This is a genomic window from Caldicellulosiruptor acetigenus (genome assembly GCF_026914305.1).
Lineage (GTDB): Bacteria > Bacillota > Thermoanaerobacteria > Caldicellulosiruptorales > Caldicellulosiruptoraceae > Caldicellulosiruptor > Caldicellulosiruptor acetigenus.
This window is the reverse complement of sequence record NZ_CP113866.1, coordinates 57,672-115,342: the sequence shown is the minus strand read 5'-3', so window position 1 is coordinate 115,342 and position 57,671 is coordinate 57,672. Positions and strand designations below refer to the sequence as shown.

The following is a 57,671-nucleotide window of genomic DNA, read 5'->3' as shown; positions in this document are numbered from 1 at the left end:
CAAGTTCATCCCATGTTTTCGGATATTTTGGCAAACCATTCTTGTCAACTAAACCTGCCTTTTTGAAGAGGTTCATATTGAGGTAAAGCCCAAGTGCATAACCATCGCGAGGAATGCCATAGATTTTCCCGTTATAAGTCAAAAGCTTTAAAACGTCTGGGTTGATGGCCTTGTCATACCCATATTTTTTTGCATATGTTGTAATGTCTGCTGCATATCCTGCTGGTATTATCTTCCTTGGTTCTGTAAACCATGTGTAGAATATGTTTGGTAAATCTCCACTTTCTGCTTTTGGAAGAAATGTTTCTGGTGAATATGAATATGGATCAGGAATCAATTTGATGTTGGGATATTTCTTTTTAAAGTTTTGCTCATACTTTTGCCATGCTTTTTTGCCTGCTTCATCGTTGTCAAGTGGCCAAATACCAACTCTGATAGAAACTGTCTGAGATGCAACTGCTTTTGCCGGCTTTGAAGAAATCAAGGCAACTCCCAAAACAATTCCAGCCAAGAAAATCAATGCTGTCACAATACTCACAATTCGCCAATTCTTCAGATGAAACAACCTGCTCATCACAAATCCCCCTTCAAATTGGTTTATTTTTATTTGACAATTTATATAATAAGCACCCGCTGCTTTGTTTTAAAGCGGGTAAAAATGCAAAAAGGTTTGTAAAATTATTGTTATTTATTGGATACAAAAAGTTTTTGATGGCAAACAAAAAAGGACTGGTCGTTGCTTTATTTGCCAGTCCCTCAATTCTGGTTTCTCCTTGTTTCCATTTTTTACCCCTTCACAGCCCCAGCAATCATACCTTTTAGAAGCTTGTCTTGCAAAACAAAGTAAATTATTATGCTTGGTATTGCTGATATCACAACTGCAGCAAACATTTTGGTAAGCTCTGCACCGTACATTCCCCTGAAGTTCAAAAGACCAACAGGCAGTGTCATAAGTTCTGGTGTCTGTATCAGAACCAAGGGTATCAAAAGGTCGTTCCATGCGCCAAGGAAATTGAAAACTGCAATTGTTACAAAAGCCGGCATCGTCAACGGAAGAATGATCTTGTAAAATATCTTGTACACAGAGCAGCCGTCAATCAAAGCTGCTTCTTCTAACTCTCGCGGGATGGTTTTGTAAAATCCTGTTAGAATGTATATGGATGTTGGCAGGGCAAATGCAACTGTTGGAATCAAAAGTCCTATGCGTGAGTCCAAAAGGTTTAGCTTTTTAAAGTTTATAAAAAGTGGAATCAATATTATCTGTATTGGAACCATGATGCCTGCTAAAAAGTAATTCAAAACTTTTTGGCTCGAGCGCCATATCATCCTCTCAATTGCATATGCTGCCATTGAGCTTATGAGAATGGACAAAACAACGCTCACAGAAGAAATTATAAGGCTGTTTATTGTAAAGCGCTGTATTCCCATGGTTACCCACGCATCATAATAATTCTTAAGTTGAAGTTTGCTTATTTGCGGCAAACCAAAAGGATTTGCCAAAAAGTCATTGTTTGTCTTCAGTGAGTTGTACACAAGCCATATTAAAGGAAACAATGTAAGGATAGAATAAAAAGTCAAAAATGCAAATATGACTATTTTTGCCGCAGAAGAAATTTTAATGTACTTTGCAAACACCACGTTTCACCTCACAAAACCTAATATGCGATTTCCCTTTTAGCTGCGAATTTGTTTATGACAATAGTAATCAAAATGCTCACAGCAAACAAAAAGGTTGACGCTGCACTTCCAAGACCATACTGAAGTTTATTGAAGGCAGTTCTGTATATGTATGTGGCAATTGTCTCTGAAGCAAAATCTGGACCACCTTCAGTCATTATCCATGCCATGTCAAAGTATTTCAGCGACCCTGTTATTATCAAGACTATTGAAACCCTCAAAACGGGCAAAATCTGAGGAATTATTATTTTTGAAACCATTTTAAAACCCTGGGCACCGTCAACAATGGCTGCTTCAATGATATCCTGTGGTATCCCTGAAATAGCAGCAACATATAAAATCATATGATATCCTACCCACTGCCAGCATGTGGTGATGGACAGTGCAAAGATAACATATTTTTGTGAAAGCCACTCTTGCTGCAAAGACTGAAGACCAACAGTTTTTAAAATGGAGTTTATAAGTCCAAAGTCATAGTTATATACAAAAAACCACAGAATACCTATTACCGCACTTGACAGAACGTTAGGTATAAAAAATGCGTTTTGATAATACTTCCTTCCTCTTGTTATATTGACTATACATAAAGCCAAAAAAAGACCCAAGCTCACCTGCAAAATTAAAGAAAGTATGGTTATTTCAATTGTGTGAAAAATTGATGATATAAATATCTCATCAGAAAAGAGCTCCTTGTAATTTTCAAACCCTGTATATGTCATCTCCGATAGCATATCCCATTTAAAAAAGCTCATATAAAAAGAATGTAAGATAGGAAGGGGTACAACCACAGTAAAAAGTATTAGCGCAGGTGCAATGAATAAAGCAATTGCCAATTTATTCCCAAATGCCTTTTCCAAGTGTTTCACCTCGCCATCATCAAATTTTCTCAAAATTTAGATTGAGCCGAAGAAGCCAAATAACTTCTTCGGCTCAAAAGTTTTTATTTTTTCATTTCTTTTTTAGCAATGTCTGCAAGCTTTTTGAATGCTTCAACAGGGTCTTTTCCAAGATAAATGGACTGTATTGTATTGTTAAATCCATCGCCAATTATCGGTCCAAACATGACATCATAATAAGTAAATGAATCTTTTGTGTTCTGATCTTTTAACATATTAAGAACCTCAAGATAAAGACCTGTAACCTTCTTTGGATCAGGATTTACTTTTACAGATGGGAAATACCCTGCTTTTTCAGCCAGAAGGTCTTTTGCATACCTCTGTTCTGATAAGAGCTTGAGCCATGCTGCTGCAGCTTGTTTATTTTTGCAATTTGAACTTACCGCAATTACCTGTTCTATTCCTGCCAGGAAATTATTAATATTCCCTTTCCCACCTTCAATTTCTGGCCATTTGAAAGCACCAACTTTGTTTTTGACAGGTGATTGTGTTGAAAGATAACCTACATCCCAGATTCCCATTACATACATTGCAGCTTTTCCTTGATCAAAAAGATTTCTTGCTGCAACATAGTCCAAGCTTGTTGCACCTTTCGGGAAAGCACCAAGTTTGACCAGTTCCTGTATCTTCTTGCCTGTCTCAATGAACGCTTTGTCTGTCCATGCGTTTGGATCTTTTTGAACCTTTCTATAAGCATCAGGGTCTATTCTGTTTGCAATATACTCTGCATACATTGCCAAGATCCACGGATCTCTTGCATCAAGAGCGAATGGAATTATACCGTTTCTTGTTAAAACCTTTATTACATTTACAAGTTCTGACCATTTCTTTGGCGGTGTCAGATTGTATTTTTTGAATATTTCTTTGTTGTAATATATTACTGTTGCAACTCTAATCTGCGGGATACCATAAATTTTCCCGTTAAATGTTGTAAGATCAAAAACACCGTCTACATATCTATCTTTCCATTGCTTATCCTTGTTCATAATATCGCTGATTGGATACAATCTGTTTGCATCAACATAAGGTTTCATCTTTCCAGCTGCCCACATGTTTAAAATGTCGGGCGGATTGTTTGCTGCCATGGCTGTTTGAAGTTTTGTCTTGTACTGCTCACCTGGAGTGTAAACAGCCTTGATTTTAACACCATACTTGTTGTTGGAATTAAACTCTTTGATAGCCTGCTCGTACACCTGTTTTATTGTGTCAGAGTCAGACACCCAGCTCCAGAACGTAAGTTCATTTGTCGCACCTTGTACTTTCTTTTCACCCACCTGAGTAAGTAAGACAAACGAAAAAGCAAAAATCACCAAAACAGCCAAAGCTATGAACCTTAATGACTTTTTCACTGCATACTACCTCCATTTCGTTTTTTATTTTTCAATTTAATTTTAGTATCAAATGCCCAATAGTTTATATAGACAAACAAAACTTTTTTGTTTAAATTTTTAACTTTGACTCTTGCGCCAAGGCTTTTTTCTTCCACTCAATGGGTGTCATCCCATATACCTTTTTGAATACCTGACTGAAATACTGGGCATCAGAAAAGCCAACTGCCTCGGCTATTTCGTAATGTTTCAAACTGCTATTTTTTAAAAGCCTTTCGGCTTTTTTAAGTCTTGCTTCTGTGAGTATTTCTTTGAATGTCTTTCCAGTTTTGTTTTTCAAAAGCCTGCTAAGATATACCGGATGAAGATGGACATATTCTGCTACATCATTTAGGCTTATTTGTCTTGAACAATTTGCCGCAATAAATTTAAGCACAGTATCGACGATATCTTCACTCCCACAATAACTTGAAATGTCCTGCTGGATGCTTTCTGCGTTTAATTTTTCAACAGCTCTTTTGACTGCCTCAAGAACCTCTTCTTTTGAAAACGGCTTTAAGATGTAATCCATCACACCAAGTTTAATTGCCCTGTGAGCATATTCGAATTCCTTGTAGCCGCTCATAAGTATTACATAAGGTCTTTTCTTTTCATTTTTTATAAACTCTGCCAAGTCAAGTCCATCAATAATTGGCATTCTGATATCTGTCAGAACTACATCCACATTTTCTGTAAGCACAACGCTTAGCGCATCCTCGCTACTTGTTTTGCCTATGACTTTATCAACTCCGGCGATCTTCCAATCTATTGTCTTCATAAGCCTTTCAAGCAAAATCTCCTCATCTTCAACAATCAAAAGAGTGCACATCTTCTCACCTCCCAGCTTGTTCTTTTTCTTTCCATGGAATTTCTATGACAACTTTTGTCCAAAAACCAGCTTTACTTGATATCTCAAAATGAAACTGGTTGTCGTACAGAATCTTAAGCCTTTTTATGATATTGGAAATACCAATGCTGCCATTGTTTATATTTTCCTTAATCTGGGTTATTTTTTGCCATTCAATTCCACATCCATTGTCAACAACCTCTATTTTCAGCTTATCTTCTGCTTTTTTTGATCTTATGAGAATCTTTGCACCATCTTTTTTATTCTTAAAACCGTGGACAATTGAATTTTCTACAAGTGGAAGCAGCAAATGCCGTGGAACTTCGGCATCAAAAACACTGTCATCCTCAGTAGTTATCTTGTAGCTGAGCTTCCCAGAAAATCTTATCTTCATGATTGTAAGATAATGTTCTGTATGCTGGATTTCCTGGAAAAGCGGGATTGTTGAGGTGCTAAAATTTAAGCTTTCCCTCAAAAACTTTGCAAGCGAAATTGAAACCAAAGACACATCTTCACACCGTCCAAGCTCAGCCAAGGCATTTATGGTGTCCAAGGTGTTGTACAAAAAGTGAGGATTTAACTGCATGTACAAGAGATTTATCTCTGCATTTTTCCTTGCAATCTCTTCTTCATACACTTTTATGACAAGTTCATCTATTCTTTTTAGCATCTGATAAAATGAGTTTAGCAAATCTCCAATTTCGTCTTTGCGGGCAAACTTGATGCTATTTTGCAGCTTTGACTGCTCTAAATTTCTCATCTGGTAAATTAGCCTTGTTATGGGCGATGTAATGTTTTCGGAAATAAAAATTAGAAACAACACTGCAAAAATGGCAAGAAAACTAAAACTGAATATCAAAAGCCGTTTTGTGTATGAAAAGTTATTCAGAAGTGTACTTTCTGAAATTATGTAAATTAGTTTCCAATTAAGATCTGGGATAGTTTCTTCAAAGAAAATGAACTTTGGGGCAAGCTTTGTCTCATCTTCTAAAGAAAGTGTTTTAATGATATCTTCAAACCTGTCTGTTGTTTTGAATATAACCTGATTAGAACTTTTATCCACAACATAAAATCCACCCTCTGTAAGATGATACTTTTCGATTATGTCTTTCAAAAAATTTAAACTGAAACTTACAATCATCTCAGCAACCGGCTGGATTTTATCTCTTGAGAAAAGCTCACAGCCAACTACATACACATCTCGACTCTTGTCATAACCACCATTTACATACTTTCCTTCTTGTTTTACTATTCTATTGAAAAAACCTTCTTTGATTTGCTTATCACTTTCATAGGGCACATCACCCTGGAGTTTTGAGAAGAAATATACTTCTTTGCTCTTGTTTATAATTTGAACTGACTGAATAATTTCTTTTGTTGAAATAAACTGGCTCATTTTTGTCAGGATGTTGGTGTACAGAAAAGAGTCCTGGTGATCAGTGTACCTTGCAAAAGTCTTTCCAATATCTGACATTAGGTTATCGTCCATGATAAAGTCGTATTTTATGCTGTTTAGCTCATCAAGGAAATTTTGAACCTCTTCAGTAGCATTTTCAAAGAGGACCTGATTGTAAAGAGTAAATTTTTCCAATGTGGAGTTTTTCAGAGAAGTATATGATAGAAGAAACATTAAAGACATGGGAAGAAGCATTAAAATCACAAAAGCTATTAAAAGCTTGTTTTTAAGCTTTATGTCGTTCCACTTTCCCAAAAGCTTTTTAATCATTTTGCTTTCTCTCCTGATACAAAATGTCAAAAAGACTACACTACCGTCTCAAAAATAGACGGCAGTGTAGCCTTCTTTGAAACTATAAAAGAACCTCGATTTTCTTGCACATTCCTTTTCTGACTTCATAAGAATATGGTTCTGGCACCTTTTCTCCTTCAATTTCAACCACTTTATCCTCAAAATGCAGGATATACTTTGAAGCCTTTGCATCTTGGGCATAAGTGTCAATCTTGCGCGGATTGTGATAAACAACCAGTGTTCTGCCAAATAGAACTGCTGCTAATTGATTTTTACCTAAAACTATAGTTTGCCTGTTGCCATTTACTATAATCTCAACTTCCCTTTCTTCCTCTGTAAACATCCAGCCCGGCAGTTTTGGAGACAGTTTAAAAATTAACTCCCCATTTTTGTATTCAAATGGTTTTTCACCAAATAGCATAATTAGCTCCATATTTAAAAACTCTGTAGTTGTGCCAGAAAGCCTTGCAACAAAACCTGTCCCATGAACGCTCTTGTCAGGATTGCTTGAACTTGCAATAAATGAGGAATTTTCAAATATCGACCTTCCATAAACCGCTGGGTCCATATATGGTGGCAAAACCATTTTGAAGTCTTCAAAAAACTCTGTGTAAAGTCCACCTTTTAAAAGCTCCAGTAAGTACTTATACTCCATGTGCATAAATATGGATTCATTTTCAAGCCAGCCGGGTGTGAATGCTTTTATTCTGCCAAGCTGATTTGTCTCATTTGCAAGGCTTTCGTTTGTCTTGTACATCCTTAGTTTTCTATCAAAAAGGCTACTTTCTCTTACGCTTTGGTAAATTTTTCTTTTCATCTCTTTATCGTCTATCACTTTCATTGCCCTTACCTGTGATTCTAAGAAAAATGCAACCTTTTTCTGTAAAAACTTTTTAATCTTAATCTCCTGCGCTTGAGCATCATACTCATATTCAACAGGCTGGTTTATAAAGTAAGTGTAAAATAACCCTTTTTTGCTATCGAAAGCTTTCTCTTTTGCCTTTGAAAGCTCCTCACTGCACAGGTCTAAAAATTCAATTATCTCTTCCCTGCTTATGCAAGCCATATTGCCACTTACACCAAATCTTGTCTTTTCTCTGTACTCTTCTTTTATGTTATTGCTTTCATCCCAGTAGAAAAGAGTATCTTCACTATCTTGCGTCTGAGATAGAAGTTTTTTTAGCTTTACAAAAAAGCTGTAGAGCTCTTCAAAAACTTCAATTTCCTTGACATCTTCAAGATAAACCTCAAAATACTTTTTCAGCATTCTCACAAGCCGCAAAAGTTCAAATGTCTCGCACACAGATGAACCAAAAATTCCTGGAAGGCCGTTTAACGCATCGTTCCAGCCTGGTTTTGAAGCTTCCATCTCAACCCCAACACCAAACGGGTCCAAGCTTGCCATTCTGTTTAGAAGTATCACCAAAAGCTTTTCAATGAGGCTGCCTGTGTAAATTTCGCCATGGCCATTGTGAGTTCTTACATATCTTTTTTTGTCAGCTCGGGAATTTATAAGCTCTTGTTTTTCTTTGTCAAGTGCATATGCACCGTGCTGTTTTATTTGCCCATCTATAATCTTTATTCTTTCTTTTCTTGGTTTTACATAATGTTCATTGTCATAGTAATAATACTTTCTCTGCAAAAGCAGCTGCCTCATTTTATCAGGATATATGCTTTCAAAGTTTTCGATTAAATCAAAGTTGTAAGTAAAATGGTCTATCCAATAACCTTCACCGGGGTCTGCTTCAATTACCTTCTCCGAATTTACAAGGCAGTAGTTTACAAAGTCTTCTTTTGATATATTGATTTTTATATCTTGGCTCTCCAAAAGCTTTATGAGTTCATATGGCAAAAAGTCTCTTTCGAAAAACTTTTTTAACTCTTCTTTTCCATTTATTATATACTTCTCCAGATGTTTGAGGCTATTTAACCTGTATTTTATACCTTTTACAACCAGAGGATTATAGCTGTCAAGCTGAATGAGGCTCATGAAATACCACACATTAAAATCAAAAATGTCTGGATTAAAAAAGATATCGTTTCGCCTGTTCTGGTTGATATCTCTGAAGTTGCCATTGCCCTGTGAATAATATGTGTCTTGAATTTCAAAAAAGTTATAATCCCTCTCCAAATCACCATGTTTTCGTGAAAACAGATATATGACATCCTTTTTGTCATCAAGCTCAATTGTGAAAGGCACACCGCCACGCAAGATATTGTCAAGATAGCACATTTTGGCATACTCATCTAATTTCTTGTCTGAGGTCACAATTGTATTGTTTGCCAGAATAGCATCGATTACAGCTTTGTTTTCTTCAAACGCTCTGTCAAAAAACTCAGAAGAGTAAATAGAATCAACAAAATGGTTTAGTTCATCAACACTTTTGGCATGTCCTATGATACTGTAGAAGCTCAAAGCCTGCTGCGGTTTTAAAGTCCTCTTTGCATATGCAAAAGCACAGCATGTCTTGTTCGCAAAAACTTGATTTGATATGTCAAGCCTGTCTGAAAAGATAAACTCATATGGTTTTGCTATTTCTGAGCTTATTCCAAAAACAATTTTGGGGTCAATTACCACATCGCATCTTTCAAAGCTGCCATGCGTATTATCAAAGCTTACAAAGAAATTGCCTTCTTTTATCTCAACAACTTCTGTTGTGTCCTCAGCAGATGAATGAAATCTAAAGTATGGAACTTTTTTGTCTAAATTCTCTACAAAGTTCCATGCTTCACTTGTTCTGCTCATATTCTTTAGTGCAAAGTCGTTCTTGCCATATGGGACAATCAGAGCAAGTCCGTCTAAAGCTTCAATATCCACAGGCCTTTCTGACACATTTATTATCTTCAGCTCTCTCACAAGCCCAGCCACATTCTTGTTTGCAAGTGTGTAATATCTTACTTCTGCCCTGATACCAAGATTTGAATTCTCTTCGCAAATCTCAAGATGGTCAGCAAAAATGGACATTTTGCTTTTTGCAAAGTTGAGCAAATTCTCTGTTTGAAAAGGCTCATAAAAGAGATTTTTGTTAAGTTTCAAAAAAGTTCTAAACCCGTGGGTTGATGCAAGCCTGTACGCCCTGTCTGCCGGCAAAAATTCTAAAATAGCGCCATCTTTGTTTTTTGTCCCAAACGATACTATGCACTGCCCCCTGTTTACATAAAAGCACCAGAGAGGAATTCCAAATATACCGGCAATCCCGGGCAAAAAACTTGAAAATGGTTTTGAAAGCTGATAGTTTTCTATGCAAAATGAGTTTGTTTTCTCATCGTAATAGTACTTAGGATTTGCCTGCAATTTCTTTGCCCCCTTCTTTTTTAATTTAAAATACAGGGTTGCAAGACTATACTTTGCCCTGCAACCCCCTGGTAAAATCAAAGTTTCACGTTAGTTCTAATTATTTTACTGGTCACTTACAACAGTCAATGTCACATCATCAAGATATATGTCAAGTGGAAGAGGAGGTACAACCTGGTTTATCGGCCCAAACTCAAATACAACCTTTGTCACATCTGTTGGCTGTGTAACTTTAAATGTGAGAGTATACTCTTGCTCTTGAGTCCCGATATCAAATACAGTTGTTGGAGCATAGGCTATAAACCATGGGGCAGCTGTTAGTTCTTTCCCTATGTTTACCTGAATTTTTGTGTTTTGTGATGCGCTCATTTTGAACTTAAGCTCATAGATAAGTCCGTTTTCAAGTGTGAGGTTCTTTCTTGCAACCTGAGCACTGTACGGCTCCTTTCCAACAGAATTTAAATGAACCTTCAACTTACCATTTTCCACTGTCACCTGTATATCTGATACACCTGAATACTGGTCGCCGCTCCAGTATACCCACTCACCCAGTCCTGTGTCAAATGAGCCATCTGGAATGATCTGGTCTCCCACTTTTTGCGTATGCTGTGCAGGCGGCGCAGTTTCTTGCGGGATCGAATCTACAACTTCGATCTGGATATCATCAAAGTAGATGTCAAACGGCACCTGTGAATACCCTGCTACGTTCCCAATTTCTATCGCAAGTTTTGCTCCAAGGTCTGTAGGATTATTCATGGCAAAGTAGATTTCATACTGTGCCATCTCACTTGTAATATCTATTGTCTTTTTGGGCATGTATTCTATGAACCATGGGTCAGATTTTAGCGGTTTTCCTATTGCAACATTTATCTTGCGCGGATAAGTTGCCCTTGCCTTGAACGAAATCTTATAGTTCTTACCATTTACAAGAGGTATTCCTTCCCTGTAAAGCTGTGGATCCCATGGAACTGCTCCTATTGAACTTACACTAAGTTTTAGCTCCCCATTTTCAATGGACATCGAAACATTGTTATCCGCACTTGACCACCAGTGCCAGTTGTTTATCGTATCTGGAGTGTCAAAGCTTCCATCAGGTAAAAGCTTATCCCCAACAAACTGTTGTGGTTCTGATGGAACTTCACCCGTCAATACCTCTGCTACTTCTCTTTCAAAATATCCGCAGTTTTCTGAAACTTCGGCTATTGCAACGTTGTCAATTGTGACTGTATGAGCTTGAGTTTGCGGATTTGTACCGCCAGGTGACATTGTTCCAAGTCCAATTACAAGTCTTATATCGCTTCTTGTTGCATCCATTACAAAGTCAAATGTATAGTTTTTCTTGACTTTGTCAGTTAAGAGGTGTTTTTGAGCTAACAAAAAATAACAAAGTCTTAATTTATGCGGGTTTCAAGAAGAGAAAAATAAAAAATTTTAAAAAATGTAGGGACAAATTTTAGCTTAATATATACTGAATTTGCTTGACTTTTTAAATATTTTGTGGTACAATATAACAAACTATCTTCAAGGAGTTGCCATATGTTTGTCAAAATTACTAATGCTGGCGGTTATCAGTATGTTAGGTTAGTCGAAAATTACCGTGAAAATGGTAAAGTAAAGCAAAGAGTACTATTTAACTTTGGTAGACTTGATATTCTCAAAGATGACCCCGCTTTTAAAAACATTGTAAAAAAACTATCTGATATTGTCGCTGAAACAACTACTGAGAATACAAAAGCTGTTACTATTGAATCTGAAGAAGATATTTCGGATGCAGTTGCAAAAAATTGGGGATACATTGTATACAGAAAGTTATGGGAGGAGCTTGAAATTGATAAGTTTTTAAAAGGGAAAGCAGCAAAAGAGAGAAAGATAAAATTTGATGTAAACAAAGTAAGTTTTTTAATGACCATACAGAGATTGATAGAGCCAATGAGCAAACTAAGAACTTATCATCAGAGAAGCAAATATTTTGGATTTGAAGAGGATATAGATTTGAATCAATTGTACAGGTGTTTAGATTTTCTTGACAGTGTAAAAGAAGATTTAGAGACATACCTGTATCAGAGAAATAAAGACTTATTTAAGATGGTAGTTGATGTAGTGTTTTATGATGTGACGACAATATACTTTGAGAGTTGTAGAGCGGATGAACTTAAAAATTTTGGGTTTAGCAAAGACAACAAGGTAAATGAAGTGCAAGTTGTATTAGGGCTTTTGGTGGACAAAGAAGGCAGACCGATAGGGTATGAACTTTTTCCTGGTAATACGATAGATAGCAAGACGATGGTAAAGATACTGAGGAAGCTGAAGGAAAAATTTAGTATAGATAAGATAATAATAGTAGCAGACAAAGGGCTTAACAGCAGAATAAATTTAAAGATGATAAAAGAAGCTGGGTACGACTATATAGTAGCAAGCAGATTAAAGAATGCAAGTAAAGAAATTTTAGATGAAGTTTTTAATGAAGAAGGATATAAAAGACTTGATGGCAAAAGATGTTTGAATGCTGAAGAAATTTATGGTGATGAATTCAAATATAAGGTATTGGAAAGAACAAATATTGTCAAGGATGAAGAGGGTAAAGAGTTCAAAATAGAAGAGAATTTGATAATAACGTATTCAAGCAAGAGAGCCAAGAAAGACAAAGAAGACAGAGAGAGATTGGTAAGAAAAGCCAAAGAGCTTTTAGAGAACAAAGGAAGCATAACAGCCTTAGAGAAGAAAGGTGCAAGGAAATATTTGAAGAAGAAATCAAAATCAGAAGAATATGTGCTGGATGAGGAAGCGATAAAACGAGATGAGAAATTTGACGGATATTATGCAATTCAAACGAGCAAAAAGGATATGGATGTAGAAGAGGTTTTAGGAGCATATCACGATTTATGGAAGATAGAGCAGTCATTCAGAGTAATGAAAAGCTGTTTAGAAGTGCGACCGATATATCACTTTACAGAAAGCAGAATAAAAGGACATTTTGTGATATGTTTTTTGGCATTTTTACTGCAAAGGACATTGGAATATATTTTGAGGAGAAAAGGTAAAGGAATAAGTAGTGAAAGGATAATGGAAGCAATATATTCAATGAACTTTTTTGAAATAGAGATAAAAGGGAAGAAATATTTGATAAAGCAAAGAATTGAGGGAGGAGCTGGAGATATACTGAATGTAATGAAGATAAAGGGTCCAAAAAACTTCATGACATATGAGGAAGGCTTAGAATTTATTGGTATTAGCAAATGATGTAGTGACAAAATTGACGACCAAATTTTGTCAATCCCAGTCCTCCCAAGCTTTTTGAGCTTCAAACTGACAAAGTCAAGTGGAGTGTCAAAGCTTCCATCAGGTAAAAGCTTATCCCCAACAAACTGTTGTGGTTCTGATGGAACTTCACCCGTCAATACCTCTGCTACTTCTCTTTCAAAATATCCGCAGTTTTCTGAAACTTCGGCTATTGCAACGTTGTCAATTGTGACTGTATGAGCTTGAGTTTGCGGATTTGTACCGCCAGGTGACATTGTTCCAAGTCCAATTACAAGTCTTATATCGCTTCTTGTTGCATCCATTACAAAGTCAAATGTATAGTTTTTCATCTTATCTGTAAGTGGTACATATTTTTCAAGATGACCATAGTAAGTAGAGTCGTCTATTTTTATAAACATATCTCTTGCAGATGTTGATTTTGCATCAAACGAAATTCTGTATGTTTTACCACTCTCCAGAGTCATTGGCCCTTGAATTACCTGAATGCTCCAGAAGGCAAGACCTATATTTGTAATTGAAACTTTCAGCTGTCCTCTTGATACTTGAGCAGAGCCAGTTCCACCATTGCCAAACCAAGTAGTCCAGCTGTCAAGGTCTTTTGAGAAGTCTCCGTTTTTGATAAAGTTCGGTGAAAATTCGATGTAATCCAAATCAACATTGTCTGCCAAAAGCTGCATATTATTTTCGCCTGACTCAAGATAAACTGTGTCTGATACAATTGCCCAGTTACCTGATGTTGGAGCAACTTCTGCATCATAAACTGCGCTTCCTACTACAAGCTTGAGGCTTGATCCTTGCCCAGCTTTCAATTTGTAGGATACAAGGTACTCTCCTCTCTTTGGAATATTGACGCTAAAGCTTGCAGTACCACCTTGAGAAAACGCTACATACTGTCCATTGTTTGTTGCATTTGTTAGTGAGCCAAAGTCTTCAGCTTGAACAACTATAAAGCTTGATGGAAGAACCTTTTTGAGTGAGACATTGTCTATTGCAACATCTGAATTGCTTGATCCAATTTCGAACACAAGTTTAGCTCTTGTGTCGCTTGGCAAATTATCAATTGATTTTAAGTTGAACTTGTACGTATTCCAATCAAGTGAAAGTGAAACTACTTTTACGTCTGTAATTGGATTGAAGTTCTGATCAGATATATAAACCTTTATTTGTCTTGGACTTTCAAAAGCTTTTGCTGAGAATGCAAGCAAGAGATTCTCACCAGCGCCAACTTTTATGTTGGACTGAACAAGTTTAATATCCGAAAAGTTTTGTCCACCGTTTGCTATAACAGCCTTGAAATACCTGTCTTCTGGCTTTGAACCAATGGTATACGTTGCATCTGCTGCAGTTTCTTTCACAAACTCCCATGCTGCAAACCTACCGTCACCCTGGTCAAACGTGCCATTGTAAATGAGGTTACCGTTTGGCAGAGGTTCTTTAATTGCGTTTGGGTCATTTACATTGTACTCAACAAGTTTCACTTCATCTATATAAACAGGTAGGTTATTTAGCCCAACATTAAATTCAATCCTTGCTCTTGCATATGTGCTGCTTTGCATTGTGAAGATGTATGAATAGTCTTGCCAGTCAGAAGATAAATTGAAGGTCTTGACAGCATAGTCAATCCAGGTAGAGCCGTTATCTCCACCGCCACTTGAGAACTTTACTTCAATTGTCCTTGAACCTTCACTTTTTGCTCTAAATGTAAGCTTATATGTCTTTCCTTTTATCAAACAAATAGGTCTTTGAATTAGCTGGACAGAATATGTTTGTGAACCTTGCTTTGTTATATTTATCTTCACAGCTCCACCAATGTTTTCAATCGTGCCGTCTCCCCCAAAGTCAGGCAGGTGCAAAAACTGCCAGTAATCTGTGTTAGCAACACCTTCTATGCCATCAACATCTGGGCTGTCTTGGTCAAAGCTACCGTTATAAATAAGGTTCCCATCGCTAAGTGGTGGTCTTGTGTCCTGAGGATAGGTTATACTTTCCTGTGGCTTTGCTACATTGTCAGAGTAGGTAACTCCTATTGGTTTGTATACTCTTACCCAGTCAACAACCATTCTCTGCGGGAAGTAATTTGCATCCTGTGGCGGGTACCCTGGCCAGTTACCACCAACTGCAACGTTGAGTATGAGGTAGAATTCCCTGTCAAACGGTGCAGGATAGGTATAATCAAAAGCCTCGTTTGAAGACCTTGAAAACCAGTCACTTGTTTCATAGTAAAGCTGCCCATCCACATACCATTTGATTTTCCCTGGTTCCCACTCAAGACCAAATACATGAAAGTCGTCAGAAAACTTCTGTCCGTTTGGCAAGGTGTAATTGCCGCCATGGTATGTGTGAGGATTACCATAATGGATTGTTCCATAAACCTTGTTTGGCTCATGACCTAAAAGTTCCATTATATCAATTTCACCACAAACAGGCCACCCACCATAAAGGTTCAAATCCTCTGGCATCATCCAGATAGCCGGCCACACACCCTGGCCTTCCGGAAGTTTTGCTCTGACCTCCACCTTGCCATATGTGAATGAGAATTTGCCCTGGGTTGTCAGTTTTGCAGATGTATATGGGCTTCCCTCAAAGTTTTCTTTTCTTGCTTCAATTATTAGATTTCCATTTTCCACTCTTGCATTTTCTGGTCTTGAAGAGTAATACTGCAGCTCGTTGTTACCATATCCGCCAGCACCGATTGTAAAGTTCCACTTTGTTGTGTCAATTGAGTTTCCATTAAAATCATCTTCCCAGACAAGCTGCCATGTCGTCTGTGTTTGATTGCCACCCTGCTGGTTCTGGTTATTGTTTCCTGTCTGGCCTGGAGCTGCACCCGTTGAACCCTGACTGCTGCCGCCTGTAGTGGAAGAACTGCTGCCTGAAGATTGAGCAGGTAATGTACTTTGTGCAGCTGTTGAGGATGAAGGTTGATTGCTTTCTACAGCACTTATATCAACCTTTTCGCCTTTTGGCAAAGCCTTTCCGTTTAACACAACACCATCTGAATACACAGCTGCTTCATTTATCTTGCCATTTGAATTTATCTTCAAATCCTTCGCAAGTGCCTTTACAACAACTTTTTCTATACCTGACTCTTTATCGATATTTAAGTTTCCATTGCTATTTAGCTCAACACTGTCAATCTTTGAACTTGCCACTGAAAGTGTAAAGTTTTGAGCAAGGTCGCTTACAACCAAGTTTTTTACTTTTGAGTTTTTGATATTTACCTTGCTGCTTGGAGAATGAATATAAAGCGCTTCACAGTTTGCTTTAATTTCAACATCTGCAGATTGACTTCCACTCTGTTTTAATGTAATAAACTTGATTGAACTTTCATCAGACACCTGTGTGACCTTTGCCGATGACAACACAATTATATTCTCAGCTTGGCTGTTTTTATAAAGTTCAATATTTGTCTTTGAAAGCTTGCTATCAACAACTATTTCTCTAACTTTTGTATTCACAAGCTTGACAGAGTTTTCTCCACCGCCAAATACCAACAATTTTCCACCATCAATGGTCACGTTGTTCAAAGTCACAGAGCCATCTTTTACACTCTGATTTATATATATATTGCCCTTTATTGAAACATCTTTTATCTCCACATCGCTGCTATTTACTATTATGAATCCTTCATTTTTTGACAAACTATATTCCCCCGGTTTTGTAACTATCAATGATCCTATGCCACTCAAAAGCTTGACAATCTCAGCCCTGGTTATCTCCTTTTCTGGCTTTAATGTCCCATCTGGATAGCCTTTAACAAACCCAAAACTGATAAGTGCTGCCACACCCGATAGATACCTTGGCTCAATCTTTTGAGCATCTGAAAAGCTGTTTAAAATATCAGCCTTTTGACTGTCAAGCTTTAAAGCTGCCGCAACAGCAGCAAAAGCTTCCTGTCTTGTAACAAACCTGTTTGGATCAAGCTTCCCTTCTTTCACAAACAATGTCAAGTAACCTGCTGCCTGAGCTTTTTTAAGTTCTCTGTAATACCATGCAAGAGGGCTAATTCTTAGGCTCACATCAAGCGGAGCTTCCTGCACAAATCCCATGTAACTGTTCAGAATTTTACAAAATTCTGCAACAGAGATATTCTTAGCTGGTTTAAAAGTTCGGTCAGGATACCCGTTTATCAGCTCAAGCTGATAAAATCTTGTTATATCCTCCTTTGCAAAATTAGTGGAAATGTCCTTGAAGATTTGACCTGAGCTGGCTTTTGCTATTCCTCCTGGAAAAATGCTCATAATTAAAAAGGTAAACAGCAAAATATTAGCAACAAACTTTTTTGCTCGCATCCGCCTTCGTACCTCTCAAAAATTTGATATTCTTATATCTTAGATTTATCAAACTCTCACAAACAAAAAAAGGCATCATTTTTTAGTTATAGTTACTATTTTTAAGTCTTTTTTTAAAATCGGATGCGTGCATATGTTATTATCATTGTTTTACAATAAGCTTCCTATTCTTGCAATCTTTTTTGAGTATCTCTGTATTCATTTGGAGTAAGTCCTGTAATGTCTTTGAATATTCTTGCAAAGTGTTTGGGATTTTTATAACCTACCTTCTCGGCTATCTCCCAAACTTTTAAATCGGTATTCACAAGAAGTTCCTTGGCTTTTTCAATCCTCACTTTGTTTAAATAGTCCAAAAAACTCATCCCTATCTTTTCTTTAAAGATGCTTGAAAAGTAATAATAATTTAGCGACACATGGTTTGCCACCATTGCCATGTTTATGTCCTTGTGATAGTTTTGATTTATAAATTTAATGGCCTCATCAACTTCATCTTTCACATTCAAAATTCCCTTCAAGGAACTGACCATCTCTGTTGCCTCAACAATAAACTTTTTAAAGTGGTTTACATAATCGGATATAGTTGTAAAATTGAACATGCTGGCAAGCACTTGATATTCATGGATGTCGAGCACCTTTTTAGGCACGTGATGGCAAAACCAGTCCACAATTTGTGTGTAAAGTTTTTCGGAAAGTGCTAAGATGCTGTCTGTCGAATATTTGTTAAAAAAGTGGTAATCAAAAATGTTTTCCAAAAACCTAATTGCATCTTTTTGCTTGCCGGCAAGAATTAATTCTTTCAACTTTTCAATCCTGTCAAACTGACTAAGCTTTTCTTTTTCACGCCAAGAAATCTGTGACCAAAATTCAATATCTTTGCTTAAAATAAAGCTGTAGAGTGCTGTTTTATAAGCTCTCTCATAAAGCAGTTTCACATTCTCAAAATTTTCGTGCAAGTCACAAATACCTGTATAAACTTTTCTTCCCGTCAAAGTCTCATAACTTTTCTTTATATCCTCATAGCAAAAAGCCATTTTTGTAAATATCAAAATGTCTTTTCTCTGGTTATATATGGTAGAAACATAGCTTCCTTCCGGCAATATTTTACTGAGCTTTAACTTGTCCTCTTCTGCCGAAAAATCGTTTTGGTCAGGGTTACTTCCGGGTAGAAGAAAATATACAGCCATCACTTTTTCATCTGCTGGTATTTCCATATCCTTTAACCTTTCTTTGAACCTGTCTATATCCATTCCTGAAAAGATGATGTTGTTTATCTCCGACTCAAACATCTTTGCTCTCATAATTTTTTGCAAAGATATAAGCCTTAAGTTATTTTCTTCCTCTTGAAGTTCACTTTTGACCTTTTCTACAATTTCGATAAGCTCTTTTTTATCTACAGGTTTTAAAATATATCCTCTTGCTCCATATTGCATACATTCTTTAGCATAACTGAACTCATCATATCCACTTATTACGATAATTTTGGGTTTATGAGACAAATTTTGGATTTTCTTTAAAACAGATATTCCATCCATCTGGGGAAGTCTTATATCTATTATCAAAATGTCAAATTTTTCTGAAAAGAGAAGATCCAGAGCCTCTTTTCCATTTGATGCTTCTTTTATTTCATCTAAATCGGCAACATTTCTCTCTAAGATTGTTCTGATACCTTTTCGAATAAGCTTTTCATCATCGACAATTAGCACCTTTCTCATATTCTTCCCGCCTTTTTTAAAATGAGAATAAATCTTAAAATCTATTGTACGGCAAAGTTATTGTCACCTTTGTGAACTCGCCAAACTTGCTATCTATCTTAATTCCGAATTCCTTTCCATAGGCAAGTTTTATCCTTTCGTTTACATTCTTGAGAGCTATTCCTTGGCCTTGATAACATTCTGCTTCTGTATCATTTTCTAAGGCTGTTTGAATTGCAACAAGCTTTTCCTCTTCAATCCCAAGTCCATCATCTATTATTGAAATGACTATGTAATTGCCAATTATGCTTCCGTCTATAAAAATGCTTCCACCCTCGCCTTTTGGTTCAATTCCATAATTTATTGCATTTTCAACTATCGGCTGCAAAATAAGCTTTGGCACCTCAATATTTAAAATTTCATTATCTACATTTACAAGAAGTTTTATTTCCTTGTCATATCTTATGTTCATGAGCGAAATGTAATTTTGAATATTTTCTATTTCTTCTTTTAGAGTAACAAATTTCCTCTTCCAGCTCATATTGTATCTCATCATCTTGCCAAGTTTTGTTATCGCGTCTGAAACATCATAATTCTCACTGTATTCTGCCATCATCTTTATATTTTCAAGCACATTGTAGATAAAATGAGCATTGATTTGAGACTGTAAAGCCTTTATTTGAGCGTCTTTCTGGGCAACCTCTCTTCTGACCATCTCTCCAATCAATATCTTGAGCTTTTCCACCATGTTCAAAAAATGCTGGGCAAGCTCGTCAATCTCATCATCACCTTTAATATCAATTGAGACGTCAAAGTTCCCGTTCTCAACAGCTCTCATGCTGAGAATTACCTGTCTTAGCTTCTTAAGAATCAGAGTGATTAAAATAAAAATCAGGATTGATGAAGCAATAATTAAAATCAATACTTGCCCCAGCATCTGAAGTGTTATTCCATTTATTTTTTGTGCAAGTTCGTCAAATAAAATGAGCTTGTAAAGTTTTATGTTCAAGGCAGGAATAGAAGTGTACACAAACGCTGCTGAATTTTTGTTAATCTTTAAATGAACAATTCCCTCATCCTCTTGAGCTGTGCTCTTTTTTTCTAATATTTCAATAAGCTTTTTACTGCTAATATTGAGTCTTTTTAAAAAAGCAGGTGTCTGTTTACTGAAAATTACATCTCCATCGTCAGAAATAACAATTGTAACTGAATTGTCACTTTCCCGCGAAAGCTCGCTTGCAAAAAACTCATCAACTTTCATGTTAACTTCAATTATACCTATCAAATTGCCTACTAAATCTGTAACCTTTGTATACAGCGACACCACCTTTTCCTCATTGTTAAGCGGCGGTCCAAGTATGTCAGTGTTGTTTAGTTTCCAAAGTGATGTCTGTTTTGTATCAGACAAGAATCTATCTATAAACTTAAAACTTTTTAACCTCTCTATCTGGTACAATGTGGGCCACATTTCAGGAATAAAATAGTTGTTTGTAAAAAACCTTATCCTGTTTATGTTGAAATTCACATACTGAAGATATTCTATCTTGTCAAGAACATTTACTTTAAAAGAAAAAATCTCGTCGATACTTCTTTCCTGGTACGTGGATACAAACTCAATAAATTCCTGGTTGTTTAAAATAAATTGAGTTGCTTTGATAAACTGTTCAACATTCCTTACAACATCATTTTTCAGTTTGCTGACCTCAAAATTGACATTGTTTATATACTCTTTTTCTGTCATAATCCTTACCCTGTAAAAAGCATTTACCTGAAGGATTGCAAGCGGCAGTGCAACTATGAGAACATAAGTTAAAATGAGTTTTTGACGAATGTTTAATTTAAATATGTTCCTTACAAGCCGTTTTAATTTGGAACTATCCATTACGATCAATCCTCATTTTCTAATTTATACTCTCATTATACCAGGACCTATAAGACCATTCAAAGTGGCAATACCTCCCTGTTTTTAAAAAAGGCTGATGGCATGAAAAACCATCAGCCTTTTGAATCTTGAAAAATTCCTCTTTTGTAACAAAGCAACAGACTTTATTTAATTCCCAGCTTCTTCTTGTTCTCTTCTAACTTCTTCTGCTGCCATGCAAGTAATTTATCAAAACCTACTTGCTTTTTGTAGTTCTGGAACTCTTTGAAGATTTTATCAAACTCAGCTGGTGATTTTGCCATTATAAGTTTTGGCAGAGTCTGGCCCCATTTAAGAGCAATCTTTCGTGCGATAATACCCTCTGGGCTGTCAGCAGGTGGATTTAGATTGTCATACTGTGCATAGCTAACAGTTTTTCCAAGTGTCCAATCAGCCATCTGTTGTAGGTATGGTGGCATGCCAGGGTCCCACTGGGATACATATGGCCAGTCACCAAGCATCCAGTAGGTAAGCTCTGCACCGTACTTCTTATCAAATGTTGGCCTGTCTGTCTGCATAAGTTTTACTACATCTGGTTTGAACTGTTCTTTGCCATTTATTACATCCCATGTTACGCCCTTTTGTCCAAGATAGAAATCTTTCTGACCTTCTGGGCTGAGCCAGTAGCTCATAAATCTTATAGCTCTCTTTGGATCTTTGTTATTCTTTGAAATCATGGTAAGAGTCCATCCCGCGATGCCAGGACCTGCAAGTTTTGGCTTTTCAAGCTTTGAGTTTGCAGGACCGTCAACTGCTATATAAATCATGTTAGGATTTTTCTTGTAAAGTTCTTGCTGCTGAGCAACAAAGTCTGTTCTCTGATAAATCATACTAAAGTATCTTCCCTGAGCAATCTTTTCTTCCATCTGCGCTCTCTTGTCAATAAACACATCCTTTGCAATGAGCCCTCTTCTATAAGCTTCATTAAATGTCTTGAGCCATCTGATATACTCTGGATGTGCTACAATGTCATAAAGTTTTCCATTCTTCTCACGTGGCAGCGCCAAGAAATTCCACAGGTAGCTCTCAAGTGAGTAGCAGCCTGTGTCCGTAAATTCATGGAATCCAATTGGAATAAGTGGCTGGCCGTTTACTGTTGGGAATTTCTTTTTAGCGTCAGCCAAAGCTTTCAAGAAAGTATCTGGTTTTCTCATGTCAGGCTTGCCAAGAGCTTCATACATATCCTTTCTTACAAGGAATGTTTGATTAGAATAAATTTTTAGTTTTGGATTCTGATAATCACTTGGTGTATAAGATGCGTTTGGATAGCCATAGACATGCCCATCTGGTTCTGTATACCAACCAAGTCTTTGCTTGTTTGCAACTGTGAAGAAGTATGGATCATACTTCTTTGCAAGCTCATCCAAAGCATATACAAGCTTCCCTGCAATCATTTTTTTAACTGCTTCTTCCCACCAGCCAAGAGTTATAAAGTCTGGCAATGTGTTTGAAGCAATCATAACATTGAGCTTTTCATTTTCATTTCCTGCTGGGACAATGAAGTTAATCTTAACACCTGTCTTTTTAGTGATGTAATCAGAAACTACATTGCCACCCCATTTTGTGCCGAACCATGAAAAGTTGATGTACCAGTCGAATGTGATTGGTTTTTTAGCATCCTCTTTCCAGCCCGGCTTGACAGAGCTTGCTGCACTGCCAATCGCAAATGGAATTAAGCTTGCAACAAACGCAATGACTACAACCACAGCAAAAAGTCTTTTGAGTTTGAGCTTTTTCATGCTAAAAATACCTCCTTTTTGTATATTTTTTTATTTTTCATTAACTGCACATAACGTGCAGTCAACGCCTCTGAATAAGTTTTATTGTCACCTTCTTATCCTTTTATAGCACCGATTAAAAGACCTTTAACGAAATACTTCTGCAAAAATGGATAGACACACACAATTGGTAATGTGGTAATAACCATTGTAGCCATTTTGAGGGATTGAGAAGTTACATTTCTGGTTGCAATCCCACCCGGTGCGTATGCGAGCATCTGATTTGATGTTGTCTGGGCTATGACCTTGTACAAAAATGTTTGTATCGGCTGAAGCTTTGGATTATTTATGAATATAACCCCCATAAAATAGTCATTCCAGTTATAAACACCTACAAAAAGCGCTATTGTCGCTAAAACTGGTGTTGATAGTGGAAGTATTATCCTTGTAAATATTATAAAGTCGTTTGCACCATCAATTTTTGCAGACTCTTCAAGTTCAATGGGAAGTTCTCTGAAAAAGGCTTGAAATATAATGAGATTATAAAAGTTGAACATTCCAGGTATTACATAAACCCAAAAGGTATTGTATAGTCCCAAACTTTTAATAAGCAGGAAATATGGTATAAGACCTCCTCCAAAAAAGAGGGTTATTGTTCCCATGGCCATGTAAATCTTTCTTCCCATGAGTTCTTTTCTCAAAAAGGCATATGCAACCATTGCAGTGAAAAATACATGCAGCGTGGTTGTTATAACTGTTCTTGCCACTGTTACCATGAACGCCGTTGTTATGTCGCTATTGCTAAACACTGTTTTATAGTTATCCAGCGTAAACTTACGAGGCCAAAAGTAGATGCCGCCAAGCATTGCATCTTTTCCTTCGTTAAATGAATATACTATGATGTACCAAACTGGATATAATGTTAAAAAACATATTATAAGCATTAATGTTACATTAAATATGTTAAATATCTTATCCCCAACTGAAGGCTTGATTTTCATATCTTTTTACACCTCTTTTCATAAATCAAGTTTGCAGTATAAAGGAAATTAAAATTAGAATAATGACTTATCAGTAAGTTTCTTTGTTACTCCATTTGCAGTAAGAAGTAATATCAGTGCAATTATTGATTTGAAAAGTCCTATTGCAGTTGCATATGAAAATCTAAATGCTTCTATTCCCATTCGGTAAACGTAAATATCAATTACATCTGAAGCATCTGCATTAAGCGGGTTTCTGAGAACAAATATCTGGTCAAAGTTTGAATTCATAAGTCCACTTACTGCTAAAATAAACATAATAGCAATTGTACCAGAGATACACGGTATGGTTATCTTGAACATCTTTGTAAACCTTCCTGCTCCATCAACCGTTGCTGCCTCATAAAGCTCTGGGTCAATTCCAGCAATTGCAGCTAAGTATATTATCGCATTCCAGCCAAGTTCTTTCCAAACTTCAGACACAACCGTGATTCCCCAAAAATACTTTGGTTCTGCCAAGAAAGCTATAGGCTGCTTTAATATTCCTATTTTTGTTAAAATTATATTTATAAGACCTGTTTCTGATAGCCAGTTCATAAGTATTCCGCCAAGCACAACCCAAGATATAAAATGTGGCAGGTAAGAGATTGTTTGAACAGTTCTTTTGAACCTGACTGACACAAGCTCATTTAGAAGCACTGCAAACAATATGGGAAGAGGAAATCCTACAAGAAGTTTGAAAAAGCTTATTCCCACTGTGTTTTTTATTATCAGCCAGAATCTTTCATCAGCAAAGAATTCCTTAAAATTAGCAAGACCTACCCATGGTGATTTATTAAATCCTAAAGTAATGTCGTATTCTTTAAATGCAATTATTATTCCATACATTGGTATGTAGTTAAAAATAATCATCCAAATTACACCAGGTATTGCCATTGCCTGAAGGTATTTTTGTTCATTTAACTTGTGCAAAAATCTTCTAAAGCCACTTTGGCGGCCATGCTGCACATTCGGTGAAATAGCTGATTCCATAATACATCGCCTTCCTTCTGTAGAGGTTATATTTTTTATATTACATAAGCTACAATTTATTTTTCTGATTTTATTATAAAATGGGGCAAAGTCTATAAAAAAGAGGGCTTTTTTAAGAAGTGGTATCTAAATTTAAGATTTTTAAGAAAAACAAAAAGGCAGAGGCTCTAAAAGCTTATAAAGCCCCTGCCCTGCTCATTTTCTCTACTTCTCAGCTACTTACTCTAGCATCCCCGTAAACCCGTTTATATAGTAAACATTGCCGTCTGCAACAATCCGCCAAACAGGGATTGCCTGGCCTTGGATGACGTTGAAATCTTTTAGATAAAACCCGAACCTTATATTTTGAATTTCTTTAATGCCTCTTTGCTGGTTCAAAAGGTTAAAAATTGCCTCTAAAGCTGAAATTGCTCTGCTGCGTTTAATCTCAAACCTTCTGGGATTGACTTTTGTAAAGATGTACAAGGTATTGTTTCCCTGTTTTTTTATCGTGAGCCTTCCATCAAAAATGGGATAGCCTCTGTACACCTGGATATAGCTTCCGTCATAGTCTTTTATATAATCGCTTCTTTTTATGTCAAAAAGTTCAAACGGGTCTTGGTAATATTTGGACTCCAAAAAAAGTGTTTGGTTTATGATTTTAAGGTGGTAGATGCTACTTTCAAACTCATTTTGATATCTGTCAACCCTTTTTCCAAAAAGTTTTGTTACAATATTATCATACCTGCTCTCAACGGCAACACCAAGCTTTGATACATAATAAATCTTTCTGTCAATTGGGCACGAAAGTTTTATGGAATTTTGTGAAAGTATGCTTTTTGCCATGTTTATCTGCTCAGCTGTCAAGCTTTCTTCTTTTGGAAAAAGATTGAGATATTTTATGACAAGAAAAACAAATATCAAAAGGAACACCACAATTGCAGTTGTTTTCGCTTTCGCCCAGTTCATATCTACTTTCAAATCTCCTTTTTACTACTTTATTGTTTCAACATATACAACCCCGCTCTGGGTTCTTATCTTCCAGTAAGGGTATGAACTTGCCCCACCTGAAATATATTCAAGGTCTATCTCCTCTATAAAGATATCCCCTTTTCTTTCCTTTATAGTGTCAATTGCTGCAATTCCGTCAACCTTTATCTGAGATGTCCTCACTTTGAGAATGTCAAAAAGATGCCCTGAAATCTTCTGTAGTTTTCCACCTTTTACCTCAATCTCTACACAAAACCCTTCATCTCCTGCAACCACATCAATTCCATTTGCCCTTAGAATAAGATATATCTTAAAATTACCTTCTTTTTGGACTTCTAATTTGCAAACTCTCAAGTCTTCATCTGTGTAAAATGTTTTTAAGTAAAATATCAGCGCATCACAAATGGAATCAATCTTCTCACCAAAGACATTCTCTGTGTATTCAAAAACAAATCCTCCATCATTCTTTAGCTGAAGGGTTTTTCTTTCATCTGTTATTACCACATCACCATTTTTTAGAATATTTTTCCTTGTCAAAATAGTGTCTGGGAAAAGCCGTCGTATAGTTACCTCTTTTTTGTAGCTGCTCTGTCTTGTCTTTATCTCAGAAAACTGGACATCTGAAAACTCAACAGGTATCAAGATGTCTTTATTGGCAATCTCAGTAAAACCAAGACTATCTGACCATGAATATACAAGTTTTAAATCCTTTTCAATCAAATCTTCCAAAGGCATAAAGCCAAATTGAGAAAACTTCATCACAACTGCTCTTTGCTTTTGAGAGTTGAAAAAGTACAGTAGTGTAGATGTTGCATTTTCTTCTATGAAAATCCTGTCAAAGTCAAAGCCCTTTGGAACCTCAGCAATACTTCTCTTTGTCAGCTCATACACAAAAGTGCTAAAGTTTATTGGATATCCATAGCTCAAAATTAAGAGTTTTTTCACCTTGAAAAAGTCAGCAGAAATGCTTTTAAAGCTTATTTCAAACTCTTTCTTTACAAGTGACTTTTCAATTCCTTCTATGAATTTTGAAACCACCTGTGAATATTGAGCTTGATTGCTCAAGACTCTCACAGCTACATTCTTCGAAATGTTCAAATACATCTCCTTGGGAGATACAAGAATTTCTCTTGCTTTTTTTAAAAGTTGCTGCTCAGATTGTTGTTTTTGAAAAATATCAACTGCTTTTACAATATCTTCTACCTTGTAGTCAAAATAAATCTTGTAATACAAATAAATGCTGAGTATAACAAGTATACTCAGCACTATGCTTTTTATAGCTTCAGTCTTACTTTTTCTCATCCACCTTACCCTCTTTTTTTATTTGCCCAGAGAACTTATAAAATTTGATATTGCCTTTTCCACCTTGGCAAGAAAACTTTCTTTCTTTTCATATGAGACTTTTAGAAGACTGAGCTGAATGTCGCTATCTTTCTTTGCAACAACCAGAATATATGTTGTACCCTCATTTACATCAATTTTTTTGGCAAAATAGCCGGACTTTCCTACCGTAAACTTTTCAACAAGACCCTGCTGCGAAAATGCTTCTTTGTTGTCTTTCTTTGTATATATGCTAATCTCCACACCCTCAGAACTTTTTCCAGACAAAACAAATACTGAAGTTGTAAGATTACTGTCGTACTCTGCTATCTCAACAAGAGAAGATGCAGTTGCCGTGACTTTGCTGCCATCTATCTCAACTGAACTTATATTCTTCGCTTGGGCAGGTGTTTTGCTGCCATCTGCAAAAACCACAGTAGCTATTGACAAAATGAATACTATCGATATTATCAGTGCAAGCTTTTTCATTTCAGCCTCACCATCAAGTTACAATCATCCTAATTACATTATACAATTTTATTATTACAAATTTGTTACAACCGTGTTAAGAGCGCATTACAAAAGTGGTCAATTTTTTTTAATGGGTAGTACAACAGTAAATTTAGTACCAACACCTTCTTTACTTTCAACCAAAATCTTCCCACCGTGTGCCTTTACAATCTCATCAGCAATCGAAAGACCAAGCCCGCTGCCACCAAGGCTTCGCGACCTTGCCTTGTCAACCCTGTAAAACCTCTCAAATATGCGCGGCAGGTCCTCTTGAGGAATTCCTGGTCCGTTGTCCTTTACAGTTATCCTCACATGCTCCTCATCCTTTTCAAGCCCAACCTCTATTTGCCCGCCTTCCTGGACATAGACAACAGCGTTGTTTATAAGATTTATCAGCACCTGTTCAAGCCTGTCTCTGTCAGCCTCAATCACCACATTTTCCTGCGTACTGCATAAAAGTTTTTGGTTTTTCTTCTTTGCATGAATCCTCATCTTTTCACACACAAACCTTACAAGTTCACCAACATTTACCTCTTCAATTTTCAAAATATTCTCACCACTGTCAAGTCGCGAAAGATACAAAAGGTCAGAAATTAGTCTTGTCATCCTGTCACACTCTTTTATTATCACATTTAGAAACTTCTTTTTCACAGTCTCATCATCAACATCCAAAAGAGTTTCAGAATAGGTCTTTATGGTGGTTATTGGAGTTCTAAGCTCATGAGACACATCTGCAACAAACTGTTTTCGCATTCTATCAAGCTTTGCCTGCTGAGTTATATCGTGAAGGATGAATATTGTACCAGTGCCCTGGTAAGAGTCTATAAAAGCTGCTGTGCTTACCTCAAGCGTCCAGCCATCAACTTCATATATTAGCGGTTGCAAAAGTTCCAAATCTCTGTTGGATTGAACTTGCTGCAAAAACCTTTCAATATCATCTTTCAAAAATCTCTTGGCACTTTCGTTTATATGAATTATTTCATTTTTGGAGTTTACAGCCAAAACTCCATCAGACATATTCTGAAGTATTCTTTCAAGCTTTTGCTTTTCAAACTCAAGTGCTGAGATATACTTTTTTACGTTTGTCGCCATAGTCCTAAAAGCGCTCGCAAGTTTGCCAATCTCATCCTGGCTGGAAATTTCAATTCTAACATCAAGATTACCCTGAGCCATCTCAAGTGCCTGTTTTGTAAGCTTTCTGAGCGGATTTGAAAGAGTCTTTGCAAATAGAAAACCAATAAAGAGTGAAAATATCATGGCAACAACGTAAGCCATAAGCAGAATATTTTTTATATCGGTAACGGTTGCAAGAACGCTCTGGACAGAAACTTCCAAGTACAGAGCTCTTTCTACTGTCCTGCCGCTTTTTACAGGGAATGCAAAAATCATTGTCTGGTTTTCAACATCCTGCTTTACAACCTTGTATCCTGCAAGGCTTGTTAGAATCTCGTCTGACGGGAAAAAACTAATGTCCATCCTTGGAAAAGATGCTAAAAGCCTGCCCCTGCTGTCTGTCACAATGAGCTTTTGAATCATGAAGCCGTACTGACTTTGTTTCATCGACTGATCGACTATAGCCTGGATTTTTTCCTGTGTCAGATTTTTATCTTCTAAAACTCTGAGTAGTGACGAGCTTACCATAAACTCAATTTTTTTCTGGATATCCTCATAAAAATAGTTTTTTGTCCTGTCAATGACGAAAAAGCTGGATATGAACATAAGCATTAAAATTAAAAGTCCAAAAACAATTATGAGTCTGCTTTCTATGCTTCTTGTCATGGTATATTTTATTCCCCTTACTTTTATATGTTAGGATTAAAGTAGTAGCCAATTCCCCTCTTTGTCAAAATAAAATTGGGCTCAGACGGATTATCTTCTATCTTTTCCCTAAGCCTTCTGACAGTAACATCAACAGTTCTCACATCTCCATAGTATTCATAGTCCCAAACCTTTTCCAAAAGCTCTTCTCTTGAAAACACCTGACCCTTTTGTGACATCAAAAACTTTAAAAGCTCATATTCTCTTACGGTAAGTTCAATAACTTTACCATTTTTCTTCACTTCAAACGTCTCTGGGTTTAAGGTCAAAGCCCCTGCTTTTAACACCTTGCCATCTTGCGAAGCGCTTTGAACTGTCCTTCTCAAGTTTGCTCTAATGCGCGCAATAAGCTCTCTTATTCCAAACGGTTTTGTTATGTAATCATCCGCCCCAAGCTCCAAACCCAAAACTTTGTCAACCTCATCAGCCTTTGCTGTTATCATTATAATAGGAACATCCGAAAACTCACGAACCTTCTTGCAAACAGAAAATCCATCAAGTTTGGGAAGCATTACATCCAGAAGAACCATGTCGAAGTTTTCAGCCTTTATTTTATTTAACGCATCCTCACCGTCATACGATGCTGTCACCTTGTACCCTTCTTTTTCCAAGTTGAACTTTATAATATCAACAATTGGCTTTTCATCGTCAACAACAAGAATATGTGCTTTGGACATAAGGTTTCAAATCCCCCTTTTTTTAAATGGAACTTTTCAATATTACCAGTCTGATAATTTAATTATACACTAATTCGATATTTTAATGTATAATTGATTTTGGAGTAACTTCAAAAAGTAAGTCCTTATGCTGCTGGAAAAGGAGGGTAAAAAAGCTCTTAAATCCTTTTTAAGAGCTGTAATCCTATGGAAAATAAAAACGTTGCATTTGAAATATTCCTTTGGCTTTTGGTATACCTTTGCTTTTTTGCAGGCACTAACTTGTTTTCAAACAATGGAATGCTTCTTCTTGTCTGGTCGCTTGTTTGCTTGATTATTGTATTCTTAATAACAATCATTTTAAGATTTTACATAACATCAACCCTGCTGTTTCTGCCAGGTTTTGTTATATCATGTATCCTTGCTATTCTGTTTATGTTCAATGTCCGCTTCCCACACTTTTTGATTTTGCTTTTGCAGGTTTTTTCAATACATTTGATGGGATTTGTAGAATTTGCAAGAGAGTCTTCCAAGATGGTAATTCTTCAAAGACCTCTTTATATTTACATACACGTGGGTCTAAACCTTGTGCTATTTTTGATTCACCTTTTTGTCATTTACCTTATTTCAGAGCTGCCAAGGCAGCAAAGACCAAAAACTCTGGATTTGACATACTCAAGGCGTAGACGAAGATAAAGCTATTCTGGAAATTTGCCAAAACAAAAGAGGGGGTTTAAAAGTCTTCACACCCCCTCTTTTTTGCTCCTATTCTCAAGGGATGCTCTTATAAAATCTGTAAAGATTGGATGAGGTCTTTGCGGTCGCGACTTGAACTCGGGATGAAACTGCACGCCCAAAAACCATGGATGGTCTTTCAGCTCTATTATCTCTACAAGCCTTCTGTCTGGCGATATTCCTGAAAATACCATGCCGGCTTGCTTGAACCTTTCCTTGAATTCATTGTTGAACTCATACCTGTGTCTGTGCCTCTCATACACAAGCTCATCGTTGTAAATTCTGTGGGCAAGAGTGCCTTCCTCAAGCTTGCACGGGTAAAGGCCAAGCCTCATAGTACCGCCTTTTGTGAATATGTCCTTTTGCTCTGGCATGATATCAATCACAGGATATGGTGTTGCTTCATCAAACTCTGTTGAGTTAGCTTTTTCAAGCCCAAGCACATTTCTTGCAAACTCAATCACAGCACACTGCATTCCCAAGCATATTCCAAAAAACGGAATCTTATTTTCTCTTGCATACTTTATAGCTGCAATCTTGCCTTCAATTCCCCTGTCACCAAATCCGCCTGGCACCAAAATCCCATCTGCCTCTTTTAACATCTCATGTGCATTTTCATAAGTAACATGCTCTGCGTTTATCCATAAAATCTCAACATGGCTGTCATTTGCAATTCCTGCATGCTTTAGCGCCTCTGCAACAGAAAGGTATGCGTCATGAAGCTCAACGTACTTTCCAACAAGGGCAATTCTGACATTCTTTTTGAGGTTTTTCTCTTTTTCAACTATCTCAATCCAGTCAGAGAGGTCTGGCTTTGTGCAGGCAAATCCAAGCTTTTCGCATATAATCTCGCCAAGCCCCTCTTTTTCAAGCATGAGAGGCACTTCATACAGGCTTTCTGCATCAATGTTTTGAATGACATATTCAGGTTTTAAATTGCAAAACAGTGCGATTTTGGCTTTGAGGTCCTGTGAAAGTGGTTTTTCTGTCCTGCAGACAATAATATCTGGCTGAATACCAATTGACCGAAGTTCTTTTACAGAGTGCTGTGTGGGTTTTGTCTTCAGCTCCCCAGACTTTGACAGGTAAGGAACAAGGGTAACATGAACATACAGAACATTTTCTTTACCAATGTCTGTCGCAACCTGCCTTATTGCCTCCAAAAACGGAAGGCTTTCAATGTCGCCAACAGTTCCGCCAATCTCTGTTATAACGACATCTGTTGAGTTGCTCTTTCCAAGCCTGTAGATTCTCTCTTTTATCTCATTTGTAATGTGAGGGATTACCTGTACTGTGCCGCCAAGAAAGTCGCCACGCCTCTCCCTTTGAATTACAGACCAGTAAATCTTTCCCGTTGTTACATTGCTGTTTTTCGTGAGATTCTCATCAATAAACCTTTCATAGTGTCCAAGGTCTAAGTCTGTCTCTGCACCGTCGTCTGTAACAAACACTTCACCGTGCTGATAAGGACTCATTGTCCCAGGGTCAACATTTATATACGGGTCAAACTTCTGCATTGTAACTTTCAAGCCGCGTGCCTTTAAAAGCCTGCCAATTGACGCTGCTGTGATCCCTTTGCCAAGCCCAGATACAACCCCGCCTGTGACAAAGATGTATTTGACTTGTTTTTCCATAGCTAAAAACCTCCATGGAATGTATATATGAAGTTGTTTTTTGTCTTTAAGATTAAGCATTGTATCATAACTTTTATATTTTAAACCATCCATCATTGGTTAGCAAGATGAAAGTTTATTTTGTAACTTCGCTTTAACTTCGCATAAAAATTGAACTTTGAAAATTGCTGGTGAGTAGGTTTGTTCTAAACGGTAGGACAACAGTACCTATAAAGAAAATCAGCGCATAAAACTGCAAGATAGCAGGCGAAATATCGAGGGAGAAAAGAAGGTGAAAGTAAATTAAATGTAACATTTAAATCTTTTGATGCGTTTTATAATTTTGATGTATAATAATTTCTTGAAAGGGTGTGATTGTTTGAAACCATCTTTGATTTTTGCCATTGGACTTTTGTGTGGCATAGGCATTATAGTGATTTATAATAAATTGTCACCTTTTTTCAAAAAGAAAAAACCCCTTATAAAGATTGCACCTGAGCAAAAGTCGTTTGATGAGCTTGTTCAAGTTTACAATAGCGTATCTCAAGATATAAAAAGAAATTTGGAAGAATACTCTTCCTTCCCAACCACAGATTGTGGAAAGCTTTTGGCTGCAAGCCTTTTTACTCAAGTTACTGTGTGCCTGAGCATTCTTTCCTCTTTAGAAAAATTTGGCATTGACACAAAAGCTGTGTTTGATGAAATCATAAGCAAAGGCAAAGGTGAACAACAATCCAATTGAAATTTTTATTTTTTATGCTGGAGGTGTTAAAAGTTGACGACAAGAGAAGTTTTGCAAAAGATTACTGTAAAAAAAGGAGATATCACAAAAGAGCAGGTTGACGCAATTGTAAATGCTGCAAATTCTCACTTAAAGCATGGCGGTGGCGTTGCCCTTGCAATTGTAAGAGCAGGTGGGCAGGAGATACAAAAAGAATCAGATGAGATTATAAAAAAGATTGGCTTTCTGCCAACAGGAAATGCTGTTATAACAAATGCTTATCGCTTGCCTTGCAAGTTTGTAATACATACAGTCGGTCCAATCTACGGTGAAGGCAATGAGGATGAAAAGCTCTATAGAGCAATCTACAACAGCCTGTATCTTGCTCACCTTTACAATTTAAAAAGCATAGCACTGCCTGCTGTCAGCAGCGGAATATTTGGATTTCCAAAGGACAGATGCGCAAAGATTTTGATTGATACAGCAGTTGACTTTCTAAGCTCTGTAAATACAAGCATTGAAAAGATTGTGTTTTGCCTTTTTGATGATGAGACTTTTAACTACTTTTTAAGCTATTATAATAGCAAATTCAGCAGGTGAACTACCATCCACTTTCAGAGGTGGAGGCTTCCTGCTTCATTGACCAGACTTGCTGCCATGGCTTTATCCCCGGCAGTAGAGATCCAATCTCCACAGGCGTGAATTCGGGTAGTTCCTACCCTACTGACTCCTTATATATGCAACTGCATACTTTCTTAGATTCTTTGCTGCATTTTCATCTCTGTCATGAACTGCTCCACATTCAGGACATTCCCATACTCTGTCATTTAACCTCAATTCACTGTAAATATATCCACAATTACTGCACATCTTAGATGATGGGAACCTCCTGTCTACCTCTATAATTTTTCTGCCATACCAATCTGCTTTGTACGAAAGGTATCCTAAAAACTTCGACCATGAACTGTCCATTATGTGTTTTGACAGTCTTGTCTTTGAAAGTCCCTTTACATTCAAACTTTCGACCACCACGACTTGGCTCTCGTCTATGATGGTCTTGGAAAGCTTGTGCAAAAAATCTTCCCTTGCACTCTTTACATACTCATGCTCTTTTGCAAGCCTTTTTCTTGCTTTCTCCCAGTTTTTAGAGCCTTCCTTCTTCCTCGCCAGCTGCCTCTGCAACCTCTTGAGTTTCTTCTCAGCTTTTATAAGATACTTCGGATATTCAACCTTAAAAGTCCCTGTATCATTTACAATTGTTACAAAGCTCTTCAAACCCAGGTCTATTCCACAAATAAAATTCTTTGGCTCTTTTATATCGTTTCTCGGGTCCTGTACATCCACAAGTATGCTCACATAATATCCGCCTGTTTTCGTTTTAACAATTGTTGCAGATTTTATTTTGCCTTCAAACTTCCTGTGAAATATTGCTTTTATTCCGCCTTTTATCTTCGGCAGATAAAGAAAACCTTTTTCAAAATCTACTCTAATCGTTTCTCTACCATTTTTAGATTGCTGATTATTGGTTGTGTATGACTGCTTATCTTTCTTTTTCTTGAACTTCGGTATTCTAAAGTGCTTCGGATTTTTGAAATAATCTCTAAATGCCTTTTCCTGCTGAAGTTGAACATTTGCCAGACCAAGACTGTCTACTTCTTTCAGGAAAGGGTATTCTCTTTTATATCTTGCAGGAGTTATTCTTGGAATCTTTTTACCCTGGCTTAATGCTTCTAACTTCTCTTGAAGCATCTTGTTCCATACAAACCTGCAACAGCCAAAAGTCTTTTCAAAAAATTCTTCTTGGGCTTTATCAGGATATATTCGGTACTTATAAGCTTTCAGCATTTTCTTTTCTCACCTTGACTTTCAATGTATCTTCTAATCATTTCAACTGGAGCTCCACCACTTGTCAGCAAACAATAACTTCTTGACCAAAAATATTACTTCCACAGCTACTGAATATTTATCAACCGCAATTCATCTCCACCTTATTGAAGATGGAGACTTCTTGCGGAAAGTTTGTTAAAAATATTAACCCATATTATAATAAATGCTGCAGCTTTTCAGCGTAAACTGCAACATTTTTCCTTAAGTTTTTGTTTCTAATTTTTGTTATTAAAACTCCTAAATCAGAATTCCAACTTTTTCCTTTATTATCCTAAGGTCAATATCATGTCGACCATATTCTTCCTTTGTCTTTTCTGTAACTTCAATTAGATTTTCTATTTTCTTAGACGTTTCATCTTTAAATTCCATCATGCTTTCCTTAAATTTTTCCATATCTTTTTTAAAGTTAAAAACCGTGGCAAAACTATTATAAAGCGTATTTATACATCCTGTGTTCTCATCTACAGAATGCTTCAAGTTATGCACAGTTCCTTCCAAGTTCACTACTCTTTCTTCCAGGCTAACTACTCTTCCTTCCAAGCTCACTACCCTTTCTTCCAAGCTAACTAATCTTCCTTCCAAGCTAATTACTTTTCCTTCCAAGCTGTCTACTCTTTCTTCTAGGCTGACTATTCTTTCTTCTAATCTACCTACTCTTCCTTCTAAAGCACTTACTTTCTCTTCTAAGTTGCCTATTCTCTCTTTGAGTCCAACAAGTTCAGTTTCTACCTTATCAAGTCTTTCCTCTACCCTGTCAAGTCTCTCTTCAACCCTGTTAAGGCGTATTTTTACCTCTTTCATATCTGTTTTTAACTCTTCTATTCCTAAGACTATTCTCTCTAACATTTCCATCTCTGACATTTTAGTGCCTCCGTGGGGGATTTGTTTTTAATATTTTATCAGATTGGAATCAAAGATTCAATTATTCTTGATTACTTCAAAAAACACAATTTCTAATAAGCATTCTCCATAAATTTGCCACCAAAGATGGTTGCCAAAATAATTTTAATGTCAAGCCAAAAAGACCAATTTTCTATGTACCAAATATCATATTTTATTCTCTCTTCAATTGAGGTATCCCCTCGCCATCCATGAATCTGTGCCCAGCCAGTAATTCCCGGGCGCACACGATGCTTTATCATGTATTTTGGAATTTCTTCTTTAAACTTTTCCACAAAATACGGTCGCTCAGGTCTTGGTCCAACAAGGCTCATATTGCCAATCAAAACATCCCAAAGCTGAGGAAGTTCATCCAAAGACAGCTTTCGTAAAATCCTGCCAATCGGTGTTCTTCTTGGATCATCTTTAGTTGTCCATTTAACCTTTTCCTCGTTAGGGTCTTGAACATACATTGTTCTGAACTTGTGCATTTTGAAAATGCGCCTATTGTAACCCACTCTTTCTTGTGTGAACAAAATTGGTCCTTCCGATGTCAATTTTATTAAAATTGCTATAATTATGAACAAAGGTAGGCAGAGGATTAAACCAAATAGCGAGACAACAATGTCAAACGTCCTTTTTATAAACCTGTTTGACCATTCATCAAGTGGGGAATAGCGTATGTTTATTAGAGGAATACCTTCAAACTCTTCAACTTGGGCTTTTGATGGTATATACCTTAAATAATCTGGAATTATATAAGTTCTTATTCCATATTTCTCACATATACTTATTATCCAGTCTAAAAGATGATATTCTTCAATTCGTAAAGCTATAATAATTTCGTCAACATTATACTTTTCCAATATTTTTTCAAGATCTTTAACCTCTCCAAGAACATTTGTTTTATTATCGTGACTTTCATTATCCAATCCTAAATATCCGATCAAGTTGAAAGTTAGAGCATACTTTTTTATATTTTCTTCAAAAGCCTTTGTTAATTCATTACGGCCTATTATTAATATATTTTCTCTCTTTGTTTTTTTGTTTTTAATATTTAGCAAAATTATCCTTTGTATTGCAATTCTGCTTAAATTATTAAACAATATATTCAAAACAGTAAAAATGAATAAAAAAACTCTAGAATAATCTGTCCATTTCAACAAGTATAATATCACGACAATGAGAATAACCACAATAACATTAACTTTAACTATGTTAGCAAAGTTGCCAAAACTATTGTGCGTCACCTTGTAAAAATTAGAAATATTCGAGATAACAAAGAATAAAATAATATAAAACAGAAGTATCAAAAGGTAACTTTCTAAATTCAAATGCCCTGTGTTCCTGAAAATATTACTCTCAAACTTTATGTACCAAGCAGCAAAAAAAACTATTGGACACAAAACAATATCTAATACTTTCAAAATACCTATAAAAAAATTTTTTACATTATGCATGATCTTTACACCTCTCCCTCTGTCTCTCGTAACACCTTACATCATTTGCCACCATAAATTTTCTCATAATACTCCATATATTTGCCAGTTGTCACTCTATTTAACCAATCTCTATTATTCAAATACCAATTTATTGTCTTAACTATTCCATCTTCAAATTTTGTTTCTGGTACCCATCCCAATTCCCTCATTATTTTTGATGGATCAATTGCATATCTTCTATCGTGCCCTTTCCTATCTTTTACAAATCTTATTAATTCTTCTGAAATAGTCTCGTCAAAATTATTCTTTAGATAATTAATTATCATCTTTACAATCTCTAGATTAGTTCTCTCATTGTGACCTCCAATATTGTAAATTTCACCTATTACACCTTTTTCTATCACCAAATCAATTGCTTTGCAATGGTCTTCAACATATAACCAGTCCCTAATGTTTAATCCGTCCCCATAAACAGGAATTGGCTTTTTGTTTAAACAATTGTTAATAACAAGCGGAATCAACTTTTCAGGAAATTGATAAGGACCGTAATTATTAGAACATCTCGTTATGTTAACAGGCATCTTATATGTATCGAAATATGCTTTTACAATTAAATCTGCTGCTGCCTTACTTGCTGAATAAGGACTATGTGGATCAAGAGGCGTTTTCTCAGTAAAATATCCTGTTTCACCTAACGAACCATACACTTCATCAGTGGATATTTGAATAAATCTTTTACCATCTGTCCACTTACCGTTCTTATACCAAAAATTCTTTGCCACATCTAAAAGTGTCTGTGTCCCCAACACATTTGTCTTTATAAAAATGTGTGGATCAATAATAGATCTGTCAACATGGGATTCAGCAGCAAAATTTACAACTACATCTATTTCATATTCTTCAAAGATGTGTTCTATAAGTTCTCTGTTTGTTATATCTCCCTTAATAAATACAAACCTCTTTTTTTGCTCTGGTGTCAATTTTGCTAAATTTTCTAAATTACCTGCATAAGTTAATTTATCCAAACCGATTATTTTCCTGTCTTTATATTTGTCAAGGTAATAATAAACAAAGTTGCTTCCGATAAAACCTGCACACCCCGTCACCAATAAATTCATACCTATTCTCTCTCCTCTTATATTAAATTTATCTGCTTTAAGTACCTCTCAGTAGCATCTTGCCACGTTGGCATTTCAAAATTTACAGTCTCCTTTAAACCAAAATTATCTAACACTGAATACCCAGGTCTTTTAGCAGGTAGCTTAAAATCATCTTTTTTTGCTCTTTCAAGCTTCCCTTTCCAGCCAATTTTTCTTAGCACAAATTCTGCCCATTCAAATCTTGAAGCAGTGGTGTTAGTGATGTGATATAATCCAAAAGCTCTTTCTTTTAATAACAAATAAGTAGCATATACTAAATCATCCGTATAAGTAGGTGCACTTATTTCATCATCAGCTATCTTTAATATATCTCTTTCTTTGCTCCAATTAAGAACCTTTCTTATGAAGTTTGCATTACCTATACCAAAAACCCAGCTAACTCGTATTAGATAGTAATATTCGGTCAAAGTCATAAACTTTTCTCCTAATAGTTTACTCTCTCCATACTTATTTATAGGAGATGGAGTATCAAAGATAGTATAAGGGGTTGATTTTTTGCCATCAAAAACATAATCAGTAGAGTAATGCACTAATTCAATTTTATTCTCAAGTGAAATAATAGCAAGATTTCTTACCCCTAATCCATTTACTAAATAAGCTGTTTTCCAATCTTCTTCAGCCTTATCAACTGCATTATAAGCTGCACAATTTATTATGTGTGTTATATCTTTCCCTTTTACAAACTTCCTAAGCTGTTTTAAATTTGTTATATCAAGCATACCATGGTCAGCAGCTATATACTCAATACCTTTTTTCGTGAAAAATCTTTGAAACGCTTGGCCTAACTGCCCAGCCGCACCTGTAATCAAAACTTTCACAGCTTTTTTCTCTCCTTTTTCATTCTCAGCCATTCCTCAAAAGTAGGTAATTGACTATCTTTCTCTGATAAAATTGGTTTGTCTATTCCATATTCTTCAAGAGGCCATTTTATCTCTAAGTCAGGATCATACCAAATTATTCCTCTATCATATTCTTTATAATAGTACTCTGTAGTTTTATACAATACATCTGCCCATTCACTAAGTGTCAAAAAACCATGTAAAAATCCTTCTGGAATATATAACATCCTTCTATTGTGTTCGTCAAGGACGATGCCAAACCACTTTTTAAACGTTGGCGAATCTTCCCTTATATCTACTGCCACATCAAAAACGGCACCTCTTATTACTCTTACAAGTTTGCCTTGTGGATAAGGTTCTTGAAAATGTAGTCCCCTCAACACACCCTTCTTAGATCTTGAATGATTGTCTTGGACAAACTTTATATTTAGTCCGATTTCATTAAATTCTTTCTCATTCCAACTCTCCATAAAAAAACCTCTATTGTCTTCAAAAACTGTGGGCTCTATTATATATAAATCTTTTATTGGTGTCTCTATCTTTTTGAATTTTGCCACTTAACTTTCACCTGCCAATTCCATGAGATACTTCCCATATTCACTGTTTCTCATCTTATATCCCAATCTATACAATTGTTCTTTATCTATATATCCCATTCTATAAGCCACTTCTTCTATACACCCTATGTAAAATCCTTGCCTTTTTTGAATCGTTTCAACAAAATTTGATGCTTCAAGAAGCCCATCAAAAGTTCCCATATCCAGCCACATAAACCCTCGCCCAAATAGTTCAACTCTCAGTTCGCCTAATTCTAAATATTTTTTTATCAAATCTGTTATTTCTAACTCGCCCCTGTTAGAAGGTCTAAGGGTTTTTGTTAGTTCAACTACTTTGTTATCAAAAAAGTAAATGCCAGGTATTGCATAATTTGACTTTGGTTTTTCTGGCTTTTCTTCAATTGAAATAACATTCATGTTAGAATCAAACTCAACCACTCCATATGCTCGAGGGTCTTTAACATAATATCCGAAAATAAGCGCTCCTTTTTCTAATCTAACAGCTTTTTTTAATAAACCACTAAACCCCTGTCCATAAAATATGTTATCACCCAGTATAAGCATACATTTGTCAGAATTAATAAACTTTTCACCAACAATAAATGCGTCTGGTAATCCACGTGGACTTTCTTGAACCGCATATTGAATATGTACTCCTATTTGTGAACCATCTTGCAACAGATTTCTATATAGCTCTACATATTCAGGGTTTGTAATCAAAAGAATTTCTCTTATTCCTGCAAGTAAAACAGTTGAAAGCGGATAATAAATCATTGGTTTATCATAGACAGGTAGCAGCTGTTTACTTATTGCCTTTGTAAGAGGATACAATCTTGTGCCACTTCCCCCAGCTAAAATTATTGCTTTCATAGTTGTTCACCTACTTTTAAGTATTCATAATATATATTATCATCTTACTTTTTCTGATAATAAATACTTACAATATTCTCTGTAAAAAAGAAATTTTTGAATCCACCATTTGAATTTTTTTTCAACTCTTTTGCTTAAAGATCTTTTTTCAACTTCCAAGTTTGAATTATTAGCATGTTTTCTATACATCACCAAGGGCTTATCATAAAAATTAATCTCATAATAAAGCGAAGCAATAAAAGCAATCCAATGGTCCTCATACGGTAAAATAGTTGGTATAGGTAATATTTTATCTAAAAGCTCTCTCTTAAACATCATTGTTCCACCAGAAACAAAATTGTTTTTTAGTAATTCTTTTGTGGGTTTCCCTCTCAAAGGTGTAATATTGTATTCATTCCAAAAAGATTTTGAAATAATATTTCCATATTCGTCTATTAAAGTTAAATCAGAGTAAGTAAGAATTGTATTACTTGCTTCTGTTAACATTTCAACTTGAATCTGGACTCTGTTAGGATAAGAAAGATCATCTGCTCCTTGAAGAGCAATAAAATCACCTTTAGCTTCGTAAAATCCTCTTGTCACAGTACTTATAATTCCACTATGAGCTTTTTTTATTATCCTTACAAGTTTACTTCTACAATAGTACTTATCTAACACTGTCAGCGTGTCATCAGTAGAGCCATCATCAACCACAATAATTTCAATTTCAATATCCTTATTTACTTCCTGATCTAATAAACTATCTATTGACTGTTTTATAAATCTCGATGCATTAAAGCATGGAACAATAATTGACACTCTTTTCAATTTTACTTCATCTCCCTAATCCATTGAATCGTTCTTTTAATTCCTTCCAAAAGCGTAATCTTAGGAGTCCATCTCAATATTCTTCTTGCATGTTCAATATTAAGTACCCTTCTTCTAACATTGTCAATATCCCTTTTATCAACATATTCTATTGGAGAACTACTATTTGTTATCTTTAAGATAACATCAGCTAGTTGATTTATTGTAATTTCAACCCCCGTAGCTATATTAAATGTTTCACCTATTGCTTTATTATTTATTCCTGCTAACAATGTCGCATCAACTACATCTTCTACATATGTAAAGTCTCTTGTCTGTTCTCCGTCCCCATGTATTTGTAATGGTGCTCCATTTAATGCATTCGTTATAAACTTTGAAATTACCCCACAATATGGATTTAAAGGTGTTTGGTACGGACCATAAACATTAGAATATCTAAGAATTGTTACTGGTACTCCATAGGTTTCATAATAGGTATTACAGTAAGACTCACTTGAAATTTTAGATGCCGCATATGGATTAAGAGGATACAACAAATCTTTCTCATTAATTGGCAAATATAAGGCATTACCATAAACTGAAACAGACGAAGCATAAACCAATCTTTCAATTTTAGAATATCTGCTTGCTTCTAATATATTGAATGTCCCATATACATTTGTTTTAAAATCTAAATATGGGTCCTTTGTTGAAACAATTATGTTCCTTGCTGCAAGATGAAAAATTATATCGCATTCTTTTACTATATCACGTACCAAATCATAGTTTTCAATATCTCCATGAATAAATTCCACTTTTTTAATATTTTCTATGTTTTCTAACCTTCCTGTAAATAGATTATCCAATACTATTATTTTTTTGACATCAAAGTTTGCTAATTTCTTTACAAGATTTGTTCCAACAAATCCTGCTCCGCCTGTCACTAAAATCACTTTATTTTTATAGCTTTCATTTAAATTAATATTCACTTCCATATACCTCCTGTAAATAAATTTTGCGCTGTATTTAGCAGAATTATAATCCTAATTTCCAAATACAATATTTATATCCTAAATTTGCATATTAGATATCAACAAAATTTTGTGGTAACAACAAATGTATCTATACAATATTTACAACTATTATCTCATTTTCTACTTTTATTCTATATATCTTCATATGTCCTCTCTCATGTTCCTAGAATCTTTTAATTTTACTACCAATTATTTCATCTCACCCATTATATGTTGAGTCATTTCTCAACTTTGCTGTCAATGTTTTAAAAAAAGTCAACAACTCATTCCCAATTTGTTCCCAATCAAGTTGAGTTTTTTGATATTCAAAAGCGTTTTTACTCATTTTAAGTCTTTCTTTTTCATCTTCAAGTAAATAAATACTTTTTTCTACAGCTTCGTGGTTATTATTTATATCAAACAAATATCCTGTTTCACCATCAACAACTTGTTCTGCTATTTCTCATACATTTGAAGCAATTACAGGTTTGCCAAATGCATAAGCTAATGGAATAACACCAGATTGAGTAGCTTCAATGTGCGGCAAAATAAGAAAATCAGCCATATGAAAAAATTCCGGTATTTTACAATTGTCAATGTATCTATTTACAATTTTGATATTGGTATTTTCCTTTATCTTAGATAAATATGGTATTAAATCACCTTCACCAACTATCCATAATTCTACATTCATTCAAAATATTTAACTCCTTTATCAAGATACATATTGTAATATTCTCATTTAATATATCATCTCCTTGTTCTTATTACTACCTTTAACAATTATTTGTAATATAATGACTCAAAATCTAATTACAATTATTATTAAAATTGTTGTTCCATTATTAACTCTTTTTGTAATAAAACTGAATAAGTTAGCAGTTTGGCGAATATAGCTCTGCTGCCCAGCAAAGTAAAGAACCTATGTAATTTTATTTTTGTTTGAAATAATCGCAAGATTTTTTGTCCCGAAGTCACTCACTATATAAGCTGTTTTCCTATTTTCCTCAGCTTTATCATCAGCAAGAATAAATAAATCTTTTATTGATGTCTCAATCTTTTGGGATTTTGACTTTCTTTTTTTGAATCTCTGTGTATCCCATTTTATTATTTCTATAATCCCTAATTGCTTTCAAAACAATCCTTATTTTATCTTTTTGTCCTTTGATTAGCCAAATTAAAAACTTTACCATTCGAGTTACAAAAAAATAGGATAAATAATAAAACTTGTTCTTTTTGTTAAACTTATTATTAAAATAAAGCCTGTTTCTATTGGAATAGTACAGAGTTATTAATGATTCTTCACCGCCAACAGTACTGCTAACCTTATGCCAAAGCTTTGCAGAAGGCTCATATAAAATTTTAATACCTGCCATTTTAGCTCTTACACAGAAATCAGTATCTTCATAGTAAAGAAAATACTCTTCTGCCAAAAATCCTATTTTATCAAAAACTGATTTATGTATTAAAATGCAACATCCTGTAGCAAAATCTATTTCTTTTCGTACATCAAATTGTCCTTTGTCTATTTTATTAACTCCATAATGAAAGCTTAACCCTTTTTTCCAGTTCAAACTTCCCCCCGCTGACCAAATTTTATTTGGACTATCATAGTAATATATTTTAGGTGAAATAATTGCATTATTATTTTCTATGGATGCCTTAACCATATTTTTTATTAAATCTTTATCTATTTCTGTATCATTGTTAAGTAAAAGGACATATTCACATTCATTTTCCAATGCATATTTTATACCAATATTATTAGCAGCAGAAAACCCTAAATTCTTTTCATTTTTTATTATAACAATTTTACTATTAAATTCTTCCTCAAGCAACCTGACAGAATTATCACTTGATGCATTATCAACTACAATCACTAAATAATTTTCATAAGATGATTTCAATACACTTCTAACACAAGTGCTTGTATATCTTTCACCATTATAATTTACAATCACAACCCCGACTTTTGGATTTGTCATTTTATAATTCTCCTTTTTATCTCTGATATAATAATCTTGCCACATCTGGATCTCTTAAAAGCATTTAATCTCTTAATCCCAACCCATAGTAAAGTGATTTATGCTTGTCAGCTATTTTCTCCCAATCGAATAAATTCTTGATCTGATTTGTTTTTGCAATTAACTTGTTCCTATATTCCATATCATAGAAAAATTTATCAATATTTCTTGATAATCCTACCACATCATTAGGTTTTACCAGATAATCTCTGAAAATCTCTAACAAATCTGGAGATGTCAATTTTGTATAAGTTGATAAAACTGGAACATTATGAACAACAGAAGCTATAAAACTTCCTCTTCTATATGTTAAACCATCTCTATATGGTAATACACATAAATTTGATGCTTTTAAATATTCTGATACTTGAGATTCTGTTAAATATCCCGTTATTTCTATCTTGTTTTTATTAATGTTTAATTGTTTTAATAAGTTTCTTATTTTACAATGATATTCATCACTATCATCTAATTCAGCTAAAATATTTAATTTAAAATCATCTTCAGTATATACTTTTGTCAAAACAATTGCTCTCAATAATGTTTCCAAACCTTTGTCAGGTCTAATAAAACCAAAATAACTAATTGTATGATTATTGGTATATAGTTTATTTTCATTATTTTCAGAAGATTTATCTGGTAAAATATTTGAACCTATATTTATTACTTCAAACTTATCTTTCATAAGGAAAAGAAACAATTTTAGAATTATTTTCTTCTCTTCATCATTGGTTAAAATAATTTTATCGCTAAATAACACAAGTGGAATGATTGATATTTTTCTCAAAATGTGCGACTGACTAAACTCATGTAATGTTGTAATAATCCTTATTCTTTTTTGGAAAACCATATCTTTCATCTTTATATATAATGGTAATAAATTTATGCCAATTTTGTATCCATATCCTTTTGTGGGATACTGTATATGAATAATATTAATATTATTTTTATTGACATAATTATAGATTTCTTTAATACACTGTAAATCCCAATTTAAAATTGCAGGCTCACAAATTCCATCTGATACCACTTTTTCGTTTTTTGTAGTTAAAACTTTTATTCCAATACCAGTTTTGTTTATAAAATTTGCTAAAACCTTAGTATAATCTCCAACTCCACATTTCATGTTGGGATATGAACCCGATATCATTAATACTTTCATTAGAGGCCCCTCTCAAATCTATGATTAAATACAAAAAACTTTTCACTTATCTTAATTAATATATCTACTAAGAAGCAAATCTTTTTTTATGTACTATTTTTCGTCGATATTTTAAAAATCATCTGCCTCATAAAAGAAAAGACTCTCTGCAATTTAACAGAAGATATATCTATATCAGATTGGCTTAAAGCAATTATATTTGATGCATATATTATCCAAAATTGTGATTCAATGGGAAATAACCCCCATGCAATATCAGAAATAGCAGCAATTTGTACAGATAAAAATGATAAAATAAATACTCCATATAATTCACTACTACCTTTATTTTTTAAAAACTTAATTAATTTATAATCGATAAAAAACAATGTAAACAAAAATAAGCACCCCATTAAAATTCCTAATGAAAACAAAACCTCAACATAAAGAGACTCATGTCCAAAATTAGGATTTCCAAGCAATAATTTCACTAATGAAGTATTACTAAGCAAACCAAGTGTAATTCTATTATTCATTGTTACTATCTCTTCAGATTTATTATTGAATAACCTCATTATAATAGGTTTTATTAGCCCTTCTTTTGAAATTGTTGAAAGGATAATAAGTATTGTGATAGTTAATGTAATCTTATAAATGAATTCTTTTATTGTAATATTAAACTTCTTATAGACTATTCTGAAAAAATTTAAGACAACAATCAACATAACAAATGCAATAATTGCTGTTCTTGATAAACTTCTGAAAACGCATATTATGGTCAGCGATTGTAATAAATATGATGTATTCCTCCATTTTGTTTTTTCCCAATAAAGTAATAAGGGATAATATAATACCAGAAAAATTCCAAACATATTTCCATTTTGATAAGTGGATATTAACTTGTAATATTCTCCAACTTTATTACATTTAGCTGTTAAAAGCCTGTATACATCAAAATTGAAGTTCTTTAACTGTGTATAATTTGCAGTTAATCCTGGAATAATTGTGCTTTCAATGCCAAACATTATTTGAATTATTCCATATATTACTGGTATAGCACCTACAATTGTTATAATTTTCAACATATCTTTTATCGACAATTTTTTCCTGATAATTATGTTAAACAAAATAGGTAATACAACAAATCCTAATATATATCTTATAACTGTTTCCTTATTATTGAGATCATGCATTAATAAGTAAATTAATAGTGATATAAAACCCCAATATGGGATTAGATCAATTAAAACTAAAGGTTTATAAAACCTCAAATTCAGTGCTATATATATTACAACAACTATAATACCAACATAAAATGGTATATTACAGATATTAAATCCACTCTTGGGTATTGCAAATACAAATAGGCATAAAACTGAGAATAATATATAATCAACTGTATTGTTTTTTCTCTCCAACAGAAATTCACCTCGCTACCTTTATCATGCATTTTCAATGGACTTACCTTTAAACATAGCTGCAGATATTATCTTGTATCTCTAATCAAAATGACTACTTCACTCTATACTAAGTATCATATTTAGTCCTTTTTTCGATTCGTATATCCTCTTTTAGACCATGGATTTGAGCTTCGTCTGTTATTCCATGACGAATGCAATGTTTTATTAAATACAGTAGGAATTTCTTCCTTGAAACTTCTCGTAAAAATATGTTCGTTTCTGGCCTCAGACCGATATGGTTTAATATTTTCAATTAGCGCATCTCTCAGCTGGGAAATTTTATCAAATGAGAAGTTCTCTTTAAATTTTCCCAATTGGAGCTCTTCTATAGTCATCTTTAGTTGTCCACTTTAATTTTTCTTCATTTGGATTCTGGATATACACATTGTTCTAAACTTGCACATTTTAAAGATTCTCTGTTATAACCTAACTTTTTTGTAAATATAATTGAACTTTTTGAAGTAAATTTAATAATGGCTATTATCAGCATAAACTGAGATTAAATTGTGTGGCATATTAAGCTACTTTACGTTGGAATTTCTTCTATTAAATTCTATTTCATGTTTATCTAAAAAAGAATACCTAATGTTGATGAATGGAATAAATTTGAAATAGCCAAGAACAATATACGCTTTAATTTTGCATTTCTGCATGTTTCAACAATAAAGTTAATATTCTCTTCAGAGAGTAGTTTATATATATAAGACTATTCTTAAACAATAAGTCTGGAAGTCTCAGAATACTGGTTCATAAAGCAAACCACTCTTGAATTTTATCAATTACAAAATATCAAAAGAAATTACTATCATGATTAAATCTATAATCGCTGTGAATTTATAAATAATCCTTTCAAATTACGTGTTGTTATTATTTCCATTTTATGGAATTTTCAAGCCATTAAAAAGCACTTTTCTGTATGTTATTAACATAATCGCTTATCTCTTGCCTAAATCTTTCTGCGCTGAACTTTTCAGCATGTCTGCGGATATATGCTGAGTCAAACATTTCTATATTTCTTTCAAACCTATTGATGGCTTCTTTCAAACCTTCTGAATTCTGTTTCTCAAAAAAGATTCCTGTCTTATTTTCTTCAACTGTTTCGACAACTCCACCTTTTTTAAAAGCAATCACTGGTCTCCCACATGCTTGAACCTCTACAGGAACTATTCCAAAATCTTCTATGCCAGGAAATATTAATGCTTTGCAATGTTGATACAGTTCCCTTATTGTATCTTCTGACTGATACCCTAAAAATTCAATATTCTTTTTCGCTAATGACTTTAGCTTTTTTAATTCAGGACCTTCTCCTACAATAATTAATTTTTCATTTAGCTGATTAAATGCATCAACGGCAATATCAATTCTCTTGTAAGAAACCAAACGTGACACAATCAAATAATAATTTCCTATTTCTTTTTTGCTTGAGGGCACATAAAATTCTGTATCAACTGGGGGATAGATAACCTTACTTTCACGTTTATAATATTTTCTTATTCTATTTGCCACATAATTTGAATTTGCAATAAAATAGTCAACCCTATTTGCAGCAACAGAATCCCATATTCTTAAATTATGAAAACTTTTTTCTAAATATTTCTTAATAATAAAATTGTAGTCTTTCATGTATTCATGAAACATATCCCAAATATATCTAGGAGGAGTGTGACAATAACAAATATGCAGACTATTTGGTGGTGTAATAACACCTTTTGCAAAAGCTGAAGACGAACTAATTATCAAATCAAATTCACTCAAATCAAAACTCTCAAAAGCCTTTGGCATATAGTTAAAAAACAATTGATGTTTTACTTTTGCTAATGGATTTTTCTGTAGATTAGATGTTATTATAGTACAATCTTTGAAATACTTGCCTAATTTTTTTTCATTATATACTAAAGTGTAAATCGGTGCTTCAGGAAATATTTTTCTAAGTTCTAGAACCACTTTTTCTGACCCCGCTAAGTTTGTAAGCCATTCATGAACTATCGCTATTTTCATTTTAGCCTCCTATTTATTTCAAAATTTATATAGTGATATTTTGCATTTGGAAATAAAGCCTTATTGTCAAACTATTATTGTTTATTCTTAATTTCTTATTAATTACTAAATCAATCAAACAATGTGATAAACTGCCCAATACAATAACCTTTTTATCTTGTCATTTCATCAAAAATACCTTGGCTCTTAAAAATGGAGACAAAAATACATAAAATAGCATCTCGCATTACTTACCTTTTAGTGCTCTTAATATATGTTCAATATAGTTGTACGCTACAACATAAGGTGGTAATGCAAAAACATTTAACATAAAATACTAATAGCAAATTTCAATAATACCAGAACTTTCCTATTACTAAATCCCATTTACCTCTTTCCTAACTTCATCAACAATTTGCCTTATTCTGTCCGTAATTTCAAAATTAATATGTGGACTTGCCCTTATAACCTCAGGCATTCTTTCTCTTTCCTTCTTCACCCTCTCAATCTCCTCAGGAATCTTCAGCACAACTTCAAAATACTTCTTTGCCTTTTCTTTATCGCCTTTTCCAAGGTAATAATCTCCAACCTTTGCATATGCATCAGCCTTCAGCTCATAGTTTGCTGGTTGAAGAGGCTGAAGCTTTATCCCCTGTTCTATCTGTGAAAGTCCGCTATCTATTGCCCCATGAGCAAGAAGATATATAGCATATTTGAACCTTATCTTTGCGTTGAACCTGTCATTTACAATTGCCTGTTTGAAATAGCCATCTGCCTTTGCAATTAGGTTTGCGTCTTTGTTCTGGTCACCTATACGGTAAAGTACAACCGCATAATCAGAAAGCGCATTGGAGCTGAGTGGGTCGTATGTGATAGCTTTTGACAAAAACGAATATGCAGCAGACAAATTTCCCATCTGCAGCGCCTGCTGCCCCACATTTGCATAGTAATTTCCAAGCCTGAAGTTTAGTGAAATTACTATCACAAACAGATAAAATATCGCCAGCAAAGCAGGCACAAAATTTGTCTTTTTGCCCGTGTAAATCACCTTTTCTTGCTTATGCTTTTGAAGAATCTGTGAGGATGTCGAAACTAATACCCCTAAAGCTGCAAATAGCAGAACTTGTACAGATGCTAGCGAAAAATCAAAGTCGAGAACTGAGTGAGAATAAAGCTGCACTGCTGCCGCCACAAGCCCAGCAATAATAATATTCTCTTTTTGTTCCTTTTTAGCCCATGCCTTGAGCGAAGTTGAAAATAAAAACCATAAAAATATTAGTAGTATACAAAATCCAACAATCCCCGTGTCAAGAAGCACCTGCAAAAAGTAGTTGTGAGACTGGGTTGTAAAATACAAATAAGACTGGTACATAAAATACAGCGATACCCATGCTCCTCCACCATAGCCAAATACAGGACTTCTCAAAAATATCTTTAATCCATCTTTATAAAAGACCATTCTTTCAATAAAGTTTCTCTCTTTCCAGAACATGGCTATGGATTTGATTTTTGCAACCATGTCTGAAGGAATCAAATGTGTCTTTAGAGCAATTGCAAAACCTATTATAGCCAAAATAATCGCTGCACCTGCTGCAGCTATGTAAAAGTTGTTGCTAAGGCCATAAAGTTTTCTCTCCACAAATCCAAAAGCATATGTCAGGGCAAAAACCAGAAGCATCTGGAAGAGCAAAACAAACCAAAGTTTTACTTTCCCATGTTCGTTTAGGTTTGCCCCAACCTTATTCAAAAAAGCAATAACAAAAGCGCCAACAATCGCTATGTTAAAAATGAGCGAAATTCTTTTTTCTCTCGGCAAAAGCAAGAAAAACACCAAAAGAGCAAGCAAGAGGGTAATATATGAGCCTCTTGAATATGTAAAGAAAAATGCTGTAAATATAAAGCTTGAAAAGGCAAAATAAATGCTTTTCAGCACCCTATTTTCGTTGTAAAGCGCCAGCATCAAAGAGATTATAAATCCGAATGCCAAAACAGTTCCTGCCGTGTTATGATACTGAAGTGTTGAGTTTATCATATTCCCAACCCAAAGTCCATTCATTGCCATGCCAAGAGGCCGGGCAGTCTCTGGAATTAACTTTACTGCTGCTTGATATCCAAAAAATGCAACACCTACTGTTGAGAGAAAAAGAGCGTTCAAAATTGCAAGCTTTTCTGCTTTGCCTTTTGAAATTCTCGATGCAACATAAAAAACTGCAAAGTAAAATGCATACTTGAAAAATTCTCCAAGTGCAAGCCTTCTGTTTGCTGCAAAGAAATATGGAATAATATATGCAACCATAAAAAGAAGCAAGACAAGTTCAAGTTTTGAATTTACTAAAAAACCCTCTTTTGAAAGATAAAGATATATTGCAAAAAGGATAAAAATTGCTGCCATTGCTGCCTGAAATGCACCAAGTTCATAGTCAAAATAGAGCCCCCTGTAGTACGGGCTCATGAGAACAAGCACGCAAAAGGCAAAAAGTACAAATATTTTGTATACTGAAAGTGTTTTACCTCCAAAAATAGATATTTCAGCTCCACTAAATTTATTGGCACTTTGAGATATACTTTTCTTCTCGCTTTTTTTTGCCATCTTGCAATTTCTCCTTTATCCTTTGTATTTTAATACAATAACCTTCTGCTTTTCTGGAAGGCTATTGATTTCAATCTCACTTGTCTGCAAAATTTCAACATCTTCAAAATGCTTTGTAAACTCCTCTACCTTTCCAAGGTCAAATTTGAGCTTTTCTGTTTTATAATGCATAGGAATTATAACTCTTGGATTTATGGCCTTTGCAACATTGAAAGCCTCTTTTGCATCAATTGTATACACGCCGCCAACAGGAATTAAAAGAATATCAACTTTCCCCACCTTTTCAAGCTCAGATGCTGCAAGCTCATGACCCAAATCGCCAAGATGTGCAATTGAAAACTCATCCTCTATGACAAACACAATGTTTTCTCCTCGTTTTTGACCATTTTCTTTGTCGTGGAAGGTCTTTATGCCTTTTATTTTAACACCCTTGACCTCAAATTCGCCTTCCTTATCGACAAGAACATAATCTCCTTTTAGGCTACCTGTGTAGCCATGGTCAAAATGCTTGTGAGATGTCAGCACCACATCTGGAGATAGCTCAAACACCGTGTAGCCAACAGAACCATCGTACGGGTCTGTCAAGATCTTTATTCCTGATTTTGTCTCAATCAAAAAGCTTGCATGTGCAAGGTATGTGATTTTCATTTTTACATACCTCCTGTAAATTTATATCAGAAATAATTATATACCAAATATCAAGAGAAGTTAATTAAAATTTTGTGAAAAAATTTCTTCTGCTCGGAATTGCACTCAAGTTGCAATTTCTGTTATCATTTTGTTGAAAGAGTTTTAAAGCAACTGAAGGAGGCAAACAACAATTGAAATTTGTTGCTCAGACCTTTAAAACAGAAAAAAGACTAATTTTAATCTCATTTTCGATTTTTGCACTTTCTTGTATCCTTGGCATTGTTGCAGGACTTTATTTTGGAGATGAAATTCAAAAATTCATCACCCAGTATGTCAGGAAACTGTTTGAAAACATCTTGAAAAATGCAAAAAACCCTTACCTTCTCTTTCTTGCAATCCTCAAGAACAACATGAAAGTCTATCTTATAACCATCACAGTAGGGACCTTGACATTTGGGCTTGTATCTGTGTTTGTGCTGCTCACAAACGGTTTTATAGTTGGTGCTGTTGCTACAATTTCAGCAAAGCAGATATCTATTGCAAAGACACTACTTTTGATTTTGCCCCATGGGATATTTGAAATTGCAGCATTCATAATAGGCAGCGCAGCCTCGGCGATATTTCTTGAAAGTGCAGTCTTTTCAAAGGAAAAACCAAATTTAAATATTGCATTTAAAAGATTTTTGACACTTGCTATATGTGGTGCTACCTTAGTAGTATTTGCAGCCTTTATAGAAGCTTTTGTCACCTCAAGCTTTGCAAAATAAAAGAGCCGATTGGAAATTAGAAGACTAAAACAAAATAGGCAGGAAGTCAATTCTTCCTGCCTATTCATCCAATATCCTATTTTCAAATTCAGCATATCCCAGTTGCCTTATGCAAGGCAAGCAGGATATACCTGGAGCCTTTCATCTCCCGCATGCGCGAAAGGTACTCGGCTCCTCATAAACAAATGGTGACCCCGAGGGGATTCGAACCCCTGTTACAGGCGTGAAAGGCCTGTGTCTTAACCACTTGACCACGGGGCCACCTGTCACTTTTCAAATTAAATGGTGAGCCATCCGCGACTCGAACGCGGGACACCCAGCTTAAAAGGCTGGTGCTCTGCCTACTGAGCTAATGGCCCACACAAATTAAACACGGTTTAATATTATAAGACCATTCTTGCCTTTTGTAAATACCAAAAATATATTCGCAGCTTCTTTCTCTTTCCTTTTATCACCCTGCCTTTACAAATCTTATCTGGCTTGCACAAAGTTCATAATAGATGCCTTTTTTCCTAATTAAGCTCTCATGTGTACCCATTTCAGCAATTCTGCCTTTGTCCATTACAATTATGAGGTCTGCATCTTTTATGGTAGATAACCTGTGAGCAATCACAATTGAAGTACGGTCTTTCATTATTCTGTTCAAAGCGTTTTGCACCATAAGCTCGCTATGTGTATCCAAGGAAGCCGTTGCCTCATCCAAAATAAGAATCTGGGGGTTTTGAAGCAAAACCCTCGAAAGGCAAATTAGCTGTTTTTGCCCTGTTGAAAGCCTGTTTCCCCTTTCATTTACCTGGGTAAAGTAACCATCCTCAAACTGCGATATAAAATCATGCGCGCCTAAGAACTTGCAAACCTCTACAACCTCTTCAAACTTGGCATCTGGCTTTCCATACAGAATATTGTCAAGGATGCTGCCTGAGAACAAAAACGGTTCCTGCTGGACAATGCCTATAAGCTTTCTTAAACTTTTAAAGCTAATTTTCTTAATATCAATGCCATCGATGAGGATACTACCCTTTTGCGGGTCGTAAAACCTCGCAAGAAGATTTACAATTGTAGTCTTGCCAGAGCCTGTTGCACCCACAAGCGCAACCATCATGCCTTTTTTGATTTCAAATGACACATCCTTTAAAACATACTCTTCATCTTTGTACGCAAACCACACATTTTTAAATTCGATTGAATTTTTAAAAGTAGACATCTCAACAGGATTTTTATCCTCTTTTATTTCGGGCTCGATAGAAAGCACCTCAAATATCCTTTCTGACGATGCGCTTGCAACAAGAAGCTGATTGTAAAAGTTCGAAAGTGTAACAACCGGTCGCCAAAACCTGTCTAAATAGCTAACAAAAGCAATTAAAGTTCCAACTGTGACACCGTTTATTTTAAGAAGCTTTACACCGTAAAAGTAGATGATGAGCGTTCCTATCATTGAACATACCTCGACCGCAGGTGAGAATATGCCGTTTATCCTGACCGCCTTCATCCATGACAAAAACACATCGTCTATGACGTCTTTGAAAATAGCCCTGTTGACCTTTTGCCTGACATATGCCTGAATCACCCTGATACCACTTATGTTTTCGTGTATATATGCATTTAGGTTTGCAATCTTTCTTCGGACAGCTCTCCAGTTTCTTTTTATGGCGTTTCTGGTTGTAAAGAGGACTATCAAAAATATTGGGACAACTGCAAATGTCACCATTGCAAGTTTAGGGTTTATAGAAAACATTATTATTGCTGCCAAAACCAAGCTTGACATGTCTGTTATCACATTCACAATACCGTTTGTAAAGAGGTTGTTCAAGGTATTGACGTCATTGACAATCCTAACAATAATCCTTCCTGTTGAGTTTTTGTCAAAAAAGCTGAAAGAAAGGCTTTGAACGTGGTCAAAAAGAGCTTTTCTGATATCAAACAAAACCATCTGTCCTGTTCTGTTTGCAAGCCTTATCTTGTTTTTTGAGCACTCCTTGTTTATAAAAAGCATCAAAATGAGCAAAGCCCCAATTATCAAAATCCCCTTGAAATCTTTTTTAGGGATATAGTTGTCAACTGCCTGCTTTAGAAGGTAAGGAGAAACCAAATCGGCAACTGTTGCTGCAAACATGAAAACCAAAGTTAAAAACAGCCATTTTTTGTAAGGAAGAAGAAACTTAAAAAGCCTCTTTAAGTAGGGTATCTTTAACTCGTAATTGGTCTCTTCTTGGGAAAATATTAGCTTTTTGGCCGCAGGGTCTGCCATTTTGAAAAATTCCCCCTTTTACAAAACTTTTTTAAGCAGGAAGTGAGTTTGCGCGCTCAAGCAACTGTTTTTTAAATGTTGAGTAGTATCTACCTTTGAGTCTCATCAGGTCTTCATGCGTTCCCTGTTCAACAATTCTGCCATCTTGCATGTAATAAATTTTGTTTGCCTCAACAACAAGCTGGGAAATTCTGTGGGTTATGATGATTGTTGTCCTTCCTTTTATCACCTCTTTCAAAGTATTCTGAATCTCAGCCTCAGTTTCAAAATCAAGGCTTGATGTTGCATCGTCAAGCACCAAAATTTTGGGGTCATATATAAGTGCCCTGGCAATTGCAATTCTCTGTTTCTGACCGCCCGAAAGTCCAATCCCTCTCTCACCAACAACGGTAGAGTAGCCTTCTGGAAGCCTTTCAATGAACTCATCTGCCCGGGCAAGCTTTGCAGCCCATTTTATCTCTTCTTCTTTCGCATCTGGCTTTCCAAACGCTATGTTCGCAGCAATAGTATCAGAAAAAATAAATGTCTCCTGCATTATTATTCCAATGTTTCTTCTCAAAGAACAAAGCTTTACATTTTTCACATCAACATCATCAATGAGTACCCTGCCAGATGTCGGGTCGTAAAATCTGGCAAGAAGATTTATTAAAGATGACTTGCCAGAACCTGCCTGACCTAAAATGGCAACAACCTCACCAGGTTTAATATGAATGTTTATTCCCTTTAGAACAAACTTATCTTTGTACTTGAAATACACATTCTCAAACTTTATGTCTCCTCTGATGTTTTTAAGATGAATAGCATTTTTTGGGCTTTTGACTAAAACCTCACTGTCAAGCACTTCGAACACCTTTTCCAAGGATGCAAAGGCGTTTTGCCACTGGTTCACAAGGTTTTGAATGTTACCAATAGGCGCAGAGAACAAGTTCACATAGCTCACAAATGCAAAAAGCGTGCCAATAGACAGATTCCCTTTTATAGCCAAATACCCTCCAACAACAAGAATTATGACTGAGTTTAAGCCATTTAAGAAATTTGCAAGAGGATTGTGCACCGACCTTATATCAGCAGCCTGGATATTTTTGTCTGTAAATTCAAATGCAACCTTTTCAAAGCTTTTCTTTTCAAGTTCTTCATTCCCAAAGGCTTTGACAACTCTTATACCTGTGATATTCTCCTGCACCTTTGATGTGAGCTTTTCAAAGGATGTTCTTATCGCCCTGAAGGTTGGCTGAAGTTTTTTGGCAAGACTTTTGACGTTAAAGTATATAAGAGGTGTTGTTGCTAAGCTCAAAAATGAAAGCAAAAGGTTCATTGAAAGCATTATAGAAAGTGCCAATATTAAAGTAATGACTATGCTAATTACCTGAACAAAGCCCTGATTTAAAAAGTTTCGAATAGCCTCCAGGTCTCCCACCATTCTGTTCATGATAGCCCCTGTTGATGCTCTGTCAAAATACTCAAAAGACTGGTATTGAAGCTTTGTGTAGAGCTGTTCTCTGAGCTTATAGATGGCTTTTTGAGATGTGTATTCGAATATGTAGCTCTGAAAATAATTCAAAACTGCTTTTGAAAGCACAAGTCCTGCCAAAATTAGAGCAAAATAGCAAAGCTTTTCAAAGCGCCTTGCAACAAGAACATCGTCAATGATGTGCTTTGACACTTTTGGCACTGCCATGTTGCAAAATATCCCTGCCAGCGCCAAAATTAGGCCAACTGCTACCAATAGTTTACAGTCGTCCAAATACTTCATGAGTCTTTTAAGGTAGTCCAACTTTTCCCATCCTCTTTTCCTCAAAAATTTAATTTTATTATACACCCAATCTCAAAAAAAGTTAAGCTATTCCCACAAAAAAACACTTTTTCTGCTGCCAAAGTAACACAAAAAGCCACCCGAATCAACTAAATTTTCGGATGGCTTTTTATTGGCATTAAGCTTTAGTCTTTTATTATTATATCCTCTCTTGCAGGGCCTGTGCCAATGAGAAAAACCTTTGCACCTGTCTCTTTTTCTATAAATTCGATATATCTTTTTGCACTCCTTGGAAGCTGGTCATACTCTTTTGCAGCTTTTATCTCCTCTTCGCTCCAGCCTTCAAACTCCTCATACACAGGCTCACACTCCATTGCAACCCTCAAGGACGCAGGGAAAAGCTCTAAGATTTTCCCTTCATACTTATAGGCTCTGCAAACCTTTATTTTTGGAAGGCCGGATAGCGTATCAAGCTTTGTAAGGGCAATCTTGTCAATTCCATTTATTAAAACCGCATACCTTACAACAACAAGGTCAAGCCAGCCGCATCTTCTTGGTCTTCCGGTGGTTGTTCCGTATTCT

The 57,671-nt window shown here is 35.3% G+C and carries 45 protein-coding genes, 2 tRNA genes and 2 pseudogenes (2 of these 49 cut by a window edge); 5 read left to right on the top strand and 44 right to left on the bottom strand.

Translation table 11 applies throughout. The annotated features are described in order from the left end of the window. The 8 genes from OTK01_RS00440 to OTK01_RS00405 form a co-directional block, all read right to left on the bottom strand. On the bottom strand, positions 1–574 hold the 5' portion of the coding sequence (locus OTK01_RS00440) for an ABC transporter substrate-binding protein (protein ID WP_029228896.1). Its footprint begins 848 nt before the window's first position; 574 of the gene's 1,422 nt are visible here — the first part of the coding sequence; its start codon is at positions 572–574; the stop codon falls past the left edge of the window. A gap of 212 nt (positions 575–786) precedes the next feature. Beyond that, positions 787–1,635 (bottom strand): carbohydrate ABC transporter permease, encoded by an 849-nt coding sequence (locus OTK01_RS00435; RefSeq protein ID WP_029228895.1) that lies wholly within the window; start codon positions 1,633–1,635, stop codon positions 787–789. 20 nt (positions 1,636–1,655) lie between these two features. Next, positions 1,656–2,543 (bottom strand): carbohydrate ABC transporter permease, encoded by an 888-nt coding sequence (locus OTK01_RS00430; protein ID WP_232841710.1) that lies wholly within the window; start codon positions 2,541–2,543, stop codon positions 1,656–1,658. A gap of 74 nt (positions 2,544–2,617) precedes the next feature. Beyond that, the gene (locus tag OTK01_RS00425) at positions 2,618–3,922 is read right to left on the bottom strand and encodes an extracellular solute-binding protein (protein WP_029228893.1); all 1,305 of its coding nucleotides are present in this window, start codon (positions 3,920–3,922) and stop codon (positions 2,618–2,620) included. Between the two features lie 91 nt (positions 3,923–4,013). Continuing rightward, positions 4,014–4,769, bottom strand: a complete 756-nt coding sequence (locus OTK01_RS00420; RefSeq protein WP_029228892.1) for a response regulator transcription factor — start codon at positions 4,767–4,769, stop codon at positions 4,014–4,016. 4 nt (positions 4,770–4,773) lie between these two features. After that, positions 4,774–6,513 carry a sensor histidine kinase gene (locus tag OTK01_RS00415; protein WP_029228891.1) on the bottom strand — a complete coding sequence of 580 codons (1,740 nt, stop codon included), beginning with the start codon at positions 6,511–6,513 and terminating at the stop codon, positions 4,774–4,776. A gap of 82 nt (positions 6,514–6,595) precedes the next feature. Continuing rightward, positions 6,596–9,829 (bottom strand): hypothetical protein, encoded by a 3,234-nt coding sequence (locus tag OTK01_RS00410; protein ID WP_029228890.1) that lies wholly within the window; start codon positions 9,827–9,829, stop codon positions 6,596–6,598. A 105-nt stretch (positions 9,830–9,934) separates the two neighbouring features. Continuing rightward, the gene (locus OTK01_RS00405; RefSeq protein WP_269011626.1) at positions 9,935–11,206 is read right to left on the bottom strand and encodes a carbohydrate binding domain-containing protein; all 1,272 of its coding nucleotides are present in this window, start codon (positions 11,204–11,206) and stop codon (positions 9,935–9,937) included. 159 nt (positions 11,207–11,365) lie between these two features. Here OTK01_RS00405 and OTK01_RS00400 point away from each other — a divergent pair, with 159 nt between their 5' ends. Then, positions 11,366–13,069: an IS1634 family transposase gene (locus tag OTK01_RS00400; RefSeq protein ID WP_029229278.1), complete on the top strand. Its 1,704-nt coding sequence runs from the start codon at positions 11,366–11,368 to the stop codon at positions 13,067–13,069. Positions 13,070–13,359: 290 nt separating this feature from the next. Here the strand turns inward: OTK01_RS00400 and OTK01_RS00395 are convergent. From OTK01_RS00395 to OTK01_RS00345, 11 genes and pseudogenes are all read right to left on the bottom strand, one after another. Further along, positions 13,360–17,331: pseudogene (locus tag OTK01_RS00395) on the bottom strand (carbohydrate binding domain-containing protein); the annotation flags it as partial. Between the two features lie 215 nt (positions 17,332–17,546). Then, entirely contained in the window at positions 17,547–19,094 is a 1,548-nt protein-coding gene (locus tag OTK01_RS00390; protein ID WP_029229015.1) for a response regulator transcription factor, read from the bottom strand. A gap of 34 nt (positions 19,095–19,128) precedes the next feature. After that, a complete protein-coding gene (locus tag OTK01_RS00385) occupies positions 19,129–20,955 on the bottom strand; it encodes a sensor histidine kinase (RefSeq protein WP_029229016.1) in 1,827 nt (608 codons plus the stop codon). 164 nt (positions 20,956–21,119) lie between these two features. After that, positions 21,120–22,733, bottom strand: coding sequence for an extracellular solute-binding protein (locus OTK01_RS00380; RefSeq protein ID WP_029229017.1), 1,614 nt, complete (start codon positions 22,731–22,733; stop codon positions 21,120–21,122). 95 nt (positions 22,734–22,828) lie between these two features. Next, complete coding sequence (locus OTK01_RS00375) at positions 22,829–23,713, bottom strand: carbohydrate ABC transporter permease (protein ID WP_029229018.1); 885 nt, start codon at positions 23,711–23,713, stop codon at positions 22,829–22,831. A 54-nt stretch (positions 23,714–23,767) separates the two neighbouring features. Continuing rightward, positions 23,768–24,724: an ABC transporter permease gene (locus tag OTK01_RS00370; RefSeq protein WP_029229019.1), complete on the bottom strand. Its 957-nt coding sequence runs from the start codon at positions 24,722–24,724 to the stop codon at positions 23,768–23,770. A gap of 219 nt (positions 24,725–24,943) precedes the next feature. Further along, a complete protein-coding gene (locus OTK01_RS00365) occupies positions 24,944–25,672 on the bottom strand; it encodes a two-component system regulatory protein YycI (protein ID WP_029229020.1) in 729 nt (242 codons plus the stop codon). A 24-nt stretch (positions 25,673–25,696) separates the two neighbouring features. Beyond that, positions 25,697–26,995 (bottom strand): two-component system activity regulator YycH, encoded by a 1,299-nt coding sequence (gene yycH / locus OTK01_RS00360; RefSeq protein ID WP_029229021.1) that lies wholly within the window; start codon positions 26,993–26,995, stop codon positions 25,697–25,699. 18 nt (positions 26,996–27,013) lie between these two features. Beyond that, entirely contained in the window at positions 27,014–27,502 is a 489-nt protein-coding gene (locus tag OTK01_RS00355; protein WP_029229022.1) for a hypothetical protein, read from the bottom strand. Positions 27,503–27,601: 99 nt separating this feature from the next. Beyond that, positions 27,602–29,302 carry an ATP-binding protein gene (locus OTK01_RS00350; protein WP_029229023.1) on the bottom strand — a complete coding sequence of 567 codons (1,701 nt, stop codon included), beginning with the start codon at positions 29,300–29,302 and terminating at the stop codon, positions 27,602–27,604. Positions 29,303–29,325: 23 nt separating this feature from the next. Next, entirely contained in the window at positions 29,326–30,018 is a 693-nt protein-coding gene (locus OTK01_RS00345) for a response regulator (protein WP_029229024.1), read from the bottom strand. A 186-nt stretch (positions 30,019–30,204) separates the two neighbouring features. Between OTK01_RS00345 and OTK01_RS00340 the strand changes: the two genes are divergently transcribed. Further along, a complete protein-coding gene (locus OTK01_RS00340) occupies positions 30,205–30,693 on the top strand; it encodes a hypothetical protein (RefSeq protein WP_029229025.1) in 489 nt (162 codons plus the stop codon). A 47-nt stretch (positions 30,694–30,740) separates the two neighbouring features. Here the strand turns inward: OTK01_RS00340 and OTK01_RS00335 are convergent, their stop codons facing one another. After that, positions 30,741–32,366, bottom strand: a complete 1,626-nt coding sequence (locus OTK01_RS00335) for a CTP synthase (RefSeq protein ID WP_013433610.1) — start codon at positions 32,364–32,366, stop codon at positions 30,741–30,743. Between the two features lie 358 nt (positions 32,367–32,724). On the opposite strand from OTK01_RS00335, the gene OTK01_RS00330 reads away from it, so the two are divergent. Next, positions 32,725–33,087, top strand: a complete 363-nt coding sequence (locus OTK01_RS00330; protein WP_029229026.1) for a hypothetical protein — start codon at positions 32,725–32,727, stop codon at positions 33,085–33,087. Between the two features lie 33 nt (positions 33,088–33,120). After that, entirely contained in the window at positions 33,121–33,666 is a 546-nt protein-coding gene (locus OTK01_RS00325) for a macro domain-containing protein (protein ID WP_029229027.1), read from the top strand. Positions 33,667–33,786: 120 nt separating this feature from the next. Here OTK01_RS00325 and OTK01_RS00320 read toward each other — a convergent pair whose 3' ends face one another. From OTK01_RS00320 to OTK01_RS00230, 19 genes and pseudogenes are all read right to left on the bottom strand, one after another. Next, a complete protein-coding gene (locus OTK01_RS00320; protein ID WP_029229028.1) occupies positions 33,787–34,911 on the bottom strand; it encodes an RNA-guided endonuclease TnpB family protein in 1,125 nt (374 codons plus the stop codon). Beyond that, positions 34,905–35,006: pseudogene (locus OTK01_RS00315) on the bottom strand (transposase); the annotation flags it as partial. The gene OTK01_RS00320 and the pseudogene OTK01_RS00315, both read right to left, overlap by 7 nt. Before the next feature lie 184 nt (positions 35,007–35,190). After that, the gene (locus OTK01_RS00310; RefSeq protein ID WP_029229029.1) at positions 35,191–35,814 is read right to left on the bottom strand and encodes a hypothetical protein; all 624 of its coding nucleotides are present in this window, start codon (positions 35,812–35,814) and stop codon (positions 35,191–35,193) included. A 92-nt stretch (positions 35,815–35,906) separates the two neighbouring features. Continuing rightward, positions 35,907–37,292, bottom strand: coding sequence for an undecaprenyl-phosphate glucose phosphotransferase (locus OTK01_RS00305; RefSeq protein WP_029229030.1), 1,386 nt, complete (start codon positions 37,290–37,292; stop codon positions 35,907–35,909). Between the two features lie 41 nt (positions 37,293–37,333). Further along, positions 37,334–38,392, bottom strand: a complete 1,059-nt coding sequence (rfbB, locus tag OTK01_RS00300; RefSeq protein WP_029229031.1) for a dTDP-glucose 4,6-dehydratase — start codon at positions 38,390–38,392, stop codon at positions 37,334–37,336. 17 nt (positions 38,393–38,409) lie between these two features. After that, positions 38,410–39,285, bottom strand: coding sequence for a dTDP-4-dehydrorhamnose reductase (gene rfbD, locus OTK01_RS00295; protein WP_269011625.1), 876 nt, complete (start codon positions 39,283–39,285; stop codon positions 38,410–38,412). Continuing rightward, complete coding sequence (gene rfbC / locus OTK01_RS00290; protein WP_029229033.1) at positions 39,249–39,830, bottom strand: dTDP-4-dehydrorhamnose 3,5-epimerase; 582 nt, start codon at positions 39,828–39,830, stop codon at positions 39,249–39,251. The genes rfbD and rfbC overlap by 37 nt, the downstream gene beginning before the upstream one ends. Further along, on the bottom strand, positions 39,831–40,700 hold the full coding sequence (gene rfbA, locus OTK01_RS00285; protein WP_029229034.1) for a glucose-1-phosphate thymidylyltransferase RfbA: 870 nt from the start codon (positions 40,698–40,700) through the stop codon (positions 39,831–39,833). Positions 40,701–40,739: 39 nt separating this feature from the next. Then, positions 40,740–41,498 carry a glycosyltransferase gene (locus OTK01_RS00280; RefSeq protein ID WP_232841713.1) on the bottom strand — a complete coding sequence of 253 codons (759 nt, stop codon included), beginning with the start codon at positions 41,496–41,498 and terminating at the stop codon, positions 40,740–40,742. A gap of 11 nt (positions 41,499–41,509) precedes the next feature. Next, positions 41,510–42,475 (bottom strand): NAD-dependent epimerase/dehydratase family protein, encoded by a 966-nt coding sequence (locus tag OTK01_RS00275; RefSeq protein ID WP_029229036.1) that lies wholly within the window; start codon positions 42,473–42,475, stop codon positions 41,510–41,512. A gap of 244 nt (positions 42,476–42,719) precedes the next feature. Continuing rightward, entirely contained in the window at positions 42,720–42,959 is a 240-nt protein-coding gene (locus OTK01_RS00270; protein WP_084694651.1) for a glycosyltransferase, read from the bottom strand. A 3-nt stretch (positions 42,960–42,962) separates the two neighbouring features. Then, the gene (locus tag OTK01_RS00265) at positions 42,963–43,193 is read right to left on the bottom strand and encodes a glycosyltransferase family 4 protein (protein WP_029229038.1); all 231 of its coding nucleotides are present in this window, start codon (positions 43,191–43,193) and stop codon (positions 42,963–42,965) included. Positions 43,194–43,551: 358 nt separating this feature from the next. Then, on the bottom strand, positions 43,552–44,484 hold the full coding sequence (locus OTK01_RS00260) for a glycosyltransferase family 2 protein (protein ID WP_029229039.1): 933 nt from the start codon (positions 44,482–44,484) through the stop codon (positions 43,552–43,554). Positions 44,485–44,548: 64 nt separating this feature from the next. Beyond that, a complete protein-coding gene (locus tag OTK01_RS00255; RefSeq protein ID WP_029229040.1) occupies positions 44,549–45,685 on the bottom strand; it encodes a glycosyltransferase in 1,137 nt (378 codons plus the stop codon). A gap of 86 nt (positions 45,686–45,771) precedes the next feature. Continuing rightward, complete coding sequence (locus tag OTK01_RS00250; protein WP_029229041.1) at positions 45,772–47,082, bottom strand: hypothetical protein; 1,311 nt, start codon at positions 47,080–47,082, stop codon at positions 45,772–45,774. Between the two features lie 122 nt (positions 47,083–47,204). Next, on the bottom strand, positions 47,205–47,459 hold the full coding sequence (locus OTK01_RS00245; RefSeq protein WP_029229042.1) for a hypothetical protein: 255 nt from the start codon (positions 47,457–47,459) through the stop codon (positions 47,205–47,207). A gap of 562 nt (positions 47,460–48,021) precedes the next feature. Then, positions 48,022–49,122: a glycosyltransferase gene (locus OTK01_RS00240; RefSeq protein ID WP_029229043.1), complete on the bottom strand. Its 1,101-nt coding sequence runs from the start codon at positions 49,120–49,122 to the stop codon at positions 48,022–48,024. Positions 49,123–49,477: 355 nt separating this feature from the next. After that, the gene (locus OTK01_RS00235) at positions 49,478–51,691 is read right to left on the bottom strand and encodes an O-antigen ligase family protein (protein WP_029229044.1); all 2,214 of its coding nucleotides are present in this window, start codon (positions 51,689–51,691) and stop codon (positions 49,478–49,480) included. 15 nt (positions 51,692–51,706) lie between these two features. Beyond that, positions 51,707–52,339, bottom strand: a complete 633-nt coding sequence (locus tag OTK01_RS00230) for an MBL fold metallo-hydrolase (RefSeq protein WP_029229045.1) — start codon at positions 52,337–52,339, stop codon at positions 51,707–51,709. A 173-nt stretch (positions 52,340–52,512) separates the two neighbouring features. On the opposite strand from OTK01_RS00230, the gene OTK01_RS00225 reads away from it, so the two are divergent. Further along, entirely contained in the window at positions 52,513–53,088 is a 576-nt protein-coding gene (locus OTK01_RS00225) for a stage II sporulation protein M (RefSeq protein WP_029229046.1), read from the top strand. 186 nt (positions 53,089–53,274) lie between these two features. Here the strand turns inward: OTK01_RS00225 and OTK01_RS00220 are convergent. The 5 genes from OTK01_RS00220 to OTK01_RS00200 form a co-directional block, all read right to left on the bottom strand. After that, positions 53,275–53,349, bottom strand: a tRNA-Glu gene (locus tag OTK01_RS00220). 22 nt (positions 53,350–53,371) lie between these two features. After that, a tRNA-Lys gene (locus tag OTK01_RS00215) sits at positions 53,372–53,447 on the bottom strand. Positions 53,448–53,539: 92 nt separating this feature from the next. Further along, positions 53,540–55,336, bottom strand: coding sequence for an ABC transporter ATP-binding protein (locus OTK01_RS00210; RefSeq protein ID WP_029229047.1), 1,797 nt, complete (start codon positions 55,334–55,336; stop codon positions 53,540–53,542). Positions 55,337–55,367: 31 nt separating this feature from the next. Beyond that, complete coding sequence (locus tag OTK01_RS00205) at positions 55,368–57,110, bottom strand: ABC transporter ATP-binding protein (RefSeq protein WP_029229048.1); 1,743 nt, start codon at positions 57,108–57,110, stop codon at positions 55,368–55,370. Between the two features lie 164 nt (positions 57,111–57,274). Next, positions 57,275–57,671 carry the end of an adenylosuccinate synthase gene (locus OTK01_RS00200; RefSeq protein ID WP_029229049.1) on the bottom strand. Its footprint extends 884 nt past the window's final position, so only the last 397 of its 1,281 coding nucleotides appear in the window; its start codon lies beyond the right edge, outside the window; it ends in the stop codon at positions 57,275–57,277.

Excerpts from the sequence above, each read along its gene's own strand:
- OTK01_RS00265 (WP_029229038.1), bottom strand. The coding sequence starts at position 43,193 with ATGAATGTAGAATTATGGATAGTTGGTGAAGGTGATTTAATACCATAT.
- rfbB (WP_029229031.1), bottom strand. The coding sequence starts at position 38,392 with ATGAATTTATTGGTGACGGGGTGTGCAGGTTTTATCGGAAGCAACTTT.
- OTK01_RS00400 (WP_029229278.1), top strand. The coding sequence starts at position 11,366 with ATGTTTGTCAAAATTACTAATGCTGGCGGTTATCAGTATGTTAGGTTA.
- OTK01_RS00370 (WP_029229019.1), bottom strand. The coding sequence starts at position 24,724 with ATGGAATCAGCTATTTCACCGAATGTGCAGCATGGCCGCCAAAGTGGC.
- OTK01_RS00235 (WP_029229044.1), bottom strand. The coding sequence starts at position 51,691 with ATGGCAAAAAAAAGCGAGAAGAAAAGTATATCTCAAAGTGCCAATAAA.
- yycH (WP_029229021.1), bottom strand. The coding sequence starts at position 26,995 with ATGAGAAAAAGTAAGACTGAAGCTATAAAAAGCATAGTGCTGAGTATA.
- OTK01_RS00350 (WP_029229023.1), bottom strand. The coding sequence starts at position 29,302 with ATGACAAGAAGCATAGAAAGCAGACTCATAATTGTTTTTGGACTTTTA.
- OTK01_RS00355 (WP_029229022.1), bottom strand. The coding sequence starts at position 27,502 with ATGAAAAAGCTTGCACTGATAATATCGATAGTATTCATTTTGTCAATA.
- OTK01_RS00345 (WP_029229024.1), bottom strand. The coding sequence starts at position 30,018 with ATGTCCAAAGCACATATTCTTGTTGTTGACGATGAAAAGCCAATTGTT.
- OTK01_RS00320 (WP_029229028.1), bottom strand. The coding sequence starts at position 34,911 with ATGCTGAAAGCTTATAAGTACCGAATATATCCTGATAAAGCCCAAGAA.
- OTK01_RS00375 (WP_029229018.1), bottom strand. The coding sequence starts at position 23,713 with ATGAAAATCAAGCCTTCAGTTGGGGATAAGATATTTAACATATTTAAT.
- rfbA (WP_029229034.1), bottom strand. The coding sequence starts at position 40,700 with ATGAAAGCAATAATTTTAGCTGGGGGAAGTGGCACAAGATTGTATCCT.
- OTK01_RS00380 (WP_029229017.1), bottom strand. The coding sequence starts at position 22,733 with ATGAAAAAGCTCAAACTCAAAAGACTTTTTGCTGTGGTTGTAGTCATT.
- OTK01_RS00240 (WP_029229043.1), bottom strand. The coding sequence starts at position 49,122 with ATGAAAATAGCGATAGTTCATGAATGGCTTACAAACTTAGCGGGGTCA.
- OTK01_RS00365 (WP_029229020.1), bottom strand. The coding sequence starts at position 25,672 with ATGAACTGGGCGAAAGCGAAAACAACTGCAATTGTGGTGTTCCTTTTG.
- OTK01_RS00210 (WP_029229047.1), bottom strand. The coding sequence starts at position 55,336 with ATGGCAGACCCTGCGGCCAAAAAGCTAATATTTTCCCAAGAAGAGACC.
- OTK01_RS00415 (WP_029228891.1), bottom strand. The coding sequence starts at position 6,513 with ATGATTAAAAAGCTTTTGGGAAAGTGGAACGACATAAAGCTTAAAAAC.
- OTK01_RS00305 (WP_029229030.1), bottom strand. The coding sequence starts at position 37,292 with ATGCATAATGTAAAAAATTTTTTTATAGGTATTTTGAAAGTATTAGAT.
- OTK01_RS00230 (WP_029229045.1), bottom strand. The coding sequence starts at position 52,339 with ATGAAAATCACATACCTTGCACATGCAAGCTTTTTGATTGAGACAAAA.
- OTK01_RS00420 (WP_029228892.1), bottom strand. The coding sequence starts at position 4,769 with ATGTGCACTCTTTTGATTGTTGAAGATGAGGAGATTTTGCTTGAAAGG.
- OTK01_RS00385 (WP_029229016.1), bottom strand. The coding sequence starts at position 20,955 with ATGGATAGTTCCAAATTAAAACGGCTTGTAAGGAACATATTTAAATTA.
- OTK01_RS00245 (WP_029229042.1), bottom strand. The coding sequence starts at position 47,459 with ATGACTATAGAAGAGCTCCAATTGGGAAAATTTAAAGAGAACTTCTCA.
- OTK01_RS00260 (WP_029229039.1), bottom strand. The coding sequence starts at position 44,484 with ATGACAAATCCAAAAGTCGGGGTTGTGATTGTAAATTATAATGGTGAA.
- OTK01_RS00390 (WP_029229015.1), bottom strand. The coding sequence starts at position 19,094 with ATGAGAAAGGTGCTAATTGTCGATGATGAAAAGCTTATTCGAAAAGGT.
- rfbD (WP_269011625.1), bottom strand. The coding sequence starts at position 39,285 with ATGGCTGAGAATGAAAAAGGAGAGAAAAAAGCTGTGAAAGTTTTGATT.
- OTK01_RS00335 (WP_013433610.1), bottom strand. The coding sequence starts at position 32,366 with ATGGAAAAACAAGTCAAATACATCTTTGTCACAGGCGGGGTTGTATCT.
- OTK01_RS00255 (WP_029229040.1), bottom strand. The coding sequence starts at position 45,685 with ATGAAAGTATTAATGATATCGGGTTCATATCCCAACATGAAATGTGGA.
- OTK01_RS00340 (WP_029229025.1), top strand. The coding sequence starts at position 30,205 with ATGGAAAATAAAAACGTTGCATTTGAAATATTCCTTTGGCTTTTGGTA.
- OTK01_RS00310 (WP_029229029.1), bottom strand. The coding sequence starts at position 35,814 with ATGTCAGAGATGGAAATGTTAGAGAGAATAGTCTTAGGAATAGAAGAG.